Annotated in this window: 48 protein-coding genes, 1 tRNA gene and 1 other RNA gene (2 of these 50 only partly in view); 32 read left to right on the forward strand and 18 right to left on the reverse strand. The window is 40.7% G+C overall.

Annotated features, from left to right (window positions below):
• Positions 1-1115, forward strand: partial view of an ArnT family glycosyltransferase gene (locus EZ437_RS09575; RefSeq protein WP_131595697.1) — the 3' portion only. Its footprint begins 592 nt before the window's first position; only the last 1115 of its 1707 coding nucleotides appear in the window; its start codon lies off the left edge, out of view; its stop codon occupies positions 1113-1115.
• Here EZ437_RS09575 and EZ437_RS09580 read toward each other — a convergent pair.
• Complete coding sequence (locus EZ437_RS09580) at positions 1112-1408, reverse strand: Dabb family protein (RefSeq protein WP_131595699.1); 297 nt, start codon at positions 1406-1408, stop codon at positions 1112-1114. The genes EZ437_RS09575 and EZ437_RS09580 overlap by 4 nt on opposite strands.
• Positions 1409-1586: 178 nt before the next feature.
• Here EZ437_RS09580 and EZ437_RS09585 point away from each other — a divergent pair, with 178 nt between their 5' ends.
• Genes EZ437_RS09585 through EZ437_RS09620 form a run of 8 tightly spaced genes read left to right on the forward strand, consistent with a single transcriptional unit; the run spans position 1587 to position 9813 of the window.
• Positions 1587-2615 (forward strand): AAA family ATPase, encoded by a 1029-nt coding sequence (locus EZ437_RS09585; protein WP_131595701.1) that lies wholly within the window; start codon positions 1587-1589, stop codon positions 2613-2615.
• A 3-nt stretch (positions 2616-2618) separates the two neighbouring features.
• Entirely contained in the window at positions 2619-3494 is an 876-nt protein-coding gene (locus EZ437_RS09590) for a DUF58 domain-containing protein (RefSeq protein ID WP_131595703.1), read from the forward strand.
• Complete coding sequence (locus EZ437_RS09595; RefSeq protein ID WP_131595705.1) at positions 3491-4465, forward strand: hypothetical protein; 975 nt, start codon at positions 3491-3493, stop codon at positions 4463-4465. The genes EZ437_RS09590 and EZ437_RS09595 overlap by 4 nt, the downstream gene beginning before the upstream one ends.
• Entirely contained in the window at positions 4449-5456 is a 1008-nt protein-coding gene (locus EZ437_RS09600; RefSeq protein WP_225869543.1) for a vWA domain-containing protein, read from the forward strand. The genes EZ437_RS09595 and EZ437_RS09600 overlap by 17 nt, the downstream gene beginning before the upstream one ends.
• Before the next feature lie 4 nt (positions 5457-5460).
• Positions 5461-6501 carry a vWA domain-containing protein gene (locus tag EZ437_RS09605; RefSeq protein WP_131595707.1) on the forward strand — a complete coding sequence of 347 codons (1041 nt, stop codon included), beginning with the start codon at positions 5461-5463 and terminating at the stop codon, positions 6499-6501.
• Entirely contained in the window at positions 6498-7235 is a 738-nt protein-coding gene (locus EZ437_RS09610) for a tetratricopeptide repeat protein (protein WP_131595709.1), read from the forward strand. Before EZ437_RS09605 ends, EZ437_RS09610 begins: the two co-directional genes overlap by 4 nt.
• Positions 7236-7250: 15 nt before the next feature.
• Positions 7251-9059: a BatD family protein gene (locus tag EZ437_RS09615; RefSeq protein ID WP_131595711.1), complete on the forward strand. Its 1809-nt coding sequence runs from the start codon at positions 7251-7253 to the stop codon at positions 9057-9059.
• The gene (locus EZ437_RS09620; RefSeq protein ID WP_131595713.1) at positions 9052-9813 is read left to right on the forward strand and encodes a tetratricopeptide repeat protein; all 762 of its coding nucleotides are present in this window, start codon (positions 9052-9054) and stop codon (positions 9811-9813) included. Before EZ437_RS09615 ends, EZ437_RS09620 begins: the two co-directional genes overlap by 8 nt.
• Positions 9814-9849: 36 nt before the next feature.
• Here the strand turns inward: EZ437_RS09620 and EZ437_RS09625 are convergent.
• Positions 9850-9923: transfer RNA gene (locus EZ437_RS09625), tRNA-Ile, on the reverse strand.
• 52 nt (positions 9924-9975) lie between these two features.
• Between EZ437_RS09625 and EZ437_RS09630 the strand changes: the two genes are divergently transcribed.
• On the forward strand, positions 9976-10626 hold the full coding sequence (locus EZ437_RS09630; protein WP_131595715.1) for an HAD family hydrolase: 651 nt from the start codon (positions 9976-9978) through the stop codon (positions 10624-10626).
• A gap of 173 nt (positions 10627-10799) precedes the next feature.
• Here EZ437_RS09630 and EZ437_RS09635 read toward each other — a convergent pair whose 3' ends face one another.
• Positions 10800-11984, reverse strand: coding sequence for a proline dehydrogenase family protein (locus tag EZ437_RS09635; protein WP_131595716.1), 1185 nt, complete (start codon positions 11982-11984; stop codon positions 10800-10802).
• 121 nt (positions 11985-12105) lie between these two features.
• On the opposite strand from EZ437_RS09635, the gene EZ437_RS09640 reads away from it, so the two are divergent.
• From EZ437_RS09640 to aroC, 6 genes are all read left to right on the forward strand, one after another.
• Complete coding sequence (locus EZ437_RS09640; RefSeq protein WP_131595718.1) at positions 12106-12312, forward strand: RNA-binding S4 domain-containing protein; 207 nt, start codon at positions 12106-12108, stop codon at positions 12310-12312.
• Positions 12312-13379 (forward strand): 3-dehydroquinate synthase, encoded by a 1068-nt coding sequence (gene aroB / locus EZ437_RS09645; RefSeq protein ID WP_131595720.1) that lies wholly within the window; start codon positions 12312-12314, stop codon positions 13377-13379. The genes EZ437_RS09640 and aroB overlap by 1 nt, the downstream gene beginning before the upstream one ends.
• Before the next feature lie 279 nt (positions 13380-13658).
• Positions 13659-14492: a prephenate dehydratase gene (locus EZ437_RS09650; protein WP_131595721.1), complete on the forward strand. Its 834-nt coding sequence runs from the start codon at positions 13659-13661 to the stop codon at positions 14490-14492.
• Positions 14493-14541: 49 nt separating this feature from the next.
• Entirely contained in the window at positions 14542-15681 is a 1140-nt protein-coding gene (locus tag EZ437_RS09655) for a chorismate mutase (RefSeq protein WP_131595722.1), read from the forward strand.
• Between the two features lie 2 nt (positions 15682-15683).
• Positions 15684-16937, forward strand: a complete 1254-nt coding sequence (locus EZ437_RS09660) for a 3-phosphoshikimate 1-carboxyvinyltransferase (protein ID WP_131595723.1) — start codon at positions 15684-15686, stop codon at positions 16935-16937.
• A 17-nt stretch (positions 16938-16954) separates the two neighbouring features.
• The gene (gene aroC, locus EZ437_RS09665; RefSeq protein ID WP_131595724.1) at positions 16955-18052 is read left to right on the forward strand and encodes a chorismate synthase; all 1098 of its coding nucleotides are present in this window, start codon (positions 16955-16957) and stop codon (positions 18050-18052) included.
• A gap of 27 nt (positions 18053-18079) precedes the next feature.
• Here the strand turns inward: aroC and EZ437_RS09670 are convergent, their stop codons facing one another.
• Positions 18080-20503 carry an alpha-ketoacid dehydrogenase subunit alpha/beta gene (locus EZ437_RS09670; protein WP_131595725.1) on the reverse strand — a complete coding sequence of 808 codons (2424 nt, stop codon included), beginning with the start codon at positions 20501-20503 and terminating at the stop codon, positions 18080-18082.
• Positions 20504-20634: 131 nt separating this feature from the next.
• Here EZ437_RS09670 and EZ437_RS09675 point away from each other — a divergent pair, with 131 nt between their 5' ends.
• The 8 genes from EZ437_RS09675 (at position 20635) to EZ437_RS09710 (ending at position 27289) form a co-directional block, all read left to right on the forward strand.
• Entirely contained in the window at positions 20635-21045 is a 411-nt protein-coding gene (locus EZ437_RS09675) for a DUF1573 domain-containing protein (protein ID WP_131595726.1), read from the forward strand.
• 79 nt (positions 21046-21124) lie between these two features.
• Positions 21125-22327, forward strand: a complete 1203-nt coding sequence (locus EZ437_RS09680) for a pyridoxal phosphate-dependent aminotransferase (RefSeq protein ID WP_131595727.1) — start codon at positions 21125-21127, stop codon at positions 22325-22327.
• A 45-nt stretch (positions 22328-22372) separates the two neighbouring features.
• Positions 22373-22738: a transfer-messenger RNA gene (ssrA, locus tag EZ437_RS09685) on the forward strand.
• Positions 22739-22867: 129 nt separating this feature from the next.
• The gene (locus EZ437_RS09690; RefSeq protein ID WP_131595728.1) at positions 22868-23986 is read left to right on the forward strand and encodes a Gfo/Idh/MocA family protein; all 1119 of its coding nucleotides are present in this window, start codon (positions 22868-22870) and stop codon (positions 23984-23986) included.
• Positions 23987-23993: 7 nt separating this feature from the next.
• Positions 23994-25475: a gluconokinase gene (locus EZ437_RS09695; protein WP_131595729.1), complete on the forward strand. Its 1482-nt coding sequence runs from the start codon at positions 23994-23996 to the stop codon at positions 25473-25475.
• 16 nt (positions 25476-25491) lie between these two features.
• On the forward strand, positions 25492-26001 hold the full coding sequence (locus EZ437_RS09700) for a SixA phosphatase family protein (protein ID WP_131595730.1): 510 nt from the start codon (positions 25492-25494) through the stop codon (positions 25999-26001).
• 5 nt (positions 26002-26006) lie between these two features.
• Positions 26007-26693, forward strand: coding sequence for a Crp/Fnr family transcriptional regulator (locus EZ437_RS09705; protein WP_131595731.1), 687 nt, complete (start codon positions 26007-26009; stop codon positions 26691-26693).
• An 11-nt stretch (positions 26694-26704) separates the two neighbouring features.
• Positions 26705-27289 (forward strand): molybdenum cofactor guanylyltransferase, encoded by a 585-nt coding sequence (locus tag EZ437_RS09710; RefSeq protein WP_131595732.1) that lies wholly within the window; start codon positions 26705-26707, stop codon positions 27287-27289.
• On the opposite strand, the gene EZ437_RS09715 is transcribed toward EZ437_RS09710, so the two are convergent.
• The 7 genes from EZ437_RS09715 to nirB form a co-directional block, all read right to left on the reverse strand.
• Positions 27284-28765: a rubredoxin gene (locus EZ437_RS09715; RefSeq protein WP_131595733.1), complete on the reverse strand. Its 1482-nt coding sequence runs from the start codon at positions 28763-28765 to the stop codon at positions 27284-27286. The two genes, EZ437_RS09710 and EZ437_RS09715, sit on opposite strands and share 6 nt — an antisense overlap.
• 2 nt (positions 28766-28767) lie before the next feature.
• Positions 28768-29274, reverse strand: a complete 507-nt coding sequence (locus tag EZ437_RS09720; protein ID WP_205942676.1) for a nitrate reductase associated protein — start codon at positions 29272-29274, stop codon at positions 28768-28770.
• Between the two features lie 21 nt (positions 29275-29295).
• Positions 29296-32841 carry a nitrate reductase gene (locus tag EZ437_RS09725; protein WP_131595734.1) on the reverse strand — a complete coding sequence of 1182 codons (3546 nt, stop codon included), beginning with the start codon at positions 32839-32841 and terminating at the stop codon, positions 29296-29298.
• Positions 32842-32870: 29 nt separating this feature from the next.
• Positions 32871-34100, reverse strand: a complete 1230-nt coding sequence (locus EZ437_RS09730; protein WP_394343166.1) for an MFS transporter — start codon at positions 34098-34100, stop codon at positions 32871-32873.
• Positions 34101-34279: 179 nt separating this feature from the next.
• Positions 34280-34675, reverse strand: coding sequence for a hypothetical protein (locus EZ437_RS09735; RefSeq protein ID WP_131595736.1), 396 nt, complete (start codon positions 34673-34675; stop codon positions 34280-34282).
• Positions 34676-34713: 38 nt separating this feature from the next.
• Complete coding sequence (gene nirD, locus EZ437_RS09740; RefSeq protein ID WP_131595737.1) at positions 34714-35067, reverse strand: nitrite reductase small subunit NirD; 354 nt, start codon at positions 35065-35067, stop codon at positions 34714-34716.
• A gap of 30 nt (positions 35068-35097) precedes the next feature.
• Positions 35098-37611, reverse strand: coding sequence for a nitrite reductase large subunit NirB (gene nirB, locus EZ437_RS09745; RefSeq protein WP_131595738.1), 2514 nt, complete (start codon positions 37609-37611; stop codon positions 35098-35100).
• 296 nt (positions 37612-37907) lie between these two features.
• Here nirB and cobA point away from each other — a divergent pair, with 296 nt between their 5' ends.
• The 3 genes from cobA to EZ437_RS09760 all read left to right on the forward strand — a co-directional run bounded on the left by cobA (position 37908) and on the right by EZ437_RS09760 (position 41883).
• Complete coding sequence (gene cobA, locus EZ437_RS09750; RefSeq protein WP_131595739.1) at positions 37908-38669, forward strand: uroporphyrinogen-III C-methyltransferase; 762 nt, start codon at positions 37908-37910, stop codon at positions 38667-38669.
• 78 nt (positions 38670-38747) lie between these two features.
• A complete protein-coding gene (locus EZ437_RS09755; RefSeq protein ID WP_131595740.1) occupies positions 38748-40838 on the forward strand; it encodes a CehA/McbA family metallohydrolase domain-containing protein in 2091 nt (696 codons plus the stop codon).
• Between the two features lie 10 nt (positions 40839-40848).
• Positions 40849-41883: a glycoside hydrolase family 43 protein gene (locus EZ437_RS09760; RefSeq protein ID WP_131595741.1), complete on the forward strand. Its 1035-nt coding sequence runs from the start codon at positions 40849-40851 to the stop codon at positions 41881-41883.
• Here EZ437_RS09760 and EZ437_RS09765 read toward each other — a convergent pair.
• From EZ437_RS09765 to EZ437_RS09785, 5 genes are read right to left on the reverse strand one after another with little or no spacing between them, the layout of a single operon-like run.
• Complete coding sequence (locus EZ437_RS09765; protein ID WP_131595742.1) at positions 41876-42286, reverse strand: response regulator; 411 nt, start codon at positions 42284-42286, stop codon at positions 41876-41878. The two genes, EZ437_RS09760 and EZ437_RS09765, sit on opposite strands and share 8 nt — an antisense overlap.
• Positions 42276-43352, reverse strand: a complete 1077-nt coding sequence (locus EZ437_RS09770; protein ID WP_131595743.1) for a hybrid sensor histidine kinase/response regulator — start codon at positions 43350-43352, stop codon at positions 42276-42278. Before EZ437_RS09770 ends, EZ437_RS09765 begins: the two co-directional genes overlap by 11 nt.
• Positions 43353-43363: 11 nt before the next feature.
• Positions 43364-45511: a sensor histidine kinase gene (locus EZ437_RS21945; RefSeq protein WP_131595744.1), complete on the reverse strand. Its 2148-nt coding sequence runs from the start codon at positions 45509-45511 to the stop codon at positions 43364-43366.
• The gene (locus EZ437_RS09780; protein WP_131595745.1) at positions 45504-46211 is read right to left on the reverse strand and encodes a hypothetical protein; all 708 of its coding nucleotides are present in this window, start codon (positions 46209-46211) and stop codon (positions 45504-45506) included. Before EZ437_RS09780 ends, EZ437_RS21945 begins: the two co-directional genes overlap by 8 nt.
• A 1-nt stretch (position 46212) precedes the next feature.
• Entirely contained in the window at positions 46213-48495 is a 2283-nt protein-coding gene (locus EZ437_RS09785) for an Rv1355c family protein (protein ID WP_131595746.1), read from the reverse strand.
• 125 nt (positions 48496-48620) lie between these two features.
• Between EZ437_RS09785 and EZ437_RS09790 the strand changes: the two genes are divergently transcribed.
• The 4 genes from EZ437_RS09790 to EZ437_RS09805 all read left to right on the forward strand — a co-directional run bounded on the left by EZ437_RS09790 (position 48621) and on the right by EZ437_RS09805 (position 54302).
• Positions 48621-49088, forward strand: a complete 468-nt coding sequence (locus tag EZ437_RS09790) for a response regulator (protein WP_131595747.1) — start codon at positions 48621-48623, stop codon at positions 49086-49088.
• 191 nt (positions 49089-49279) lie between these two features.
• Positions 49280-49747: a response regulator gene (locus EZ437_RS09795; RefSeq protein WP_131595748.1), complete on the forward strand. Its 468-nt coding sequence runs from the start codon at positions 49280-49282 to the stop codon at positions 49745-49747.
• A 24-nt stretch (positions 49748-49771) separates the two neighbouring features.
• Positions 49772-53284 carry a PKD domain-containing protein gene (locus EZ437_RS22005; protein WP_131595749.1) on the forward strand — a complete coding sequence of 1171 codons (3513 nt, stop codon included), beginning with the start codon at positions 49772-49774 and terminating at the stop codon, positions 53282-53284.
• Between the two features lies 1 nt (position 53285).
• Entirely contained in the window at positions 53286-54302 is a 1017-nt protein-coding gene (locus EZ437_RS09805; protein ID WP_131595750.1) for a PorP/SprF family type IX secretion system membrane protein, read from the forward strand.
• Positions 54303-54332: 30 nt separating this feature from the next.
• On the opposite strand, the gene rpoN is transcribed toward EZ437_RS09805, so the two are convergent.
• Together rpoN and EZ437_RS09815 are read right to left on the reverse strand one after the other, a co-directional pair.
• Positions 54333-55805 carry an RNA polymerase factor sigma-54 gene (gene rpoN, locus EZ437_RS09810; RefSeq protein ID WP_131595751.1) on the reverse strand — a complete coding sequence of 491 codons (1473 nt, stop codon included), beginning with the start codon at positions 55803-55805 and terminating at the stop codon, positions 54333-54335.
• A 76-nt stretch (positions 55806-55881) separates the two neighbouring features.
• Positions 55882-57264: a Gfo/Idh/MocA family protein gene (locus EZ437_RS09815; RefSeq protein ID WP_225869544.1), complete on the reverse strand. Its 1383-nt coding sequence runs from the start codon at positions 57262-57264 to the stop codon at positions 55882-55884.
• 226 nt (positions 57265-57490) lie between these two features.
• Here EZ437_RS09815 and mscL point away from each other — a divergent pair, with 226 nt between their 5' ends.
• Positions 57491-57671 carry the 5' portion of a large conductance mechanosensitive channel protein MscL gene (mscL, locus tag EZ437_RS09820; protein WP_317126426.1) on the forward strand. 386 nt of this gene lie beyond the right edge of the window, so the window shows 181 of its 567 coding nt (coding positions 1-181); the start codon lies at positions 57491-57493; the stop codon falls past the right edge of the window.

A 57671-nucleotide genomic window follows, 5' to 3' on the forward strand; every position in this document is an offset into this window, starting at 1 on the left:
CCCATCTATGGTGGCAGTTTCAGAACAATTTCCCTTCATTCTACTATCATGTTATTGACCGCTCTGCCGCTCCATATAAGTGGAGCTTTACAGGCGACTACCTTATTGCCCAACTGGCCCTTGCAGGTCCGCTGATTGGCTGGTACCTGTATAAATCAGTGGTGGTTACCAAAGCAGGCGATCCTTTTCTGCGCGCCATTAAATACAACTGTGTTGGCATCTTCATCTTCTTCCTGCTCAGTACTTTTAAAGGGAGGGTAGAAGCACACTGGACTTTGCCGGCCATGCTTTGCCTCTTTATGCTGGCTTATGTCGCCATAGCACAAAAAGGGGTGCCTAAATGGTTTGAAAAACTGGCCATTATCAATATTGCACTGGTGGTATTGGTGCGCCTGATCCTGATCTTTCCTGTAGATGCCCTGATGAAGGTAAAGATTGTAGCCTATTATTTCGGTACTGAAGAATGGGCCGGACAGATTAGGGAAAAAGCAGGCACTAGCCCGGTAATTTTCACCGATTCTTTCCAGGTTCCTTCAAGATACAACTATTATACACGCAGTACATTGGGTTTTGGTTATGACTCCAGGTATTACAGAAAGAACCAGTACGATATCTGGCCGCTGGAAGATCGCTTACGGAATAAAAAAGCCTACTATGTAATACAGGATAGCTTTGGCGATTCCATTGCGCAGGATACGATTAATACCAGTAAGGGAGTCTATTATGGCAGATGGCTGGATAATGTTAGGATGTACCAAAAGGTAAGGATCAACCCACTATACGGCATCCATCGCCTGAAGCCTGGAGAGCAGTTTTCTTGCGCTGTATATATTTCCAATCCATATAATGAACCTATCTCATTGGGCAATGCTGGTGAAAAGTGGAAATGTTACGTGGAATATGGTTTTAAAAAAGATGCGGAGTTTGGAGAATTTAAGCCTTTTATAACAGATACAGAAAATATTAAGATAGGGGCTAAACAGTGGGTGCATGTAACGGGAGCCATTACAGCTCCCGATAGTCCAGGCAAATATAAGCTGGTATTTTCTGTTCGTACCGATCCCTTTTCGGGAGGCCGCAACAGTGATATGATCACTGTTGAAGTGGCGGACTAATTTGCGTCGTAAATAACAACTTTATCAAACAGGATACGGAATTCATCCAGAAATGCTGTGTGAAGGTCATGCACCTGATATACATCATGCCCGGCCAGGTCTTCAAAAAAGATCGTTAATGAATAGGTATAAGTGATGTCTACTACCGGGCGGTCAATCGGGGCCGGAGTACCAATATGAAAGGCTTTGATACCTTCAATTTTTTCCAGTGATGAAAGGCCATTTTTAAAAGCATTCTTTTGATCTTCAGTAGTGTCGGCTTTAAGCCAGAATAGAACGTGATGTGCTAGCATAATGTATGTTTTTTACAAAGCTAGGTATTCATCGGGAGATCTGCCAGTATCCATATAGGATTTATTCAGTATCTGGGGGACTTTGGGATTTAACATATTTTAACACTATACTTGCGCCCATACTGTTGCGAAAAAAATAACCTTTACCTAATTTTCGCAGCGAAAATAAAGGGTATAAATGGAAGATATAAATAACATTACTGAAAGTGCTTCGTACGGAACAGATATCCGCGCACTAAACGAAATGATACAGAAAGAAAGTGCTTTTATCGATCTGCTTTTTATAGAGATGGATAAAGTCATTATTGGTCAGCGATATATGGTAGAACGCCTGATGATCGGTCTGTTGGCGGATGGACATATTTTGCTGGAAGGTGTACCCGGGCTGGCAAAAACACTGGCCATCAATACACTGGCTAAATGCATTGATGCCGGATTCAGCCGTATACAGTTTACTCCTGATCTTTTGCCCGCCGATTTGTTGGGTACGATGATCTACAACCAGAAAAAAGAGGAGTTCATTGTCAGGAAAGGCCCGCTTTTCTCTAATTTTATTTTGGCAGATGAGATCAACCGTGCTCCTGCCAAAGTGCAGAGTGCCTTGCTTGAATCTATGCAGGAGCGTCAGGTGACCATTGGCGACAATACATTTGACCTGCCTAAGCCTTTCCTTGTGCTGGCTACCCAAAATCCGATTGAGCAGGAAGGTACCTATCAGCTGCCTGAGGCGCAGGTAGACCGTTTTATGCTGAAAGTAGTGATCGGCTATCCTAAAAAAGAGGATGAAAAGAAAATCATGCGGGCAAATATTGCCCCGCAGGGAATGCCTAAGCCAACTGCCATTCTTCATACGGACGACATCATCCGGGCAAGGAAGGTGGTAAGAGAGGTATATATGGACGAGAAAATTGAGCAATACATCATCGATATTGTATTTGCCACACGCTTTCCTGAACAATATAAACTGGCAGATTATAAAAACCTGATCAGTTACGGTGCTTCACCAAGGGCCAGTATCAACCTGGCGCTGGCTGCTAAAGCCTATGCATTCATCAGGAGAAGGGGCTATGTCATTCCTGAAGACGTAAGGGCTATTTGTCAGGACGTATTAAGGCACCGTATAGGCCTCACTTATGAAGCAGAGGCTGAAAATGTAACCACTGAATCCATCATTACCGGAATATTGAATGCTGTAGAAGTACCATAGTCTATGGATACCAAAGATCTTTTAAAGAAAGTAAGAAAGATTGAGATCAAATCGCGGGGTTTGAGCAATCAGATCTTCTCCGGTGAATACCAATCGGCATTTAAGGGCCGGGGTATGGCCTTTAGCGAGGTGCGCGAATACCAGATGGGTGATGAGATCCGTACGATTGACTGGAATGTGACCGCCCGGTTCAACCATCCCTATGTGAAGGTATTTGACGAGGAGCGGGAAATGACGGTAATGCTGCTGGTAGATGTGAGTGCCTCCAAAAACTTCGGAACGCAGACCCAGCAAAAGCAGGAGTTGGCGACGGAGCTTTGTGCGGTACTGGCATTCTCAGCCATTCAGAACAATGACAAAGTAGGGGTATTGTTTTTTAGTGATCAGGTAGAGAAATTTATCCCTCCCAAAAAGGGCAGGAGCCATATCCTGATGATCATCAGGGAACTGATAGATTTTAAACCAAAGCATAAAGGGACGAATGTGGCCGAGGCCCTGAGGTATTTTACCAGTGTAATCAAAAAGCGGTGTACTGCATTTTTGCTGTCCGATTTTATGAGTGATACTTTTGAAAACGAGATCAAGATTGCCAACAGGAAGCATGACCTTGTTGCACTCAGGCTGTTTGACCTGCATGAAGAGGAGTTTCCAGATTTAGGCCTGATACCGATAAAAGATGAAGAAAGCGGGCAGTTGGAATGGATCAATACTTCGGACAAGCAAGTACGCCATGCATTTAAGACTGCTGCTCTGGAAAGGAACGGCCGGCTGGAAGATCTGTTCAGAAGATCGGGTGTTGACTTTACTAAAATAGGTACGCATCAGTCGTACATTAAACCGCTGATGACATTATTTAAAAAACGTGAGGCTAGAAGATGAGGAAGTATTTGAATTTTAGCTATTGTCTGTTGCTGGCTTTATTGTGTTTTGCCTATCAAAGCAGGGCACAGGATATAAAAGTAAGTGCAAAACTGGATAAAACTACGATTGCCCTGGGCGATCAGACCATATTGAGACTCAGTGTTGTCAGTCCGCTAAAGATGCTGGTTACATTCCCTGTACTTGCCGATACATTATCGTCAAAAGTACAGCTTGTGGAAACTGGTAAAATTGATACACTTGTGGATCAAAACAATCCTTCGGTGCATACCCTCAACAGACAATATACGATCACCTCTTTTGAGGCCGGTTTGCATATGATCCCTGCGCTTGCATTTGAGACTAAAGATGGTAAACTGACTACGGAGGCATTGCCGCTGGAAGTAAATGCGGTTAAGGTAGATACGACTAAAGCCATCTATGACATTAAACAGCCACTGACGGTTTCTTATTCATTTATGGACTGGCTGAAAGACAACTGGTACTGGGTGCTTAGTGGGATCGCTGCCTTGTTGTTATTGGCCGGACTGGCTTACTATTTGAAAAAAAGGAAGATCATAACACCTGAAGTACAAAGGGCTAAAGAACCTGAGGTGCCCTTGCATGTATCCACTGTAAACAGGTTAAATGCGCTCAGAGAGAAAAAACTTTGGCAGATGGACCTGGTAAAGGAATACTATGTAGAGCTGTCTGATATCCTTAGGGAATACCTGGAAAAAAGATATGGTGTGAAAGCGTTGGAGCAAACTTCTGATGAGATCTTTGCCAGTACCAGGCAGCTGGAAATTGGGGAGCAAAGCAGAAATCAGTTAAGGCAGATCCTGATTATTGCCGATCTGGTAAAGTTTGCGAAAGGGATTCCTCAATCGTCCGACAATGAGCAGAGCATGGAAAATGCAGTCAGTTTTGTAATGGCCACGAAAGAGGCCGCTAGGGTAACCGATAATAAAGCGAATGATGAGCTGGTATAAGGAAATAGAATTTGCCAATCCGGCATTTTTATGGCTGCTGATCGTTATTCCGCTAATGATAGGTTGGTATATATGGAGAAATCAGCGGCTGCAGGGCACGCTTGGCATTTCGTCGCTGAACGGTTTTTTGAAAGCAAAAAAAAGCAGCTATTCCTGGCTGCGACATTTGGGGATTGCTTTAAGGTCTTTTGCACTGTTTGCCATGATTGTAGCACTGGCAAGGCCTCAGTCGGCACTGAGCTGGGAGGATTCTACCACAGAAGGAATTGACATTATCATCGCGACGGATATCTCAGGAAGTATGCTGGCTGAAGACCTGAAGCCTAACCGCCTTGAAGCAGGTAAAAATATTGCCATAGATTTTATAAAAGACAGGCCCAACGACCGGATCGGACTGGTGGTATTCAGCGGAGAGAGCTTTACCCAATGCCCGCTTACGATTGATCATGATGTGCTGGTCAACCTGTTTAAGGGTATTAGTAATGGAATGATAGAGGATGGTACGGCAATAGGGATGGGGTTGGCTACAGCAGTAAACCGGCTAAAGGACAGTGAAGCAAAGAGTAAAGTAGTAATATTGCTAACAGATGGCTCTAATACATCCGGCTCTATTCCTCCAGCTACGGCTGCAGAAATAGCCAAGCAAATGAAAGTGAGGGTGTACACCGTGGGTGTGGGGACAAAAGGTTACGCACCATATCCTGTGAAGACTCCTTATGGCATACAGTACCAGCAGGTGCCAGTTACGATAGACGAAGGTGTATTGTCCAATATTGCAAAGATCACTGGTGGTAAGTATTTCAGGGCCACCAACAATGAAAAGCTGAAACAGATTTATCAGCAGATAGATCAGCTGGAGAAAGCTAAGATCGCCGTAACGCAATATCATAAAAAGACTGAGCGCTTTTTGCCGCTTGTGCTGATGGCACTAGCATTGTTACTGGTCGAGTTCCTGATAAGAAATACATTATTGAAAGGAGCCTTAACTTAATCATATGGTACGTTTTGAACATATAGAATTATTATGGGCATTGATGGCAATTCCGCTGTTCATCATGCTTTTTTTTGTAGTAAGACGCTGGAAACGCAGGGCCCTGGCGAGTTTAGGCGATAGAAAAACCGTACTGGGAATCATTCCTGAGGTATCTTTTAAAAGGCCGGGAATTAAGTTTGTGTTTTTCCTGATTGCCTTTGCTTCAGTGGTACTCGGCGCGGCCAATCCGCAGATCGGCACCAAGATAGAGGAGGGGAAAAAGAGCGGCGCAGACCTGATGATCCTGCTGGATGTGTCTAATAGCATGTTGGCCGCCGATCTGGCACCCAGCAGGCTGGAAAATGCGAAGCGGGCGATTTCTCAATTGATCGATAACATGCACAATGACCGGATAGGGATCATTATTTTTGCAGGAGAGGCATATGTGCAACTGCCGATTACTACCGATTACTCTGCAGCAAAACTTTTTCTGAATAACATTACTACCGATATAGTCCCTACCCAGGGAACGGCTATCGGCGCTGCCATTGATATGGGGATGAAGTCATTTGATTTTGTAAATGGAACGAGCAAGGCAATGATATTGATGACCGATGGTGAGAATCATGAAGATGATGCAGTGATTGCAGCAAAGAGCGCAAGTGCTAAGAATGTGGACATCCATGTAGTCGGTGTTGGTTCACCGGAAGGAAGTCCGCTGCCCATCTATCAGAATGGCAGTCCGGTTGGCTTTAGGAAAGATGAGGCCGGTCAGACGGTGATCAGTAAATTGAATGAAGAGATGTGCAAGGAAGTAGCAGCTGCGGGCAATGGTGTGTATGTAAGGGCTACTAATGCCAGCAGCGGACTGAATATTGTGATGGACCAGGTGAATAAAATGGAAAAGAAGACATATGACAGCAAGGTATTTAAAAACTACGAAGACAGGTTCCAGTTTTTCCTGGCCTTTGCGCTGATTATGTTGCTGATAGAGTTCTTTATTTCCAGTAAGAAAAATTTAAAACTGAGTGAGGTGAATTTGTTTGAGGTGAAAAAGTCATGAAAAGATTAATAGTTGTTACGTATCTGCTGTTGCAGGGCTCATTGCTGTTTGCACAAAAGGAGAAGCGGGATATCCATAAAGGAAACCAGCTTTATCAGCAGCAGAAGTATGCCGAAGCCGAAGCTTTGTATAAAAAGTCAGTAGAGAAATCTAAGGAATCTGTAGCAGGTAATTTTAATTTGGGTGATGCGCTGTATAAGCAAAAAAAACTGGACAATGCTGCACAGAAATTTACTGAAATAGCCGGAAGTTCCAAAAATAAAGCGGTAAAAGCGCAGGCCTATCACAATCTGGGCAATGCACTGCTGGAATCAAAAAAACTGGAAGAGAGCATCGAAGCGTATAAAAAGTCGCTGATGAACAATCCCAAAGATGACGAGACCCGTTACAATCTTGCATATGCCCAGGAAAAATTGAAACAGCAACAACAGCAGCAGAATAAGGACAAGAATAACAAGGACAATAAAGACAAAGACAACAAGGATCAGAAGAATGATCCGGATAAAAACAAGGATCAAAATAAAGATAATAAAGACAATCAGGATAAAAAGGACCAGAATAAGGACCAGGACGAAAAGGATCAGAAAGATCAGCAGCCACAGCCTGATAAGTTGTCTAAAGAAGATGCGGAGCGTATGCTGGAAGCATTAAATAATGAAGAAAAGAACACCCAGGACAAGCTGAAAAATAAAAAGGCCAAGGGTGGAAAAGGAAAGATCGTTAAAGATTGGTAAACTGATTTTATAAGAATGAAGATCAAACATTATATACTGTCGGTATTGTTATTTTGGAGTACTGCATTGTTTGCGCAGGATATCGCCTTTACAGCATCTGTTGGTAAAAATCCGGTGATCGTTGCTGAGCAGTTTGAGGTTGTATTTACGGTAAATGGAAATGCAGAATCATTTGACCCGCCTTCGTTTAGTGGATTTCAGGTATTGTCCGGGCCTAATCAGTCCAGCAGTATGACTTCTATCAACGGAAGGACCACGATGAGTTTCTCGCTTAGTTATGTTCTTGTGGCGACAAGGGAAGGGGAATATACCATCGGTGCTGCATCCCTCACTGCAGGGGGCAAGCAGTACAAATCTAAAGCTATAAAAGTCAAGGTTGTTAAGGGGTCAGCCTCTGCTCAGAATAGCCCATCTTCTGGTGGGTCAGGAAATGGTCGTGGTGACTATGGGGCTTCTTTCGATATTTCCAAACGACTATTTATTAGAGCTATTGCCAATAAAACCAATGTATTTCAAGGAGAGCAGTTGGCCGTAACCTACAAGCTATATGCAAATATTGACCTGGTGGACAATATGATGGACAAATTGCCCGACTTTAATGGTTTCTGGAGCCAGGAGATGAAAAAGAACAATCAATATGTGGATTGGAAGCCTGAAATCTATAATGGGGTAAGGTACAATGTGGCGGTATTGAAAGAAGTTATCTTGTTTCCCGAACGTTATGGCAAACTGAGCCTTGATCCCTTGGCGATGACCTTTGTGGTAAGGCAGAGTGTTCCTTCAGACGATCCCATTGAAGCCTTTTTTGGTTCGTACAAAGATGTAAAGTACAAGATCAAAAGTACTCCTGTTGCCATTAATGTGAAGCCCTTGCCGGAAGCAGGGAAGCCTGCAGGATTTCAGGGTGCCGTGGGCAACTTTGGGATGGGAGCAGGCCTGGATAAGACAGCAGTGAAGGCCAATGAAGCGATAAATTATACAGTCAGGATCACGGGGTCGGGAAATATTAAGCTATTAAAAGCACCTTCAGTAGCCTTTCCTGCCGATATTGAAAAGTACGATCCAAAGATCAGTGATCAGATCACAGAAAGCACTACTGGGGTATCCGGAACAAGGGAATACACGTATTTGCTAATTCCCAGACATGAAGGTGACTATAAGATAGCACCGTTTGAATTCTCCTATTTTAATCCCGCTACTCAAAAATACGTTACCCTGTCTTCCAATGAATTTGCGGTAAAGGTGGCCAAAGGAGCACCTGGATCAAATGTTACAGCTTTTGCTCCGGGCAGCCAGCAGGAGGTGAAAATGCTTGATAAAGACATCAGGTATATCAAAACCGCTGAGCCGGATTTTGTGAAGGCAGGTACTGAGTTTTATGGTTCTGCATGGTATTACATCCTGCTTTCTATGGGGCCCTTATTGTTTGTGGGTGCCTTTATGTATAGAAAACGACATAGAGAAAACAACAGTGACCTGGTGGCGGTAAGAGGTAGAAATGCTAATAAAGTGGCGGCCAGGCATCTGGCAACTGCACAAAAGCAGCTGCTGGCAGGTGATAAAATAAACTTTTATGAGGCAGTATACAAAGGACTGTACGGGTATTTGAGCGACAAGCTAAACATCGCAGCAGCGGATCTGAACCGGGAGAATATCAGGGAGAAGCTGCTTTCCAGAAATATTGGAGAGGTATTGATCAATCAGCTTACCGATACGCTGGATCTTTGTGAAATGGCAAGGTATGCACCCGTTTCGGGGATTTCAGAGCAGGAAGTATTTGATAAAGCCAAAGGAATTATAAACGATATAGAGAATCATGTATAAGCGTATTTTTTATTTATTGGTAATTATTGCTTTCCCTTTGTTTATAGCAGCAAAGGAAGTTCCGGCTAAGTTGTTGGCAGAAGGTAATCAGCAATATGCAAAAGGACAGTTTAAAGATGCAGTGAAGACCTATGGTCTATTGGTTGATTCAGGATACCGTACTGCATCGGTATATTTTAACCTCGGCAATGCATACTATAAATTGGATGAGCTATCATCCGCCATATGGTACTATGAAAAAGCCTATAAATTAACACCCGGTGATGAGGATATCAAAGTAAACCTTCAGTTTGCCAATCTAAAGATTACCGATAAGATTGAAGCGGTTCCGGAATTCTTTCTGGCTAAATGGTGGAGGGGATTTGTGATGTCTGTTTCATTAAATACCTGGGCTGTTTCAGGTATATTGGGTCTTTTGTCAGGTTTTGCTTTACTTATTGTCTATCTTTTTGTCTATGTAATCAACATAAAAAAGGCTTCATTTTATGCGGGGATCTCGTTAGTGATATTAGGCTTGTTTAGTCTGTTTATGGCCAATTCGCAAAGCAATTATTTTGAGCGTGCTAATCAGGCTATCGTATTTAATGGTTCAGTGGATGTGAAAAGCGGCCCCCAGGCAAGTATGAAGACACTATTTGTTATTCATGAAGGACTGAAAGTAAATATTAAGGAAAAAGAGGGTAGCTGGGTTAAGATTGAACTTCCTAACGGAAATATCGGCTGGATTGAGTCAGTTGCCGTAAATGAAATTTAAAGAATAAAAAAGCCTCCCAGAATACTGAGAGGCTTGTGGGCCATGATGGGCTCGAACCATCGACCAAAAGATTATGAGTCTTCTACTCTAACCAACTGAGCTAATGGCCCTGAAAAATCTATTAGATTTTGCGAGTGCAATGTTACATATTTGTATCGAATTATGGAAACAGTTTTAGCACAAAAAATAAAAAACATCATTTTCGATTATGGCAATGTGATATTCGAAATAGACTTTTCAAAGGCGCAAAATGCTCTTTTACAATTAGGTATCCCTGATATTGAAACTTTTTTTGGTCATAAAGGGCATAATAATTTATTCTCTGAACTTGAAACAGGAGCGATCTCTGCCGCAGAATTCCGGAATGGGATAAGGCTGGCAGCACAAAATCCGGATCTGAAAGACGAGGAAATAGACACCGCCTGGAACAGTTTGCTGATCGGCGTGCCAGAAAATGTGCACGACGTATTGATAGAGGTAAAACAAAAGTACAGGACATTTTTATTAAGTAATACCAACGAGATCCATTACAACTATATTTTGGATTACTTGAAAAGAGCTTATAAAATTGAAAACAATGACGGTCTTTTTGAAAAGGCATATTATTCTCAATTGATGTTGCTGCGCAAACCCAATGTGGAAATATTTGAAAGAGTGATCAAAGAAAATGGGCTGGTACCCGACGAAACGTTGTTTATAGATGATAGCCCGCAGCATCTTGTCGGAGCTAAAAAAGCTGGCCTGAATACTTTACTGATGGACAGGAACCCAAAAGATCTAAGACAGTTCTTGGTCGAACATAACCTCCTATAAGAAATCAGCTCCTTATCTGTCCGTATTAGTTGCTCATTCGCTCTGTGTTCGCTATTGACAGAGGGTCGCCAGGGGCTTGCTAAAGTGTTGATTCGACTGAAATCCAATCAACGCCCTGCATGATATGTATATACTCCTACTATACCCCCTGCATGAGGTTAACGCATAGCGAACTACAGCTTTCTTCTTTGTTTTTCTTTAATGATCAGCCCCAGCTCCCGGCTGGTTTGTCCGGCGATAGACGTATTTTCCTGAGCTCTCCTGAATAGGTAAGGCATAACTGCTTTGATAGGACCATAGGGAACATATTTGGCTACGTTATACCCAGCATCTGATAAATTAAAGCTCAGGTTATCGCTCATGCCCAATAGTTGGGCAAAATATACATGACGATGATCATGAGCTATTTTATGCTGGTCCATCAGTTCGGCCAACAGCCGGCTGCTTTCTTCATTATGTGTACCGCATACAAAAGCAATGTCTTCAATGTGTTGGACGCAATATTTTAAAGATTCGTTGTAGTCAATGTCGGAAGCCTCTTTAGTAGGCTGTATTGGTGAAGGATAGCCCATTTCTTCTGCACGTTTGCGTTCTTTTTCCATATAGGCACCCCTTACCATTTTTACTCCCAGGATAAACCCTTGTGCTTTGGCGATCAGATGATCAGCCTTAAGGTCAGCAAGCTTATCATGGCGGTACATTTGGTAGGTGTTGTAAACGATGATACTTTCTTTATTAAAGAGCAGCATCATATCGATCGCAAGCGCATCTATGGTGTCCTGTATCCATGTTTCTTCAGCATCAATCATGACAGGTACCTTTTTGTCATAGGCCCTTCTGCAGATCTTTTCACAGCGTGATTTAACTTTGTTAAATTCTGTCTGCTCAGCAGCACTGAGCTCCTGTTTTGTATCTAGTTTTTCCAATAAAGCAAAGCGGCCAATCCCTGTGACCTTAAATACAGTGATAGGGATTCTTTTATCGCCCGCAGCACGTTCAATCGTCCTGATGATCTCTTCGCAGGTAAAATCAAATACGGCCTCTTCATCCTCTCCTTCTACAGAATAGTCGAGTATGGTACCTACATTTCCTGAATGCAGCTGTGCAATTGTGTTTTCACACTCGGCAATGGTTTCCCCTCCGCAGAAATGCTTAAAAATGGTAGCTTTTATTATCCCTTTAATTGGCAGGCCTATGTTTAAAAAAAAATTGGTGACTGGTGGGCCAACTTTAGTCAGGAAATTGCTGCTGATAATTTTAAAAAGCCAGTATGCAGCATTTAGTTCACCATTAGATTTATTGCGAAAAGCGATTTCTGTATTGTCAAAATTCAGCTTTTCCTTGGGGGATACGTTCATCAGTTCAATATGTTAGTCAGTTGGCTGCAAAAGTATGAATTCCTGTGTTATCAGCATTAAAACCTTTATAAATAATTCTAAAATTGCATTAAGGAGCAATTTTATCTAAGTTTGCCATACAATGATAGAATTTAAATTAACAGGGGAATTCATTCCGCTTATCCAGTTGTTGAAAGCAACCGGACTGGTGCAGAGCGGCGGCGAGGCACAGACTGTTGTAGAAGACGGGCTTGTAAAATATAATGGAAAAGTTGATTACCGTAAGCGATTGAAAGTCCGTATAGGCGATATTGTTGATTTTATGGGTCAGAAAATAACAGTAATTTAATGAACAACATAGAAAGTTCCGGACATACCATTTATTTTGAAACCAGGCTTGCACCGCTTGCTAAAATTATGGAATCGGAGGTATATAGTAAGGTATTTGTATTTGCAGATAGAAATACTGCTGAGTCATGTTTACCGGTGTTTCAGGAAATGCTTGGGGATTTTACAGGATTTGACCTGATTGAAACTGATCCGGGAGAAGAGAATAAGAACATAGATTTTTGTATAGGTATCTGGAAAACGCTGCTGGATTTTGAGGCCGACCGTAAGTGCCTGATGATCAACCTAGGTGGTGGGGTAATTACAGATATGGGTGGTTTTGTAGCTTCTACTTATAAACGGGGAATTGATTTTATCAATATTCCAACTACGTTATTGTCTCAGGTAGATGCTTCTGTAGGAGGGAAAACAGGTATAGATATCGACAATGTCAAGAATATGGTAGGAACATTTACCCTGCCAAAGGCGGTATTTATTGAGACTGATTTTCTTACTACTTTATCAAAAAGAGAGCTGCTTTCAGGCTTTGCAGAAATGATCAAACACGGACTGATCGTAGATAAGGTATATTATGCGCAGTTAAAAGATTGTGATTATGAACACATAACAGCCGAGGCAATTCATCGTTCGGTAGAAATTAAGAATGAAGTGGTGACTGAAGATCCGCATGAGCGGGGGCTGAGAAAGATCCTGAATTTTGGTCATACGATAGGCCATGCAGTGGAGACATATGCGCTGATAAATGACAAATCTCCATTAACCCATGGCGAGGCAATCGCTATAGGTATGGTTTGTGAGGCCTACCTGTCCCATAAAAATAACACCCTGAGTAAGGAAGGACTGGACGACATCAGTAGCTATATTTTAAGCCTTTATCCGAAATACCATATAAAGGAAAAGAGTTTTGAACAGTTGCTGGCCTTTATGCAGAGCGATAAGAAGAATGAAGGCGGGCAGATTATGTTTTCTTTATTGAGCAGTATTGGTGTATGCGACTTTAACTGCAGGGTAGCGACAGGCGATATTTTAGCTAGTTTGAATTATTATAATAATATTTTTTTTAAATAGCTATTGACAAATTAAATTTTGTTAGTACATTTGGAAAACGAAAAAAAGAAATTTTGAATCGTGCAGGTTAATGCAAGCTTCAAAAAACAAAAAAGAACGAGACACATTGATGAAAAATACTACTACATATTGGTTTGGTTACTTTTACTACTTTAGTAAGAGCCGGGACTGATATGCAATAACATCAAATGAGATAAATGTATATGAAAAGTCCCGGCCTAAAGCCGGGACTTTTTTGTTTTATTTAGCATACGAGATAATAGAAAAGAAAAAATAATAATGAAAAAAGGACCTAAAGTAGCAATTCAAGGTATTAAAGCGTGCTTTCACGAACAAGCGGCTTATAAATTCTTTGGCCAGGATATTCAACCAGTTGAGTGTACTTCCTTTAAGCATACTTGCGAAGTACTGGACAAAGGTGAATGCGATTTTGTGGTAATGGCCATCGAAAACTCTATTGCAGGGAGTCTGCTGCCGAATTATACTTTAATCCGGGAATACAATTTTGCAGTGGTGGGAGAAGTTTACCTGCCGATACAATTGCACATGATGGCCTTGCCGGGGGTAAAGTTTGAGGATATTAAGTTTGCTACCTCGCATCCCATTGCCCTGCGTCAGTGCGTAGACTTTCTGGACGATTACCCTCATATCCAGGTTATAGAAGGTAGTGATACTGCTGCCTGTGCCAAAAAAATCAGCGACGAAAAACTTACCGATACCGTCGCAATAGCTAACTCCCTGGCAGCTGAGCTGTATGGTCTGAACATCATTGAAAGAAGAATCGAGTCTAATAAAAAAAACTATACACGCTTCCTGATTCTAAAAAAAGAAAAGACTGAAGAAATGAGAGATACCAGTAAAGCCTCTATCTGTTTTCAGGTAGGGAACCATGTCGGTGCCTTATCTAAGGTACTTAACATATTCGCTGAGCGAAATGTGAACTTAACTAAAATACAGAGTATGCCTGTGTTAGGAAAAAGAAATGACTATTATTTTTATGTAGATGTAGACTGGAAAAACATGGAAGAATATGATAAAGCCGTTCGCCAGGCGTTGAAATACACGGTCAATTTTAATATCATGGGCGAGTACCAGAAAAATGAAAAAGTATAAAAATATACCCTCTTAAAATAAAGTATTAAACATACATAACCCCAAAAAAATGAAATTACAATTAAACATCCAGCCATTAAATACCTGGCTTAACATCAACAATGAGCCACTTATTATCTCCGGGCCCTGCAGTGCAGAAACTGAAGAACAGTTATTAACTACTGCACATTTGCTTGCCGCTACTGGAAAAGTATCTGTATTGAGAGCAGGAATCTGGAAGCCACGTACCCGTCCGGGAGAGTTTGAAGGTATAGGCAGTATTGGTCTGGAATGGTTAAAGAGAGCAAAAGCAGAGACTGGGTTGCCAACAGCAGTAGAAGTGGCCAATGCAAAGCATGTAGAAGAGGCTTTAGCTGCCGGAGTAGACATTTTGTGGATCGGTGCACGTTCTACTGTAAATCCGTTTACTGTTCAGGAAATTGCAGATGCCTTGAAAGGTGTGGACATCCCGGTATTGGTTAAAAATCCTGTTAACCCTGATTTGCAACTATGGATTGGCGCATTGGAGCGTATCAATGGTGCAGGTATAACCAAATTAGGTGCCATTCACCGTGGGTTTTCGTCTTTCGAGAAAAGCTCGTTCCGTAATGAACCAATGTGGGAACTGGCTATTCAGTTAAAGACATTATGTCCTGAATTGCCTATCATCAATGATCCAAGCCATATTTGTGGTAACAGAGAGCTGATCCCATACATTTCTCAAAAAGCGCTGGATCTGGATATGCAAGGTTTGATGATTGAATCTCATGTTGATCCTTCGGTAGCATGGACTGATGCCAAACAACAAGTAACTCCTGCTGCTTTAGCAGAACTGGCTGAGCGTTTGACGGTACGTGAACCTGAATCGAAAAATGAAGCTTTTGTAGATCAGCTGGCTGAACTGCGTAAACAAATTGATAAGATTGATGACCTTTTATTGCAAAAATTGGGCGAGCGTATGTCCATCGTAGGTAAAATAGGCGAGTTTAAACGTGATAACCAGGTTACGATCTTACAAGTAAACCGTTGGGATGCCATCATTAAAAAAGGTACTTCATTTGCCAAAGCGTTGAAATTAGACCTAAACTTTACCGAGAAATTTTTGGAGCTTGTACACGGAGAATCTATCCGTAAGCAAACTGAGATCATGAATGCAGGAAAAGCTGAAAAAGGAATTGCTGCAGAAGCGCACACTGAAGTTAAGTCTTAATAATGAGTAAAAATGCGCTTGTTTCCTTTAACGGAAACAAACATATACATACAGAAGTTGTACTGACTGGTTCGAAAAGTGAGTGTAACCGGGCGTTGATCATCAGTGCTTTGAGTGAAGGGCTGGTGAAGGTCGACAATATGTCGAACGCTGCAGATACTGTCACGCTAGGCAATATTTTAAAAAATATATCAAGGGGTAATCCACATCAGCAAACAGTTGATGTGGGGCCTGCTGGTACTGCGATGCGGTTCCTGACTGCCTATCTTTCGATATTGCCAGGGAGCTTTTTTCTGACCGGTACAGCGCGGATGAAACAACGTCCTATTGGTATTTTGGCTGAAGCGCTGAAAGCGATCGGCGCGGATATTAGTTACGGAGAACAGGAGGGTTATCCACCATTGCAGCTATCCGGGCCACTAAAGCAACATGCCAATACGGTACAAATAAAGGGAGATATCAGCAGCCAGTACCTTTCTGCATTGCTGATGATTGCACCAGTACTGGAACAGGGACTGACCTTGCAAATACAAGGCGAGCTAACTTCTATTCCATATGTAAAGATGACGCTTGATATGCTGGAAGAAGCAGGAATCACGCATAGTTGGTCTGGAAATGAGATATCCGTTGGTCCGCAGTCTTTTAAAGAAGCAACTTTAAGTGTGGAACCGGACTGGAGTGCGGCATCTTATTGGTATAGTATTGTTGCCCTGGCAGATAATGCAGAACTATCGCTGCCTTATTTGAAAGACAGAAGTTTGCAGGGTGATAGCAGAATACGCGAAATAATGCAGGCGTTTGGGGTGGCAACTACTAAATCTGAAAATGGAATCGTACTTAAGTCATCTGAAAAGAATTTTGACGATACGGTACTGGATCTGAAAGATTGCCCTGATTTGGCGCAGACCATTATAGTATGTGCGGCTGCGCTTGGAAAGAACCTGACGTTTACTGGTCTGGAAACTTTAAAGATTAAGGAAACGGACAGGGTTTTGGCTTTGCAGAATGAACTTTCAAAAATAGGAGTGACCTTAACAGAAGATAATTTAATGTATACATTGAACTGTGAAAGGTTGCACTTTCCAGATCGCGTTACTTTTGCTACCTATGAAGATCACAGGATGGCGATGGCCTTTGCCCCGCTTAGTTTGATGATCAAAGAAGTGGTATTGGAAGAAATGAATGTAGTAGAAAAATCTTATCCCGATTTTTGGAACGACCTGGAGAAAGCAGGCTTTACAGTAAGGGAATTTTAAATCAAATTTAAATCTATATGGCAGGTAATACATTCGGACAGTTATTTCGCATCAGTACTTTTGGTGAGTCGCATGGTATAGCTATTGGGGTTATTTTAGACGGTTGTCCGGCACAATTGCCGATTGATCTTGACTTTATACAATCAGAGCTTGATAAGCGTAAGCCTGGTCAGTCCAAAATCACTACTCAGCGCAAGGAAAGCGATACTGTGCAGATCCTATCAGGAGTATTTGAAGGCAAAAGCACAGGGACACCTATTGCCATGCTTATTCCCAATGAAGATCAGCGAAGCAAGGACTATAGTCACAATACAGATGTGTACCGCCCTTCACATGCAGATTATACCTATGATGCAAAATATGGCATCAGGGACCATAGAGGTGGGGGCCGTTCCTCTGCGCGCGAGACCGCTGCAAGAGTAGCAGCAGGAGCAATAGCAAAATTGCTGCTGAAGCACCACGGTATTGAAATATTTGCCCATGTGTCATCGGTAGGTACGATCAAGGCACCCAATCTTCAAAGTAATGACGTGGCAGAACTGCTTGCTGTACGCGAAGAAAATATTGTACGCTGTGCTGATCCTGCAACTGCACATCAGATGATCGAATTTATTGATGGTATCCGAAAAGATGGGGATACCGTAGGAGGAAAGGTTAGCTGCATTATTAAAAATTGTCCGGTAGGATTGGGTGAGCCAGTATTCGATAAATTACATGCGGATCTTGGTAAAGCTATGCTGAGCATCAATGCTGTACATGGTTTTGAATATGGATCGGGTTTTGAAGGAAGTGAGATGCGGGGATCTGAACACAATGATGTATTTCTGGCGACTAATGGCGAAGGGGAGCCTAAGACGTTGACCAATTTTTCCGGTGGTATACAAGGTGGTATTGCAAATGGAATGGAGATTAATTTTACTGTAGCATTTAAACCTGTTGCAACGATCATGCATAATCAGCAAACGATAAATGCTGCCGGAGAAGCTGCGGAAATAAAAGGCAAAGGGCGTCACGATCCTTGTGTGGTACCGCGAGCTGTAGTGATTGTAGAAGCGATGGCTGCATTGGTACTTGCAGATCATTTATTAAGAAATAAAGTAAGCAGGGTATTTTAACCTGCTTACTTTATCTAAACGTGTATTTTAGAATATAGCAGGAAATTTCGTAGAGTTGTGATCGTGCATCATTTGATACACCATTTCTACCACATCATCTACAGAAGGTTTGCTAAAATAATCACCATCAGAACCATATGGCGGACGATGTGCTTTAGCTGTTATTGTTCTGGGCTGAGCATCTAAATGATAGTACCCATTTTGCTCTTCTAAAATCTGCTGTAGTATATATGCTGCCCCGCCGCCTGGTACATCTTCATCTACCACCAATAATTTATTGGTTTTCTGTAATGATGCTGCACATATTTGCTGTTTATCAAACGGCAATAAGGTTTGTGGATCTATGATCTCAACAGAGATATCGAATTGGGCCAGCTCTTCTGCTGCTTCCTCAACAATCCTTAATGTAGCGCCATAAGAAACAATCGTAATATCTGTGCCCTCTTTGATAACTTCTGCTTCGCCAAGCGGAACGGTATATTCTCCTACATTTGTTGGTAATTTTTCTTTCAGACGGTATCCATTGAGACATTCAATAACCAAGGCCGGTTCATCAGATCTGAATAAAGTATTGTACATGCCGGCAGCCTGGGTCATATTTCTTGGTACACATATGTGCAGTCCCCTCAATGAGCCGAGAATCATTGACATCGGTGATCCGGAATGCCATACACCCTCCAGTCGGTGACCTCGGGTCCTGATAATTAATGGGGCTTTTTGTCCGGCTTTGGTTCGATAGGATAAACTGGCGAGGTCATCACTTAAGATGTTTAAAGCGTAGAGCAGGTAGTCGAGATATTGAATTTCAGCTATAGGTTTTAATCCACGTAATGCAAGGCCAATTCCCTGGCCCACTATCGTCATTTCTCTGATTCCTGTGTCGGTAATTCGCAGATCGCCATATTTGGCCTGTAGTCCTGCAAAGCCCTGGTTTACATCTCCAATAGCACCCAGGTCCTCACCGAAGGCTACCAAGCGTTCATCTCGGGAAAAATTGGCGTCAAAACAGGCGTTTAGTAGTTCACGGCCATCTATCATTTTGCTTTCTTCACTATATATGGCGGCTACCATGTTTACAAGGAACGGACTTTCCTTGCCATCAGTAAATAATTTGGAGTGGTATCTGTCCTCATTTAGTGGTGTCTGTGCATGATACCAGTCTAGCAGATTGTTCCTTTCATCTGATGGATTTTGTAAACTGAGGCGTAAAGCTTTTCTGGCAGTTGATGTCACCTCCTTACGCATAGCATCGGGGGTGCCGGCCAACTGAGAAGCCATTTTTAATAGCGTAAGGTTTCCCTTACCTAGTTTGCTAACCAGGTCAACAACCAGTTCCTTCTCTGTTTTGATGGTTGCAAGGAATTCATTCCATGCTTCTTTTTGTGTATCACGAACAAATTTCTTGGCGATTGCTTCTAATTCAGCGAGTTCTTCTTCATTTGTTATGGCTGATTCAATCATCCACTTGCGCATCTGAAGGATGCAGTCATACTCCCTTTCCCAGTCTAATCGCGCTTTGTCTTTGTACCTTTCATGTGAACCGGACGTTGAATGTCCTTGAGGCTGTGTAACTTCAGTAACATGGATCAGTACAGGAACGTGTTCGGTACGGCAAACATCTATGGCTTGCTGATATATTTCACATAATGCAGGATAATCCCAGCCTCTGACTTTATAGATTTCGTAACCTGCTGCGTTTTCGTCTCTTTGAAAGCCTTTAAGAATTTCAGAGATGTCCTCTTTAGTAGTCTGATATTTAGCAGGAACAGATATACCATAACCATCATCCCAAACAGAGATCGCCATGGGGATTTGTAATACCCCTGCTGCATTGATGGCTTCAAAAAATACACCCTCAGATGTAGATGCATTTCCAATGGTACCAAAGGCTACCTCATTTCCTTTTACTGAGAAATTCTTTAAATAGCTTAAGTTTTTATTTTGCCTGAATAATTTAGAAGCATACGCCAGACCGACCAATCTGGCCATTTGTCCGCCTGTAGGTGCTATGTCTGAGGAGCAGTTTTTGATTTGAGTGAGGTCTTTCCAGCTCCCGTCTTCATTGATAGAGCGTGTGGCAAAATGACAGTTCATTTGTCTGCCCGCTGAGGCCGGATCAGCCTCGATGCTCGGATTTGCATACAATTGGGCGAAAAATTCTTTGAGTGTACAGATACCTGTTGCAAAAGCAAATGTCTGGTCTCTGTAATATCCAGATCTCCAGTCGCCATTTTTAAAAGCTTTAGCCATTGCGATCTGCGGGATTTCTTTTCCGTCGCCAAAAATTCCAAATTTAGCCTTACCTGTCAGTACCTCTTTTCTACCCAATAAGCTCGCCTGTCTGCTCTCAAAGGCTATTTTATAGTCATTAATTACAATTGTTTTGAAGTCATCAAAACTTAACTCTGAGGCGTCCATAGGGTTGGTGGTAACAGTAGCATCTGGCATCATAAGCAAATTGATTTGCTGCAAAGATACATAAAATCTAAAGTATGACTTTACGGTGTTGGGTAATTTATATGTTGGAATACTTTTTGATTTACATAATTAAAAGGTTATTTTTGTTTAAAACCCCCAATAAGATGAAAAAGGCTATAATGTTATTTGCGTTGATTTTAGGAATAAGTGTCGCTGTAAACGCCCAGGTGAAACCTGCTGAGTTCAAATTTGAGAAGGAAACTTTTGACTTTGGCAGCATTCCGCTTAATAAGCCGGCAACAGTGGAATTTAAATTCACTAATATAGGAGACCAGCCGCTGATCATTAGTAAAGTTGAGAGTACTTGTGGTTGTACAGTACCTGAATATACCCAGACCCCGGTTAAAAAAGGTGGAATGGGAACTATTAAAGTAACTTATAATCCTGGAGCAACACCGCTACCGTTTGTGAAAGCCATTACCATTTCTTCTAATGCCAAGACCACTACCAAAGTTCTTTATATAAAAGGAACTACAGTTGCGGCGGCAGATAAATCTGATACGAGTACTAAATAAAAAAATTAAAAAAGAATTTTAGTAAAAAACCTCGTTAGTTAACGAGGTTTTTTACTTTTATGGACTTATTATTCATTTTATGCCAAACATTTCAGAAAAGGGGATTCAAATGCCCGCTTCTCCCATAAGAAAACTGACTCCATATGCTGATAAAGCTAAGCAGGAGGGTAAAAAAGTATATCATTTAAATATAGGGCAGCCAGATATAGCGACCCCTGAGGGTATGCTCAATGCGATTAAGAATATAGATTTTGATGTATGGGCATATACTGCGTCTGAGGGTACTTTGTTTTATCGGAGTAAACTGGCGGAGTATTACAACAAACTTGGCTATGACATCACTCCGGAAGATATACTGGTGACGCTCGGTGGCTCTGAGGCAATCACCATTGCTATGCAAACATGTGTCAGTGAAGGAGATGAGATTATCATTCCTGAACCTTTTTATGCAAATTATAATGGTTTTGCCTGCATGAGCAATGTAGTTGTGAAGCCGATATTATCGCATATTGAAAATGGTTTTGCACTGCCTCCTATTGCTGAATTTGAAAAGCTGATCACAGAAAAGACTAAAGCGATCATTATTTGTAATCCGAATAACCCAACCGGATATTTGTATGCTAAAGAAGAATTAGAAGCATTAAAGGCATTGTGCCTGAAGTATGACCTGTTCCTGTTCTCTGATGAGGCTTATCGCGAGTTTTGCTATGATGGAAAAACGTTCATTTCACCTATGCACTTAGATGGCTTGGATGAAAATGTGGTTGTGCTGGATACAGTTTCCAAACGATACAGTGCTTGTGGTGCAAGGTTGGGTTGTATCATCACGAAAAATAAAGAGGTGATCAAATCAGGATTAAAGTTTGCACAAGCAAGACTGAGCCCGGGTATGGTAGAGCAAATAGCTGGAGCTGCAGCAGTAGATACTCCAGATAGCTATTTTGAGGCTGTGAATAAAGAATATACACTAAGAAGAAATACGCTTGTTAAAAGATTAAATGCCATTGAGGGCGTTTTTTGCCCGAATCCAGGTGGTGCATTTTATGTGGTTGCAAGATTGCCTATAGATGATGCCGATAAATTCTGTCAATGGATACTAGAAAGTTTTGATTATGATGGAAGGACTGTCATGATGGCGCCTGCTACAGGATTTTATTCTACCGAAGGATCTGGGAAAAATGAAGTTAGGATGGCTTATGTGCTTAATATAGGCGACCTTAATGGTGCGATGGACTGTTTAGATATGGCTTTAAAGCAATATCCTGGTAGAATTATGGCATAATTTTAGTACTTTTGTAAAGTCAGCTGGATATGCTGATACTACAATGGGGCCGTTTTGGATTTGACAGGGTGGCGCTGAGTATGTTAGCATGCAGTGCGTTGTACGGAGAGCACTTAAAAGAGAACGTTCACACTTTGATTGGCGAAAATAACTACGCCTTAGCTGCCTAATTTAGAATTAGCTAGCTTTTGTCCCTCTGACTGCCGTGTTGTTAGGTTAGAATATGGGGCATCGAAATAACGACGCTGGCAATTGTAAGGTGTGGTACAATTGTGAGATAAAGCACCTAAGGTGAACGGTAAGGTCGGTTTCCAGCCCGCCAGATCCCTACAATTAATTGGAAAATAAGCATGTAGAAGGCATAATTTATCACACGACTGGACAAGGGTTCGAACCCCTTCGGCTCCACTTAACCCGCTCCCTATCAGAGCGGGTTTTTCTTTTGCAATGAAATATTTATCAATTACATAAGACAAATTGCCCTTGGTTGGTGCAGGTAGCTTTATTTTTTATAAATTAGGAAATCAAAACTGTTTAACTATGGATTCACGCAGAGACTTTTTACAAAAATTAGGATTGTCGGCAATTGCCCTGCCCCTGATACCGCTATCTGGATTAGCCAGTAGTGTCGAAAATTTTGGAGAACGCTATGATGGTCCGGTTTTAAGGGTGGCCATTATGGGACTTGGTGGTTATGCAAACCGGGTTGCTGAGGCGATGCAGTCCTGTGTAAGGGCTAAGTTAGTTGGCGTAATCAGTGGTACACCAGGTAAAATTACCACCTGGCAGAGCAAGTTCAATATCCCTGAAAAGAACTGTTATAATTATGAGAATTTCGATAAAATAAAAGACAATGCAGATATTGATGTGGTTTATGTAATAACTCCAAACGCGCTACATCATGATCAGGTAATCAGAGTTGCGAATGCAGGTAAGCATGTGATCTGTGAGAAACCGATGGCGCTAAATGCCAAAGAGGGAAAGGAAATGGTCGATGCCTGTAAGAAAAACAATGTGAAGCTATTGGTTGGATACAGAATGCATTTCGAACCCAAAACATTGGAAATTATCAAAATGAGAAAGAATGGTGATTTTGGGAAAGTAATGTTTTTTCAGGGCTTGTGTGGTTTTAAGATAGGTGATCCCTCCCAATGGCGCCTGAATAAGAAGCTGGCAGGTGGCGGTTCTTTAATGGATATCGGTATTTATGCAGTAAACGGGGCAAGGTATATGGTAGGGGAAGAGCCAACATGGATTACTGCGCAGGAAACCAAGACAAACCCGGTGGTATTTAAAGAAGGAGTGGACGAGACCATACAATTTCAAATGGGTTTTCCGAGTGGGGCAGTAGCGTCATGTTTATCTACTTATAATATGAACTACCTCGATAAGTTCTTTTTAACGGGGGAGAAAGGATTTGCCGAATTACAGCCTTCGACAGGCTACGGTCCAATAAAAGGCAGGACAAATAAAGGAGAACTCACACATCCGCACCTAACACACCAAACGGTTCAAATGGATGAAATGGCACAGATTATTTTAGAAGGCAAGCAGCCTGTGGTCCCGGTAGACGGGGAAGAAGCAGTAAAAGATATGAAAATAATGGATGCGATTTATCTGGCTGCCAGTACCGGCAAAAAGATAAATTTAAAAGGCTAGCCCGTTAATGAAATATGTTTTAGGTGTTGATATAGGAACAGGGAGTGTAAAGGCTGTAGCAGTAGATCTTCAAGGCAGGTCATTTGAAGTATGCCAGCATTATTATGACTATGATGTTCCGCAAGTGGGGTTTCATGAGCAAGATCCAGACGAGGTTTGGCAGGCTTTTATCGAAGCGATAAAGGAAATTGTTGCAAAAATAGGCGCCCAGCCTCTGGGGATTGGCTTAAGTAGCGCAATGCATAGTTTGATAGCGGTAGATAAAACTTGTAGCGCATTGGCCCCTATGATTACTTGGGCAGATAGCAGAAGTGCTGATATAGCTAAAAGATTACGCGCCTCTGAACAAGGTATAGCTATATACAAGGCAACAGGGACTCCTATCCATGCAATGTCTCCATTATGTAAGTTGATCTGGATCAGGGAAAATAATTATGAGCTTTTCGGAAATGCCTATAAATTTATATCCATTAAAGAGTATATATGGTACAGGCTTTTTAATGAATTTAAAGTAGATGAATCCATCGCCTCTTGCACGGGATTGTATAATATTCATCAATATGCATGGCATAACGAGGCGCTTAGACTAGCTGGAATATCGGATCAGCAACTTTCAGACCCTGTGCCGACTAATTATACAAAATATTACGAAGGAAAGTTATTGGATTTTCTGCATGTGGGGGTACCGGTCATCATTGGTGCCAGTGACGGCTGTCTTGCCAATCTTGGTAGTATGGCCAATAAACCAGGTACAGCCGTTATGACAATAGGCACCAGTGGAGCAGTTAGGATAGCAAGTAATAGGCCATTGGAGGACATAAGTGCCATGACCTTTAGCTATATTCTTGATAAAAGTACATTCATATGTGGCGGACCAATAAATAATGGTGGTATCGCTTTGCAATGGTGGTTGAAAAATCACGTGGTTCCTGGTCTGGAAGAGGAGGACTATGAGTATGCATTAGCGCAGACAGCGGATGTTCCCGCAGGAAGTAATGGCCTGATTTTTTTGCCTTATCTTACCGGCGAGCGGGCTCCAATATGGGATAGTGAAAGTTGCGGGGTTTTTTTTGGGATCAGACTGCCTCATAATAACGCACATTTTTCTAAAGCAATATTGGAAGGGATCTGTTATGCTATGAATGATGTGCTGTTTGCAATGTCAGTCCATGATGTTTCTATAGCGCAAATTAATGTAAGCGGAGGTTTTATAAAATCTAAAGTGTGGTTACAGATGCTTGCAGATATCACCGGAAAAAAATTGGTAATCGTACATACTGAAGATGCTTCGACTATAGGCGCCACAATTATGGCGATGAAAGCATTGGGTATTATTAATGACTATCCAGTTTCAGGAAGTCAGGATTTGCAGATAATCCACCCTAATGAATCAAACTCAGCGTTTTATTCAAAGCGTTTCACCATCTTTAAGCGGCTTTATTTAGATCTGAAGGAAACGATGCATGATTTTTATCAGATGAATAATTAAATATATTGGCTTCTTTATGAAAAGATATTTACGCGTAATTTTATTATTTTTAACGCTTCCTGCTGGTTTTGCGTATGCTCAAGATAGGCCCGTAACGGTTATTCTGCTACGCCATGCTGAAAAGGCAGACGATGGGACAAAAGACCCCCCGCTTTCCGTCAAAGGAGCGGGATTTTCCCAAAAACTAGCAGATATACTAAAGGAAACTAAAATTAACACAATCTATTCTACGGAGTATAAGCGAACTACACAGACCGTAACGCCCTTGGCAAAACAAAATGAACTTAGTATTATTAAATATAATCCGGATAATCCCAAAGAATTGCTGGAAAGAATTAAAAGATCAAGAGATAGAATAGTAGTGGTGGTAGGGCATTCAAATACAGTACAACTGGTTTTTAATTTATTGGTAAGCGAAACTCAAATACCGGCTTTAAGCGATGATGAATTTAGAAAGGTCTTCATCATTTATAGCGATTTTAAAGAACCTTTAAATAGCAGATATATAAAATTGGACCTGAACTGACAATTATGAAAAAGAGTGCTAAGGGTTGTGACTTGCAAAGTTGTTTCATGTGCCGGCTTTCTTTGAAAGAATGGCTTCCTGCAATTTCAGGACATAAAAAGAATTTTATTGCAAAAAAAGGTGAGGTGATTATCAGTGAAGGGGATGTGGTTAACGGTGTTTATTTTGTCATATCAGGTAATGTAAAAGTGCATAAACAATGGGGTGATAAAGAATTGATCTTGCGTTTTGCAAATAAAGGTGCAATATTCGGGCACAGGGGGATCAGCAGTACGACCTCTATTTACCCTATATCCGCTACAGCTTTAGAAACTACAGAGCTATGTTTTGTTGATATCGAATTTTTCAAGACCACGGTAAAGGTAAACCACGAATTTGCATATAACTTACTCATGTTTTATGCCGATGAATTACATACTTCGGAAAAAAAGATGAGGGCGTTAGCGTTGATGTCTGTTAAAAGTAGGCTGGCTGCCGCTATTTTAGAACTTAAAGATCAGTTTGGGCAAACTGATGGAGGTTTTATTGACCTGACTTTAAGCCGTCAGGATCTTGCAGCTTTCACCGGGGCAACTTACGAAACGGTCTTTAGGACAATGAATGAATTGCTGGCAGAAAAGTTGATTATTGTAGATGGGAAAAAGATTGGTATTCATGATGAAGAGGGATTAAAAGAATTGAGCGTTAAATAAAATAAGATTACATGCTGGGAATCATTTTATGTGGGGGAAAAAGTTTGCGGATGGGTGCTGATAAAGGCCTGATGAATTATAAGGATAAAATTTGGGCAGAGTCGGCAGCTGAAAAATTAAGTACCCTTGGTATTTCTTCAGTATTCTCTGTTAATTCAACTCAGCAACAGACATATGGAGCCTATTTCGGAAAAGAAAAACTAGTTGTCGATCAACCAAACCTTCGTATAAACGGCCCCTTACTTGGTGTGTTATCAGCACATTTGCTTAATGAGGACGAAGACTTGTTTCTGCTTGCCTGTGACCTGATATTGATGGACAGCAGGCTGCTTAAATTGCTTTTCAGTTCCTCTATCATGGATGATGCTTTTGATGTCTATATCTTTACCAAAAATGGTCAGCAGGAACCTTTGTGTGGTATTTATAAGTCGCAGGGCTTAAGAAAAATCATGGATATGCTGCACAGCGCCGGCCTTGAAAAACATAGTATGAAATTTATCCTGAGTAAGTTGCATGTTTGTGAAACCGTCCTCGATGAGAAAGATTACCAGTACTTTATGAATTTTAATTCCCATTCTGAAATAAACGGACTATAACAGCTGCAGTGCAGACTGATCAATTTTAGCAAAATTGCTTTTATTTTCTTCACAAAGGACACAACAATAATCTTCAGGTAGATCTTTAAATGGAGTGCCAGGATTAATGTTATGCTGAATTTCTCCAATAAGTTCGTTGTACACTGTTAGACATGTGTTGCATTGATATAAGAAAGCAACGTCCTGAGGCCGGGACAGACCGGACTGAGCGCCATGATTTTGCTGACTGGATTGGATGGTATTCAACCGGTATTTATAGAACTTGAGAATGGAGCGTCTCACCTGTTCGGGAAGGATAAAGCGGGGATTGCTTCGACTAAATACCTCACCCGTCCGTTCGTTAGGGTTAAAATCTTTAGCGCACAAAATATCATAAACCGGGAATATCTTTAAACCTAAAAAATTTATCAAATGCCGTTTTTGAATGAGAATACTACTGAATACCTCGCTTTTTTTTCGTGTCTTAATGCCGAAACAGATGCCGAAAGTTCTAATGTCCTCATTGCTAAAATGATTCACAAGGAAATGTTTTAGCGCCAGACCTTCACCGCAGTTGTCCTCAACTTGGAAATTAAGCTCATTGGCGGCATGACGCATATTCAATTCAAATTCTTCGAGCAGTGTATTCCAGTGCTTTTTATCTTTTTCCTCAATTCCTTTAATAATGATTGTTTTCCATGAGGTACAACAAAGTTGACCAAGCTTTGTATCCAGGCAGAGCTGGCATAATTTCTTTAAGAAAGCAACGCTGAATAATTCATCCCGCCTATAGATACCCAGCCAGTACTTGTTGTCATAGCGGTTTAGGCCTTCATAGTAGGGCAGGTTGAAGGATGAGAGGGATACGGGTTTTTCAGCAGGTCTGAGAATGAAATTCTGCTGGTTTAGTAATGAGAAAAGTTCTTCACCTTTAGCGTCCTGATTGTCAATGAAAATAGCGGAATTGTCTTTGATGATTTCCTCTAACGCTTTTGTCAGCTGTGCAATATGGTTGGTATAGCAAAGCTGGTCCCATTGATAGATCACATTGGTTTTAGGAAATCGAATAATCAAATGCCAATAATGATCGGCCTGCGACGATGCAATCCAGTTAATGTTCCCAGTTAGCATAGGTGTGAAACTCTGGTTGCCATCACAAATATTGACTTTTGTTAGTGGTTTAAAGTCAATATTGTTCAGGATGTCTTTATAAACGCCTTCAGTGAGCCAGGTGTTACGGATAAATATCTCTTGGGCAGGGTAGGAGCTGATGATGTTGGGATATTTATTAACATCGATCTCATGATCGATTCCAAGCTTATTCAATTCTCTGGTAAATAGAGGAATGTTATAGTTTGTAATGTCAATCAGTAATTGCTGTCTCAGGCCAAAACGTACAAACCGTATGCCGACTTTAGTTGCTGCAACAAGGATGTTGTACAGGTTACCTGGAGATATGATTCCACCGGCAAAGTTGATGATGATGGTTTGCTGCATTTTTAATGGGTCAAGAGGCCAAATTCTGTTACTGCTTTTGGAAAGTTCTTGTTCTCATGTCCGGGTCTGCATAGTTTTAAAAGTGCAAAACGTTTAATGTCTGTTAGGTTTTGCCATTGGGATATTGAAATATTCAAATGTAATTCTTCAGATTTTTCGATAAGCATTGCAGGAATCTGCTGCAAATTTCTCCATGCCGGAAAGGGGTCAATAACAAGTTCGGTTGCTCCGCTATCCGTGTATTTTGCAATAAGTTCCATCAGGAACCGGCGATAGTATTTTTTTTCTGCAATAGTAGTTGTTTTAATCAAAGCAAGTTCTATCCTTTCCTCAGGAAGAAATCTGCTCCAGGCAGACAGCTTCAATTTAATTCCGGTCTCGTCCATTTTAAAACGTACAATCATCGGAATGCACCGAACATTCTCTTCAATAAAATCTTCTTCGAACTTAAAGTATTCAATCCCTTTTACGTTTTTAAATTCTGAAGGGCCAAGTTTTGCTTTCATCATAATCTTTCAATTTAACAACTATTATGCTAATACAGCTACAGTTTTTACTTTTAAAGTATCTGTCCATGAATCTAAAATTGCTTTAACTTCTGGTCTGCAACTGCCGCAGCCCATTCCTGCACCTGTTAGCTGGCAAAGTTGCAGGTGATCTTTACACCCTTCTTTAATTTTGTTGATCAGGTTGCCTTCGCCTACATTATTACAGCTGCAAACGGTTTTACCGATTATGGGCTCTGCAGTTTTTCCGCTTCTTAACAATTGAAGCCTTTTTTCACTTAGCTCCATTTTGTTTTCGATCAGGTTACGGAATTCTAAAAACTCATTTTTATCACCTATTAATATGGCGCCTACCAGGCGGTCGTTGTGTACAATACACTTCTTGTAGTACCGTTTTGCTTTATCAATAAAAACAATTTCTTCGTATGTAGGGTCATTGTTAGGTATTTCAGCCAGTCCTAAAGAGCAGAGTTCTAAACTGTGCATTTTTAGAATATTCATGAGTAAACTACCCTGATAAAATTTGGAAATGTCCCCACATAGAAACCTTGCTACAATATCTGCCTGTTGCTCAGCTGCAGCGGTAATGCCGTATAGTTGCCCTTTAAATTCTGCGATTTCACCAATCGCATATATATCTTTTGCACTGGTTTGAAGGTATTCATCTATGACTACACCTCTTTTACAGTCAATACCTGCCTCTTTAATCATTTCAATGTTCGGAACTGTCCCTATTGCAATCACTAAGGATTCGCAATCGATTACCAGACCACTTTTCAACTGAATACCAGAAATTTTCTTTTCCCCAAGAACCCGGTCTACTTCATCATTGTAAAAGATTTCTATTCCTTTGCTGATCAATTCTTCATGCAGTAACTGACTACCCAGGGCATCCAGCTGCCGTCCCATCAATCTGGAGATCCTTTGGATGATTGTCACTTTTGAGCCCCTCTCTGCCAGCGATGTTGCCATTTCTATTCCAAGTAATCCACCGCCCACTATTACTACTTTTCCATTTGTAGTATCTGCATGTTTTTTGAAATTGTCGGCATCATTGCGGTTGCGCATTGTAAATATACCATTCAAAGCAGGTACATCTTTAAGTACAAAGGCCCTGCTTCCTGTCGCGAGCAGCAGCACATCATAATGGTGGCTTTCTCCGTTGCTGTCTATTACGGTTTTATCTTCCTTATTGATCTTTTCAATACTCAACCCCCGGTGGAGTTTAATCCTGTAGTCCAGCTCCTCCATATCACTCATTTTAATGAGGCTCTGCCATGGTAAAGTGCCTATAATGTAGTCTGGCAGTAATACTCTATTGTAAAAAGGAAAGCTTTCTTTGCTGAAAATTTCAATCTCATCCTCTGTATTTAATGCCCTATAGCTTTTAACAAAGCCACATGCGCCGGCTCCTGCACCAATAACAATAATCTTTTGTCTTTCTTTTTTGTACAGTTTTACCTGGACAGCACTATATTTAAAATCGGGTTCTTTGCTAATTGGGTCTATCAGGTTATTTGTTAGATTGTTTACCCTGTTTAAATCGCTTTTTAGGATCAGACCCCAGTGCATTGGCATAAAGACGACGCCAGGTTTGATATCGGTAGAGAGTTTTGCCTTTACACGAACATTTCCGCGTAAGCTCGAGATTTCAACTATATCTGCATCTTTAATGTTTCTGGGGGTTGCATCGTCGGGATTGATTTCTAAAAAGGACTCACTAATGTGCTGGTTAAGTTTGTTCACCTTTCCAGTTTTACTTCTGGTGTGCCATTGATCCCTGATTCTCCCTGTGGTCAGTATTAGGGGATTTTGTGGCGTTAATGCTTCAGATTGGTTTTTGTCGCTGAAAGACAAAATGTTTGCCTTTTTATCTGGAGTGTAAAATTCATGATCCTCAAATAACCTGGCAGTCCCAGGTCTTTTTTCAAGTTTTGGATATGGCCATTGAACAGCTCTTTTTTCTTTTAAAATCTGATAGTTGAGTCCGCTGATGTCAATGTTTGTTCCTTCCGTAAGGGCAGCATGTTCGGCGTATATTTCAGAGGCATCTTTAAAATTAAAGCCATGGTAGCCCATTTTTCTGGCAAAGCGACAAATAATTTCGGAGTCTGCTAAAGCTTCTCCCGGTGCATTTGTTACTTTACTGAGATAAGATATATAACGTCCTGCGTTTGTCATAGTGCCTTCTTTTTCTGTCCAGGCAGCAGCAGGCAGCACTACATCAGCATATTGTAGCGTTTCTACTTTATTACTAATGTCCTGAACAACCACAAACTTTGCTTTCTTTAATCCTTGCTCTGCATTGCGGACATCGGGTAAACTAATTAAGGGATTGGTACATAAAATCCATATCGCCTTAAGTTTGCCTGTGTTAAGCTCATCAAACATTTCAGTGGCCGTTAACCCTGGTTTTGGGTTAATGGTTCCCAGCGGGATTTGCCAGAATTGTTCAACCTCATTTCGGTGGCGCTCATTAGCCAGAATACGATGGGCGGGAAGCAGATTGCTTAGACCGCCGACTTCTCTTCCACCCATGGCATTAGGTTGTCCGGTAAGTGAAAAAGGCCCGCTTCCAGGTTTACCAATGTGGCCTGTAATTAGGTTGAGGTTAATTAAGGATAGGTTTTTGTTAGTGCCAATCACACTTTGATTGAGGCCCATGGTCCACATGGTGATGAAGCCTTTTGCATTGCCGATGTAAGAAGCAGCTAAACGAATGTCGCTTTCTTTAATGCCACAAATTCCTGCTGCATCAGTTAATGATGTTTGAAAAACTGAAGACCGATAATTTTCGTAGCCATTCGTCTTGTTATTGATGAATTCATGGTCAATTTTGCCGTCTTCAATTAAGCATCGTCCTATTGCATGATGGAGCGTAATATCTGTACCAGGATTAAGTTGCAGGTGAATATCCGCAATTGAACAGGTCTGTGTTTTTCTCGGGTCGCTAACAATAATTTTTAAATCCGGATTCTTTTGTTTTGCAGCCTCCACACGGCGCCAGAGAATAGGATGACACCAGGCAGGATTTGCCCCCGCAACGAAAATACAGTCAGCAATTTCAAGGTCATCATAACTGATTGGTACAGAATCTTCGCCCAGGCTCATTTTATATCCAACCACTGCACTGCTCATGCACAGGCGACTGTTAGTGTCAATGTTGTTACTGCCGATAAAGCCCTTTGTCAGTTTATTTACCACGTAATATTCTTCAGTTAAACATTGTCCGCTTGCATAAAAAGCCACACTGTCAGGCCCGTACTTCTTAATAAGCGCCTTAAAGACTGCTACAGTTCTGTCCAGAGCCACATCCCAGCTGACCCTTTGCAGTGGCATGTTTTTATTATAACGCATTTCAGGATAAAGGAGGCGATCACTTTTATCATTTACTGTGTAATGTAGATTTAAGCCTTTGCTACATAGCATTCCTTTGTTTACTGGGTGACTTTTATCCCCTTCTACGATAATTCGCTCGTGAGCATCTTTATTGACCACAATACCGCAACCTACTCCGCAGTAGCAGCAGGTCGTGGTTTTTTTTGGCGATATTTTCTTCTGCTCTTTCAAATGGTAGGTAGTAGGGTTAACAGATTTTTTTATTCTCCTGGAGTAAGTGCAAATTCTTTTATATTCGATGTTTTATGCGCCATGACCGTTCTGAAAATCAATACAGCGACACCAATTCCCAGAATGATGAAACCCAGCAACATAAATGCATCAGTATAATCAATTAAATTTTTTTGAACCCCTGCACCATTTTCTACTACATTTTGCGTTGCATGATTGGCTTTGGCTTTGAACATGAAGGCGATTAGCATGGCTCCTATGTTTCCACCGGCACCAACAATGCCGGCTACACTGCCTACTGCCTGCGGATTGATAAAAGGAACAAGGCTATAAGTTGCGCCATTTGCCATCTTCAGACTCAGTCCGAAAACAAACATCATAAAGATAGCCATTCCAATATTGCCTGATTTTGCAAACCAGATTAAACCGATTCCTTCTACAAGTAGTAATACTGCAAGTAGCAGTGTTTTGCCATCAAAGCCCCAGCTTTTGCCAATTTTATCGGCAACAATCCCTCCCAGTGGCCTGGCAAAGATATTCATCCATCCAAAGATTCCGGCAACCATTCCTGCTACCGCTATTGTTGCGCCAAATGAGTCAGTAAAGAAGATAGGTGCGAAGTTGTCTACAGTAATTTCAACGCCGAAGCAGGCAGCGTAAGCAATTGTTAAAATCCATGTACGATAATCTTTAGCGGCCAGCAAAAAAGTGTTTTTGCCGTGTTGTATACTTTCATCTTTTATGTTTTTAAAATCTCCGGCTGGCGTGTCTAATGTGTATCGGTGGTATAGAAATGCACAGATTAAAAGCATTACTCCGGGGAAGATCATTGCAAAACGCCAGCTATCTTCAGTGCTGCAAAAACCAAGAGCCGTAAAACCAGAAGCGATAAGTGGCATAAATAGGTTGGCCGCACCACCACCCGCATTTCCAAAGCCCCCTGCAGTAGCGTTTGCAGTTCCCTTGATATTGGGGGCAAACATAATAGAGGTATGGAACTGTGTAATTACAAATGATGCGCCAATGACTCCTATTGCCAGTCGGAAAAGTAAAAATGAAGTATAGGAGTGGCTGGTTCCAATAAATAGAACGGGAATGGCACAAAGTACCAGAAGCCAGGTATAGATAAGTTTTGGCCCAAATTTATCAATGAGTCGTCCAATCAATAATCTTGCTAGAATTGTTGCCGAGACTGAGGCAATCTGAATATTTCCGACCTGATCTTTGGTGAGGTGTAACTGCTCTCTTGCTATTTTCATTAGAGGTGCCATTCCAAACCATGCAAAAAAGCAGAAAAAGAATGTGAGCCAAGTGATGTGAAAAGTTTTCATTTGAACACCCTTAAGTGAAAATATATTAAGCTTCTCTAAGGGTTTTGTAGCCGAATTAAATGTCATGCCGAATAATTTAAGCGTAAATAAGTAAACAGTGGTTTGTGTTAAAATTTATAGCCTAAGCCGATGCCAGGGTTCCATTTTCCATTTTGGATGGAGGTTTTAGGGTTATAATAAAAAGGAAGCTGAACAGCTATGTGCCGAAATACTGCAGTCAATCCAAAGCCGAGACCTGGTGTCAGATCAGTATTCTTTGTTGCGCCAGCGGCAACTTTATCTTCTTTAATTCTTAAGCTGGGCAACAGTCCTGCAAACACTGCATAAGCCTTTTGATTTAACTTAACACTCGGTCCGATGCAATTGAGAAATCCGCCCTTATCGACATATCCCACAACCATTGTGCCTTCAAATAAAACGGCTTTGGTTTGTGATTTGACCGAAGAAAAGCATAGAACGAGCGTCAGGCAGCTTAGGCAAGCGAAATAATGGTAAGTTTTCATGTGGGTTTGGTTTATTGATTTGTGGTAGTCGGGTTGTTTTAATAAGATTTTGGCGTAGGATCGATATAGACGATTCCATTTTCTACTTTTACGGGGTAGGTTTGCAGAGCGCACTCATCGCCGCTCAGGCACTCACCGGTAGCAAGAGAGAAAGTTTTTTTATGGAATGGGCAGGCTACTTTAGGTTCTTCTCCTGCTGATCCGATCATACCTCTGCTAAGGGCCATTTGCTTGCGGTGCGGGCATAAGTTCTGTGTAGCATACCATTCATTTCTGCGGGTGAAGTAGAAAAGGGCGATTTGCTCGTCGCCACATTTAACACATACTCCGCCATTTTCAACAGCATCCTCCACTCGGCAGGCTGCAAACCAGTTTGTCGTTGTTTCTATCATAATCTTCAGATAATAGGTTATATGTTATATTTAAACTAGTGTCCAATCGGCTGCCTTTTTTTGTCCCCTCATTTCATCAAATTTGACAGTTGGATCTTTTTCTTCCGGTGCATTTACGAAATGGCTAAACCTTTTTCTGATGGCAGGATCTTCTACGGCGGCTTTCCATTCACATTCATAGGTATTTGCGAGGATTTGCATTTCTGTTTCCCACTGCGCAGCCATACCAAGGCTATTATAGACTACCACATTGCGCAGATATTCAATGCCGCCTTCCATTTTGTTTAGCCAGGTAGCTGTACGGGTTAGTGGATCAGCCGTGCTGATGTAGAACATTAAGAATCTGTCAATATATTGGATACAGGTGTCGCCGTCCAGATCTGTTGCCAGTAAAAGCGCATGCTGTGGCTTGCTTCCGCCGTTTCCGCATACGTACAAGTTCCATCCCTTTTCGGTCGCAATTATTCCAAAATCCTTGCTTTGGGCTTCTGCGCATTCGCGGATGCAACCACTTACTGCAGATTTGAATTTATGCGGTGCACGAAGGCCCCGATAGCGTTCTTCTATTCTAATGGCAAACGTGACACTATCATGCAGACCAAACCGGCACCAGGTGCTTCCTACGCAGCTTTTCACAGTTCGCAGTGCTTTACCGTATGCATGTCCGCTCTCAAAGCCTTCGGCTATAAGTTCTTCCCATATAAGGGGAAGATCACTTAAATGTGCGCCAAACATATCTATACGCTGTCCACCTGTAATCTTAGTGTACAAATTATATTTCTTAGCTACCTGACCAATGACAATCAATTTCTCAGGAGTAATCTCACCACCAGGTATTCTCGGAACAACGGAGTAAGTGCCGCCCTTCTGAATGTTTGCAAGGAACCGGTCATTGCTGTCCTGGGCGGTATCATTGCCCTTTTTTAGAATCATGTCGTTCCAGATACTCGCTAAGAGCGATGATACCATTGGTTTGCATACCTCGCAACCATCACCTTTGCCCAGGGTGTCCAGTACTTGCTCGTATTTCTTTAGGTTGTGGATCTTTATCAGGTCATATAGTTCTTGTCGGCTCAATTGAAAATGCTCACACACCACATCTCTTACGTACTTACCATTTAGTTTCATAGTATGAAGCATCAAGTCCTTCATCATTGGTACGCAACCACCGCAACCGGTTCCAGCTTTTGTGCATTTTTTTAAGGCATCTATTGTTTCGCATCCATCGTCCGATACAGCGTTACAAATCGTCGCTTTAGTTACTCCTTCGCAACTGCAAATGAGGGCTTCATCTGGAAGGCTAGTTATTCCAGCAGTTTCTGACTGAGCACCACCACGAGCACCCAGTATAAGGTCAGCAGGATTTGCAGGCAGAATAATTTTGTTGTTGACAGTCTGCAGAAGCATGTTAAAAGCCTCGGCATCGCCTATAAGGATTCCGCCCAGTAGATATCTCCCATCACTACTAATGTTAACGCGCTTATAAACCCCGTTGTGCGTATCTTCAAATACAATTGTCCGTGCATCAGGCTCAGTAATAAAAGGGTCACCAAAACTCGCTACGTCAACGCCGATAAGTTTTAATTTGGTGCTCATGTCAAAGCCATTAAAAGTTCTGTCTGTTCCTTCACATATTTTGTTAGCCACAACCTCTGCCATTTCATAACCAGGTGCAATTAAACCATATATATTATGGTCAAATAACGCGCACTCACCTATGGCAAAAATCCCTGGATCACTTGTCTGCATATATTCATTTACCATGATACCACCTCTGGTTCCAACATCGATGCCCGACAATCTAGCCAATTCATCCCTTGGTCTGATGCCGGCAGATATTACCAGCATGTCTACAGACAGCTCGCTTCCATCATTAAATTTTAGTGATTCAATTCGATCGACCCCTTCGATGCTACTTGTGCCTTTATTTAGATGGATTGAAAGACCGAGGTCGGTTAGCATTGATTGAAGCATGTGACTGCCTGCGCTATCAATTTGCCTAGGCATCAGACGTGGAGCAAATTCTATTACATGTGTTTCATGCAACTGAAGGTCCATTAGTGCCTTGGCCGCTTCCAGCCCTAATAACCCACCCCCCAAAACAGCTCCCTTTTTTGCAGAGGCAGCGTAATTTCTGATGAGTTTCAGATCCTCGATTGTACGGTATACAAAGACCCCTTCTTTTTCAATACCAGGAATGTCAGGTACAAAAGCGGAAGAACCCGTAGCTAAAATCAAATAGTCATAATTAACAGTTAATCCTCTGCTTGAGTGAACTGTTTTGTTGATCCTGTCAATTTCTTTTACAGGATCATTGAGGTGTAGGGTTATATTTTGATTTTTGTACCAGTCACTGGCACATAAGGAAAGGTCTTCAGCACTTTTTCCATTAAAGTATTCACTTAAATGAACACGGTCATATGCTCTTATTGGTTCTTCACCAAATACAATTAACCGAAAGGATGTAGATTTTGTTGCTAATTTTTCGCAGAATTTATGCCCAACCATTCCATTTCCTATGATAACTACATTTTTTTGTTCCATTTGTGGTTGTTTTTTGTTTTATTATTTACTTAAATATTATTTTTATGATTTTATTTATGTCAAATATAGTTTTTTATATATAAAAACATAAAATAATATGATATTTATAATAAAATATTCAATTTTAATATGTGTTTTTGTGTTTAGTTATGCATTTTGTGATATTAAATTGTGATATTCTTGCATTTTTTTGTTAAAAAATGATTAATGTCATATTAATTTGTACTTTTATTGAAAATTAATAGTATAATTATTGATTATTGTTTGTTTTTTGGTGTTTTATTAAAATTTTCTCTATGAAACCGTATTTATGTGTAATGGGGGCCGGCCCAGGAGATCCGGAATTAGTTACCATTAAAGGATATAAGGCATTGCAGAAAGCAGATGTGATATTATATGATAATCTTGCTTGTAAGGAGTTGCTTGACCTTGCTGCTGATCGCTGTGAAAAAATTTATGTTGGTAAAAAGCCTTATGAAGATTATACAACTCAGGATACTATTCATCAGTTAATAAAACACTATGCCTTTACTCGGGGAAATGTGTTACGTTTAAAAGGTGGAGATCCTTTTATTTTTGGAAGAGGGTTTGAAGAAGTAATTTTCGCGCGTAAGCAAGGCATTGAAACGGAGTTTATACCTGGAATAAGTAGTATGCAGGCTTCGGGGTTATGTGATATTCCCCTTACACATCGCGGAGTAAGTGAAAGTGTATGGGCTATAACAGGGACTAAAAAAGATGGTTCATTGTCGTCGGATCTTCAGTTGGCCATAAAAAGTAAAGCTACAGTAGTCATTTATATGGGAATGAAGAAGCTGATGGAAATAGCCACGGCTTATATCACATCAGGTAAGGGGGATATGCCTGCAGCTGTTATACAACATGCCAGTCTATCTACACAACAGCATCTGAGCTGTAAGGTTAAGGACCTGCCTCATGCATCATTTACTGCCGGACTGAGCAATCCTGCGATTATAATAATAGGAAATGTTGTTAAAGTTGCTGAGCATGCCCGTACCAGTCCGTTGTCCATAATGAATGTTTTTGGCTATCAGTAAATCAAGAAAATCTCAAAAAAATATGCTGGTTAATGGTTAAGTTGCCAATTATTAAAAAAGTAATAGTACCTTAATTGAATGAAACCTAAATTTATTTATCTACTAATAGCTGGTCTATGCTATTCGTCAATTGCATTTGCGCAGATTCCTGTAAATCTTGAAAAATTCAACACTGGAGGTGAGGCTAGTGTAACCTACCAACAAAAAATTCTGAAGATTAAATGGCCAGTTGGAAATAATAGCTTTGGGATGGTTGATTTTGACCTACAAAGCGGTAAACCACTATTTAAATCTATATCAATAAGCAAGAGTGCAACACAAAAGGTAATCTCTACAGATCTTGATCCTGCATTCCTGCTTAGCATTGGCAAAAGAGATTTAATGTCTCAGAACGGCTGGAACATATTTTTCGATAAGGTACCCATCAGGCCTTACAAAACTTTCAATATTGTTCTCAAAAAGTCTTCTGCGTTTGTTAAAACCATTGGGAGCCGTACAATAGTCACGATAAGCAGCCTGACAGCCGATCGCTTTTCCGGCAATTTGGAGATAACTTTTTACAATGGTAGTCCGCTGTTCAATATTGCTGCAGTGATGGCTACACAGGTAGATGCCACTGCTATTGTTTACGATGCCGGTCTGGTTAGCAGAGCAAATAATTGGAAAAATATTTCTTGGATAAATACAAATGATAGCCTTAAGCGTGCAGCAGTAAAATATAGCGATACCGCTCAAAACCTTGCTGTTAAGTACCGTACCATCACAGCTCAAGGCCAAGATGGCAGCCTGGCCCTTTTTCCAGCCCCACATCAGTACTTTTATCCGTTGGATGAGGCTTTTAACTTAAAATTTATTTGGCATGGAGACAAATACCGGAAAATGATTAATGGATATGGAATAGGTATCCGTCAGGAACTTGAGGGTGACCGTAGGTTTGTGCCTTGGTTTAATGCACCTCCCAATACCCAACAACGGTTGAATTTTTTCTGCCTGCTTAGTGAAACTGGTGATGCAGATGCAATAGCTTCTGTAAAACGGTTTACAAATAATGATAGTTACGCTAAGTTACCCGGCTTCAAAACTATGTCCAGTCATTTTCATAACGAGTTTATCATGAGTGTGGTCCTGGCTAATAAGCCGATTCCTGATTCTCCGGATTTTGTGAAGGTTTTTAAAAAAATGGGGGTAGATATGGTTCACCTGGGCGAATTTCATTATACAGCGCATCCAAGGGGCCCTGACCCTCAGCGATTATTAGAATTAAAATCACTGTTTGAACAGTGTGAACGATTGTCGGACGGACAATTTTTATTGATGCCGGGAGAGGAACCTAATGAATTCTTTGGCGGCCACTGGCTGCAGATCTTTCCCAAGCCCGTGTATTGGATTATGTCGCGAAAAAACGAAGATCCCTTTGTCGAAGATAAACCGGGCTATGGAAAAGTTTATCATATAGGTGATAAGAAAGATATGTTAAAACTTTTGGAAGAAGAGAAGGGATTGGCATGGACGGCGCATGCGCGTACTAAAGGATCTGTAAATGCACCAGATATATATAATCATGAAGATTTCTTTAAATCAGACAGATTTATGGGGGCAGCGTGGAAAGCAATGCCGGCCGATCTGTCGGAACCTAAATTGGGGAAGAGGGTGCTTGATCTTATGGATGACATGAATAATTGGGGCTTTAAAAAAACTGTGATTACAGAGGCTGATCTTTTTACCATTACACCTCAAAATGAAATGTACGCGCATATGAATGTGAATTATCTGATGATGGATCAATTGCCTCAGTTTAAAAATGGCTGGCAACCTGTTGTGGATGCCATGCAGAAAGGTAAATTTTTTGGGTCTACAGGGGAGGTGCTTATGGCTGAACTCAGTATTAATCATAAGCGCTCAGGCGAAACACTTTCACTAGATAAAGATGGTTATGTAGATGTAAGTTTAAAGTTGCTTTGGACATTTCCAATGAACTACATAGAAGTAATTTCTGGGGATGGTAATAAAGTTTACCGTCATAAAATAGATTTAGCTAAAACCAAGGCATTTGGAGAACAGTTGTTCCAATTCAAAACAATGCTTAAAGGACGTACTTGGGCGAGAGTAGAAGCCTGGGATATTGCTGCTAATGGCGCTTTTAGCCAATCTTTCTACATCAATAAATAGCAATAATCAAATGAATAGAATCCTAACGATACTTTTTGTAGTGTTTGCTATTACAAGTCTACAAGCGCAAACCTTTACCAATCCTCTTTTACCATCCGGAGCAGATCCGTATAGTTTTTATAAAGACGGGTATTATTACTACACACATACAACAGGAAGAAATATAGTTCTCTACAAATCTAAAACCATTGATGGTATAAAGGAAGCTCCTCATAAAGTAATCTGGACCCCTCCAAAAACCGGCCCTTATTCTAAGAATTTATGGGCACCTGAAGTCATGTTTTTGCAGGGGAAATGGTATGCCTATTTCGCCGCAGATGGCAGCAATAATATCAATCACAGAATGTATGTACTGGAGAATGCTTCGGCGGATCCCATGCAGGGAGAATGGACTTTTAAGGGACAGATCACAGATGAGACCAATAAATGGGCTATAGACGGAGATGTAATTGAACATAAAGGAAAATTATATATGATCTGGTCTGGATGGGAGGGGGATGCCAATGGTAAACAAGAGATCTATATTGCAAAACTTAAAAATCCGTGGACTGTAGATCGTCCCAGGGTAAAATTGTCTAGCCCTGAATATCCATGGGAAAAGCATGGAGATTTGGATGAGCCCAACTTGAAGCATGTTGATGTAAATGAAGGCCCCCAATTTTTAGTACATAAGAATAAGATCTTTATCATTTATTCTGCCAGCGGTTGTTGGACCGATCACTATGCATTGGGGATGCTGACTGCATCAATCAAAAGTAACCTATTAGATCCTAAGTCCTGGACAAAATCTGCCGAGCCTGTCTTTAAGAGTTCTTTAGAAAATGGAGTATATGCCCCTGGACACAACTCTTTTTTTAAATCTCCAGATGGAAAAGAGGATTGGATCTTGTACCATGCCAATGATAAACCGGGTCAGGGTTGTGGGGGTTTTCGTTCACCAAGAGCTCAAAAATTTACATGGAACTCAGATGGTACTCCAAATTTTGGTATCCCTGTTAAGACTGGAACCCCATTAAACATGCCAGCAGAAAAAACGGCTAATTAATTAGATACCTGTTCAAGACTTCTTCAAGCTCCTTCGGAAAAAGGGGCTTTTTTAATAGTTTAATTACGTAACGGCTTGCTTCTGCCTTTTTAATATCACCAAAATCAAGTGTAGAGGATAGTATGGCAATTAAGCATTTGTCCTTTAGTGGTTTAGGGAATTTTTTAAAAACTTCTAAGAATTCAAATCCATCCATTTCTGGCATTTGTATATCCAGCAGAATAAAATCTGGTAAATTTTCCTCATCGTCAATGTGATTGTTGAGATAAGACAAGCCTTCTTCTCCTGATTTACATAAAATAATTTCATCAAATAATTTAGATATAGTAATGATTTTTGAGTTGATCTTCAAATCCACTTCATTATCATCTATCAACATTACCTTTCTGTACTTATTTAACATTTGGAATAGTGATTATAAAAGTTGTACCATCTGTTGTATCCGAACTAACAGATATTTTTCCATCGATTTTATTCAGTGCTTCTTTTACAATGAACAGTCCTAATCCACTGCCATGGTTGGTCTTGCTTTTGAAGAACTGCGTAAATATTTTTTCAAGATGTTCATTTAAAATACCCATACCATTATCACTGATCGTAATCTCGGCACTACTGCGGTTCACCGATACAGTAATATTTACTTTTTTATTCTCCTCACTCTCCTTCTGGTAAGCTATTGCATTGGATATCAAATTGCCTAATATTACTTCAATTCTAAAAGCATCCCCATAAAAGGTCTCCTCCTGTTTAATGTCTACGTGAAAATTGGTTTCTTTATCTACGTACGAATAAAGCTCAATCAGCTCAGGTACAACCTTGGAAAAATCTATTGGTGTAATCTCAGATATATTTTTGTTATTTTTATAATACTGGAGCGTTTTCTGGATGTAATAATCAAGTTTATTGGAGCAGGTTTCAATCAGACGCCAATATTCATTCTCATCAAATAAGCCTTCCAATTTTACTACGTTTACAATTCCAAGTGTAGAAACCAGTGGCGCGCGCAGTTCGTGAGAAATACTGTAGATAAATCTATTTAGTTCATTGTTCGTTTTTTCCAGCTCAGCAATCTTATTTCTAAGATCTATTTTTGTTTTATATGCGTCATATGCATTTTTAATAGAATTATGCAATTCCAGGTCATTCCAGGGTTTGGTAATATATCTATAGATATCTCCATGGTTAATTGCATCAGCAAGGGCCTCAATATCAGTATAACCCGTTAATAATATCCTGACCGGATCAGGGTAGGTTTCAGCTATGTTTTTGAAAAATTCCACACCAGTAGTTTGGGGCATTTTTTGGTCGGCAATAACTACATGGACAGAAACATTTTGAAGAATTTTCAAGCCTTCGGCTGCGGAATTGGCTATATAGATTTCATACTGCCTTCTAAAGCTTGCTTTAAATGCATGTAAATTGTTTTCTTCATCATCAATATACAGAACCCTGACTGTTGGCGCGTTCATAATATAATTTGTTATTGTGAGTTTACAGGCAAGGTAATAATAAATTCTGTACCTTTATTTACTTTTGTGATAACATCTATATTTCCGTGATGATTTTCTATAATTCTGAAAACAATTGATAAACCCAAACCTGTTCCTTCACCAACATCTTTGGTGGTGAAAAATGGTTCGAATATTCTTTGCTTCACTTCTTCCGGCATACCAGTTCCTGTATCTTTAATGCTGATTTTTACATGATTATCCTCTGCCCATGTTTTAATTGACAAAGTACCTTCACCAGCTTGTGGCATAGATTTAATGGCATGTATTGCGTTGGTTATTAAATTCATAAATACTTGGTTAATTTTTCCTGGTAAGCATTCCACCTTTGGAATGTTTCCAAAATCTTTATCCAATTTCATATGGTCAGGAAATGTACTCTTAACAAGTACCAGTGTAGATTCCAGTCCTTCATTAAGGTCTACAGGCTTGGTGTCGTTTTCATCTAACCTGCTAAAATTCTTCAGACTTCTGATAATTTCTGCCGTTCTTTTAGCGCCTTCTCCTATTCCAGAAAGTAGTGATTTAATTTCTTCTCTTACAAACTCAATATCAATTTGCTTCTTGTAAGACTCGATTTTGGATATTTGAGGTCGCAAGTCATCATTCAAATCAAGTTTCTCATACATGTCAATCACTGAATTAAGGTCGATGATATCCAGTTCCAGAGGTTTAATGTTAGAAGTAACAAAGTTGATTGGGTTGTTGATCTCATGAGCTATGCCAGCGGTAAGCTGACCCAATCCCGCCATTTTTTCAGCGTCTACCAGCTGACTTTGGGCCTCTTTAAGATCAGTTAAAGTAACTTCAAGTACACTGTTTGATTCCTGTAATTCCAGCGTACGCTCATTTACTTTTCTTTCCAATTCAACGTTTTGTTCAAGGATCAGTTTTTCGTTCTCTAATGACACGCGCAACGCTTCTGCCTGTGATTCTTCTTTTTCTTTTTTGAAAATGTTGATTTTATCTGCCAATGCAAAAGAAAGGAGGGTTACTTCCAGTGCAGAGCCAAAAGGCATGGTGTAATTGGTGAAATTATTATAAGGTAAAATCCCAAAATTCTTTAAAATAAATACAACAACACCCACTAAAAATACCGACCAGGAGACTAGGAAGAATGTGGCGGGTCTGTAACCCTTTATACTAATCTTGATAGCCATATAAAGCATATACAACGATGTAGCAGAAGCGATTATGTCAATCATATTCAACGCAATCGTAAACTTCGAAAAGAAAGCCAGTATAACTGCCGATACATACAGAAGAATGAAGATGATGGCAAACTTGTCCGTGCGAGGAAGCCATTCTTTAGTTCGAAGAAAATGCCGTTCAAACTGTAGGGCTGTAATCCCCACAAGTGCCGGGAAGATGAAAGAACTATAAATGGCCATCGTGCTGCTGTCAGGCCATAGATATTGAAAAGTGAAGCCCTGAAGTCCTGCCTGCGTCAGAATGACAACGGTAAGATAAACCACATAATATAAGTAGTTGTTGTCTCTTACAGTGAAATAGATAAAAAGATTATAGAGCAGCATGGATATCATAATACCGAGGTATAAGCCTGATATTAAATATTTGCTTTTGGCAGACTCCAGGATTACTTTTTCCGTGCCTAAAAAAATAGGGAGCTGCATGTTATCACTGCTCTGAATCCTGAGAAAATAGTCACCTTTTGTGCCAGGTAAAACCTTAAGTTTAAAAATATAGGAGGGATCATTGTAAGCCCTTTCCTTAAAATCCAGTTTTTCACCGGCTTTAGTGACCTCGTATCCTGTGTTTGTTTTTCTATATAGCGCTATTTCATCTAATTGAGGCTGTTCTATCTGCAACGTGAGGTCTGCATTATCGCTGTCATTTTTAACGGAAAACTTAATCCAGATCGAATAATCGTGCACACCAAAGTTAAGTACCGACTTTTCGCTTTTTACAAAATCTGTTCTTGTGGCAACCTCATCAACTTTCAGTATGTTGGTTTTATCCTTATAATAATATAGTTCTGTTCCTATGTTTAGCCTAGCATCGGTTACCTTATTGTCATTCTTTTTTATGACAATATCCGCACATAATACTGTAGAAATATTAATGGATAGGAAAATTATCAGCAGCCACTTTTTACTCATTACCAGTTGATTTAATTGGAATTAAGAGATTGTATTTTATTTCAACGACTTCATTATTTTTTGAAGGTTCTGTAAATTCTTGTACAGGAGTATTCCTTAAGCTAAGCATGCGTTCCCTGTCATAATCTTCGGCAGTTTCCAGTTCCTTTGCATTCAAAATACCTAGAACCCATGCTATGTACTCTTCGTTTGGATAAATGAATTCTCCGCCATTTCCAAGTGTATTGTCAATTACAAATCCCACTTTTTTAAACATTTTCAAGGTGTACCCCCCGCAAATTCCCATTAATGTTTTACACTTAATCTGGTTGGTAATAGCTATTCCTGCACGGGTAAGTAAGATGCTGATACCCATACCCGCCACTTTCTTGGCATTCCATAGTGCACAAAGCTCGCCAACACCTTCGGGAATAAACTGTTTTACCATGTCGTAGAGCGTAGGGTCCATATAACCCACAGCCTTTTCGACCGGCAAAGGGTGAATCCCATCAGCTAGTTGTACCCTTATGCCACCTACCATCTCTCCATCCTCAGTTTCCGCAACAACACCCCATACACAGTCCATGTCCATCCACAAATTATTATTCGTAGTAATATTGGTAATTCCATAATCCTCAAGTACACTCACATGTCCTTTGAGGAAGTTCTTGCAAGTTTCAGGATCATGTGTGGCCTTAAAAGCTCTAAATTTTAGTACCATATTAATTAAACTGGAGAATTTCTTCTACTGGTTTTCTGAACGACCTTACAGATGCATCATCTGCATAGGATAATCTAAACATAAATATACCTTGTTTTTTTTCTAATGAAGAAAATATCTTATTTAGTGTTGCTTCCAACTCTTCTAGTTCTTTGATCATATCTGTCGTCATTTCAGCACCATTCCCTTCATTTAATCTTGCCAGGAAAAATATTGGGGCAGATACAGGATGAATAGACAAACCATTTAAATTAGCGGTTAGCCATACTCTTTGAACCGCTTCGCCGCCTTTAATAAAATTTTCCGCACTGTATTCAGGCATAGTGATAAGACCAATTCCTGCCGAAGAAAGGACCGCAGTCTTTGATAATTTTTCAAATGCTGCCCCGCCTCCCCATTCGTTCAGCAATTTGATTACGCCCGGACTTTTCGCTACAAATAAACCAGCCTTTTCGGATTCTGAAAGTTCGAGACTCCTAATATCCAGCCCTGTTTTTGTTTCTAGCGCTTCCTCATCTGTCCACCGCAACTCGCTGTTGTAAAATTCGTGGTGACCTTGCGGATATAAAAACCGCATGCGCTCCACCTTCGCAACAATGTCGGCAATTTTCTGGACGTCCTCATCATTTTCTACTATCTCCAGTACAGCCCCGTCACTTAATTCTGCAACAGACTTAAGTGAAGCAATAATTTCCCTGCTTAATTTCTGACCGTTTCCCTTTTTTCTGTTTGTAAGCCTTAGTGCTATTCCCGGAGCAAGTTCTTTACCATAAGCGATTTCACTTGTGGAGAAAGTAAAGGCGGCTGCCAGTCTTTTGTTTTCCTTAACTGGAAAGAAAGAAGATGCAACCTGCAATCCCAGTTTTCCGGCTTCTATTTTTAAGTTTTCTATAGCAGCACCGAAAGAGATGTTTGATGTAATTTCATCAAAATCGCTCCAGGATACAGATACAGTCTGGTTATGAAATAGAAACAGATTTCCCTGGTTAGCATACCACATCCATGGCTGGTTATTGCCAGCCGAGGGTGCCAGTATTGCTGCAGACACTAATTGTTCTATTTGCTGTTTGTTCAAAATAAAAGACTTGTTTACCAGAGGTGTTGTAGTATCGCGCATTTCTTCTGGCAGAAGGGGTTTAGCGCAGTAATCCTTAACTACATAGCGCTCATCAGGTGAGGGATTTTTGTCGCCCACCAACTCTTCAAGGTCTACAAAGTACCTTCCCGAATCATGGTACTGGTCTAATGCAATTCTTCGGCATACATCAGCACCCAGGGCACCACCGAGCGTTACTGCAGAGGCCAGCTGCGGCCAGGTACTTATAGATTGTCCTACCTCTACCATAGATGCCTTTAATCTTTCAGACATGGTGTGCAGGCCTACCATAGGCAGCATATAGGGTACTTTGTCTTCATTGGTTTTCATATATTTCACCTTGGTGTGGTCAAGATGGTCTATCAGGCCATGAAGTATCGGTCTGTCTGGCTCCAGGTCGAACCTTTCCACATCTAAAGTACCTCTATCACTTGCATCCATAACTACAGGTACTCCCAGCGACTTTGCTTTATGTCTCAGTAAAATTTTGATGTCCAGTCCGTCACACTCATCTACAATAATATCCAGTTTACCACCTTCGCAAAAGAAGCGGTCCATATTTTCTTCAGTCATCCCATCTTTAAACAAGGTTACTTTCAAAAAAGGATCAATTTCTTTGATCTCCCTGGCTACAATTACTACTTTCGGAAGTCCCAGGTTATGCAATCCCGTTCTTATGCGGTTAAGGTTCGTAAGTTCCAAAAGATCGAAATCTGCAAGTCTGATTTCGCCGAAACTTCTCTCCATCGCCATAGTGACGGAAATAGACTGACCTACGGAAAGGCCCACAACACCGATTTTTTGTCTACCAAGCACATCCCTTTCCTCACGTGTAATTTTATAAATATTGCGGTTTGTCCTCATTTCAACAAACTCTTCTTCATCCAGCAAATGCAGCAATCTTTCTACCCAGGGATAGTACACCCATACACCATATTCCTGCATAGATAAATTTCCGACATGCGCAGCCTTTAGCGCTTCCATTTCATCGGGCTCAGGTTTTTTCTTTGGAAACTTAGATTTCATCAGGTCATCTAATTGTGTACTGATTTGATCATATATCTTAATGTGGGGTTTTTGCTTTAATAATTCTTCCAGTTTGCTTTTATCCTTTTCCAGATAAATTCTGAAAAATAATGGTTCAACAGAAAGATCGACCTTGGTATATTGATTTTCAGGTAATAACATTTTACGAAATAAGAATTTAACCCCTAATTATTTTAATTACTTTATCACTTATTGCAAAAATAGCTATATTTAGCCGTAATTTAACTTCTCAATAGAATTATCAATTAGCTAACTTTACGGCATTTATGGAAAAGCAGGTAATAAATATACTTTATATTGATGATGAGGAACACAACTTAAATGCATTCAAAGCTTCATTCAGGAGATTATTTAATGTATATACTGCACAGTCGGCAGCTGAGGCGCTTACCATTTTGCAGGAAAAGAATGATATTCATATTATTGTTACCGACCAGCGGATGCCCCAGATGACAGGGGTGCAGTTTTTAGAGTCGATCATCCATACCTATCCAGATCCCATAAGGATATTGCTTACCGGATATTCAGATATTTCTGCTGTAATAGATGCCATCAATAAAGGGCAAGTGTACCTGTATATCACCAAACCATGGCAGGAGATAGAATTGCGCTTTAATCTGGAAAAAGCTTACGAAATATTTGCTTTAAGAAAAGAGAACAAACAGTTGAATGCCGATCTATTGCGGGTTAACGAACAGCTTGAATTTATGCTGCGGCAAAAATTATTGTCCTGATCTAGTGTAATCGCATAGTAAAATTATTATATCAGGGAACGTTAAAGGCGCAGTTTAGTGGTTTTAATACAGATATGAGGCAGTAAAACCTTAACCCCTTAGCATCGCTCAATTTCATTATTGTAGTTTTTCAAAAAATTTCATAGATTTAATTAGAAATATTTTTTAGGCCAAAACTATAATCGCATTATATGAATTCCGATGCATCAGTAAATGTTTTGTATGTAGATGACGAGATTCATAATCTGAATTCCTTTAAGGCGGGTTTTAGGCGACTATTTAATGTATTTACAGCTGAATCAGCGGTAGAAGGGCGGAAGATTCTTGAAACTGAGGATATCCATGTTATCGTTACGGATCAGCGCATGCCCGTAACTACCGGAATTGAATTTCTTGAATCAATCATCCCTGATTTTCCTGAACCAATACGTATATTGCTTACCGGATATGCCGATATTAATGCTGTTATTGATGCGATAAATAGAGGGCAGGTTTATAAGTATATTCAAAAGCCATGGAGAGAAGACGATTTGCAGATCAATATTGAAAAAGCCTTTGAAATTTATATGCTTAGAAAAGAAAATAGAGAACTAACAGAAAAGCTCCTGATAGCAAATAAACAATTAGAATATCTTTTGAGGCAAGATCCTCCTAGCTAGTCCTTCTCGTATATTAAGAAAATTATGAATAAGTGGGGATTGATTTTCTTGTTATTTTGTCTTACTGTCTTTTTAAAAGAAGCAAAGTCTCAGAATATTTCTAATGAAGGAACAGACTTTTGGGCGGTATTTCCATCTCATGACCCATCCCTCGATCTTATAACTAGACTTCCTGCACTTGCTAATATTACAATTTATGTAACTGCAAAATCTGCTTCCTTCGTGACAGTAAGGTGTGGCTCTGCTGCCCCTATCTCCAAGCCCATTCCGGCAAATACTGCGGTACCCTTTGTGGTCAATCGTTCACAGGCCTACATAGACCAGACTGAAGCCAATGCTGATGCCCCCTACAATAATCGTGGTATCCATATAGAAGTACGCAATGGATTTCCCAAAGTTGCCGTCTATGCGCATATATTTGCAGGCTTCCGTTCTGCTGCGTCATTAATACTTCCCGTAGAATCATTGGGCCAGAAATACATGTCCATGAACTATACTCAGACGCTGGGGGGAAATAATTTACTTACCCTCGTAGCGACCGAGGACAATACCCGGCTTTTAATTAATGATAATGGGAATGTAAAGGAAGTAGATTTTAAAAAAGCCGGAGAAATATTCGAATATATGGCGGTAAGTGGACGTGATCTAACAGGAGTTACCGTGGAAGTCGATCCTTCGTCTCCGGATAACTGTACTAAACGTTTTGCTGCTTTTTCAGGGAGTACTTCTGTCTCAATTGGTTGCGTCGAGCGACCAGATCTCTCCAGGGATCCGCTTTTTCAGCAGCTTTATCCTACCGTCAGTTGGGGGAAAGAATATGGCGTTGCCCCGTTTATTGACAGACGGTACATTGCCCGGATACTTGCGGAAGAAAATAATACTGTGGTCAAAATTAACGGTGTAGTCATTGCTACGCTTGGGAAAGGCCAGTTTTATACGACTGAAGAAAAGATCGAGGGTATTTTTGTTTCTGCATCAAAACGGGTAAGTGTTGCTCAATATTCACTTACCCAAAAATGTTCAGGTATAGATGGTTTTTTGAAACATGGAGACCCCGAAATGGTATTGCTTAATCCCATAGAATTCAATATCAAAGCAGTTACTATGTTTTCGTCAACTGCTGAGGCCATAGCCGAACGCTATATCAATGTGATTATAAAAACCAAAGCTAGAAATACGTTTAGGATAAATGGTGCTTTGGTACAGAATGGCTGGAAGAGCTTTCCTTCAAATCCCGACTATTCTTACCAGCAGTTGCCTATTACAGAAATAAGCTCCAACCTCTCAGCCGCAGAAGGTTTCAATGCCATAGCTTACGGTTTCGGAGATGCAGAATCATATGCATATTCTGCCGGTACCAATCTGGCGGCAAATAATTATTTACTCATAAACAATACGATAACAAATATTGATGCCCCCAATGCCTGCATTGATCAGCCTTCTGATTTTAAGATCATTCTTCCTTATATAGCTCAAAGGATTAGTTGGCAGTTGAATAATGAAGCAGCCATACCCGGATCACTAACTTATAAAGAAGTGATCACAACCTCAGGTGAAGTAGCGTACCAGTATTCACTTAATCAAGACAGAAAATTTACTGAATTACGTACCGAGCGGATAAAGGTCATAGCTGAAGCACCAAATGCCAATAATTGTCTGGCTGGTGATATAGAATATAATTTTGAGTTTGAGGTATATCCCATTCCTAGCGTCGATTTTAGTCTGGATGCCTTGTCTTGTCCAGATGCTGAACTTCCCTTTACAGACAGAAGCAATTCCAATATAGCTGACAAACCTATAAACAAATGGCTTTGGCATTTTGGTGATGGCGAGACTTCTACCGAGCAGAATCCTGTGCATTTATACAAGCAAAGTGGAGAATATACGGTTACCTTATTTGCCGGACTAGATGACGGTTGTATGAATGAAATAGTCAAAAAAATCACCATCTTACCAAAAATTAACGCGGGTTTTCAAGTTGCGGCCCAGGGGTGTGTAAATACTGATCTGCTGTTGACAGACCAATCTTCGGTAGCTAGCGGTACCATAGTAAAATGGACATGGGATTTTGGAGATGGTAAAACTCCTGTAGTCAGAACCAGCAAAATACCTTTTGGCTATCAATATACGCAGTCAGGCACCTATACCATCACACTTGTCGCCGAGACAGCCAATAGCTGCGTTAGCCTGGCTACACAGCAAGAAGTGATTATCTACGATCTTTCCAACTCAGATTTCCTGCTCCCCGAAGTGTGTGCTGAAGATGACCTCGCGATTTTTATCAATAAATCAGGAAATCAACAAGGGAATACAGCAGGCCTGACTTTTACCTGGGATTTTGGTGATCCTGCTTCTGGAGCGGCCAACACTTCTACACAAGTTAACGGCGCTCACAAGTATGGGATGGCTGGTCAGTATATTGTAACGCTGACAGTGAGAAATACAAGTGGCTGCAGCACTATATTAAAAAAGAACTTTACAGTTAATGGATCACAGATCACCGCCAGTTTTGACATACTTAGTCCCACTACTACCTGCGGCAACAAAGTGGTCATGGTAAAAAATAATTCAAGTGTAAACTCCGGGGTGATCACAAAAATAGCCTGGTATATGGATGTTGTAAACCGGCCAAATGAAGTAATAATTGACGAAGAACCTGAACCGGGAGAAGCATACGAATACCTTTATCCAAACTTTACGACACCTTTTCCCAAAGTAGTGACCGTCCGGTTAGTAGCTTATTCGGGTACAAAATGCAGTGAAATCATCGAAAAGCAGATTACACTCCAACCTTCGCCGATACTTGTTTTTGACAATATGCCAGATGTCTGTCTGAACGCCGGAAAATTGACTGTTGTACAAGCAAAAGAAACACTTGGGGTGCCGGGCCAAAGTTCCCTCAGTGGACCGGGGATGGATACGGATGGTAAATTTGACCCGATGCTGGCTGGCTTGGGGGCACATACCTTAACTTTTAACTTTACCACAGCTGATGGCTGTACAGACACAGTCAGACAAACCATCACCGTTAACCCAATCCCCATTCTGACTATAGATAGTGAAATTTATGTGCTTGCCGGTGGAAAAAGGAAGATAGTTGCCAGTGCTACGGGCGATGGTCTGACATTTAAATGGTCACCTTCAATCGGTCTTGATAGAGACGATGTATTAAACCCAACAGTAACCGGAGAAGAAGATATGGTGTATACCCTTACGGTATCTACTGCGCAAGGTTGTAACATTGTTAAGCTTATAAAACTAAATGTCCTGGAGGGACTAAAACCAGCTAATGCATTTAGCCCTAATGGCGACGGTGCAAATGATACCTGGTTGATCGAATATGTGGACACCTACCCCGATGTGACCGTTCAGATTTTTACCCGTCAGGGTGTTCGTATATTTTACAGTAAGGGTTATGCTGAGCCTTTTGATGGAAATTTTAAAAATGAAGCTTTACCTGTCGGAACTTATTACTATATTATCAATCCAAATAATAAAAAGAAAAGCATAACGGGATCATTAACTATATTAAGGTAAATTGAAAATTTCAAGCTATATAATATTCCTATTATTGATGCTGAGCATCAATGCTGATGCACAACAAAGGCCTCATTACACTCAATATATATTTAATAATTACCTGCTCAATCCTGCCCTGAGCGGAATGGAGAATTATACTGATGTAAAATTGGGTTATCGTAAACAGTGGACAGGTATTGATGATGCACCTAAAACTTCATTTGTGTCGGCCAACTGGAGCCTTGGGGGCGAGTATCTATGGAGAAATGCACTTTCATTACCTGAAAAGGGTGAAGATCCGATGAGCAGGAATTATATGCAAAACTATACAGCTTCTCCTGCACATCACGGGGTGGGAGTAGTAGTAGTTATGGATGATGTAGGCCCATTATCAAGAATAGATGCAAGCCTTACTTACGCATATCATCTGCAATTAGGCCAGCGGCTTAATTTGTCCGTAGGCGTAGCTGCAGGAATTTCCAGAATTGGCCTGGATATTAATGCGCTAGATTTTGGGCCAATTGAGGATCCTGCCGTTAGAAATACGATCGTAAGTCAGATCAAACCTGATCTTGGAGTAGGCCTATGGCTATATGGATCCAGTTTTTTTGCAGGGGCATCCATACAACAGATCCTGCCTCAGAAACTGGTGTTTACTGGTGTGCCTACTGAGTTTAGTACTGGAAAGGAGATTCCCCATTTTTTTGTGACTACTGGTTACAGGTTCTTCATTGCTGAAGATATTGCTGCAACGCCTTCAGTCATGGTAAAGCATGCGAGTCCTGCACCAATGTCTCTGGATGCGAATTTAAAGATTTCATTCAAAGACAGGCTTTGGGTAGGGGGTAGCTACCGGAAAAATGATTCTTACTCCGGTATGGTAGGGGTAAATATCAATAAGCTAGTGAATCTTACCTATGCATATGATTTTGTAACATCCCAATTAAATACAGTAAGTAATGGCAGCCACGAAATCGTATTAGGGCTGCAGCTGAATAATGTATATGAAGTGCTGAGCTCCAATAAAATGTGGTAGCAGATTAAAAGCCTCCTGATAAAGATGTTCTTAAAGCTCTTTCCTTAATCTCGCTACCGGAATATTCATTTGCTCTCTATACTTGGCTACTGTTCTTCTTGCGATATTATAACCTCTGTCTTTAAGTATTTCAGTCAATTTCTCATCTGCAAGTGGTTTACGCTTATCCTCATTGCCTATACAGTCTTCCAGGATCTTTTTAACCTCTTTATTGGATACCTCTTCACCACTTTCCGTCTGAATAGCTTCAGAGAAAAACGATTTTAACAGAAACGTACCAAATTCAGTCTGCACATATTTAGAATTGGCTACCCTGGATACGGTAGAAATATCCATATCTATTTTGTCAGCAATATCTTTCAATATCATCGGACGCATTTTTCTTTCATCACCAGTAAGCAGGTACTCGTACTGGTATTGCATAATAGCATTCATTGTTTTCAGCAGCGTTTGCTGCCTTTGCTTAATCGCATCGATAAACCATTTAGCCGAATCCAGCTTTTGCTTCACAAATTGTACGGCTTCCTTAAGTTTCTTGTCTTTCTGAGAAGCCTTATCGTAATGATCAAACATATCTATATACGAACGGCTTACTCTCAGCTCAGGTGCATTTTTAGAATTCAATGTAAGGATTAGAATGCCATCGTTATTAGAAACGTGAAAGTCAGGGATTACCTGTAATTGTTTGGTAGTAACCTGATTAGAATCTCCTGGTTTAGGATTGAGTCTTAGGATTTCAGCAATGATTTCTTTTAGGTCTTCACTGTTTAAGCCTAAAGATTTCTCCAGCTTATCGTAGTGTTTTTTGGTAAACTCATCCAGATAGTGTTCAACTATTTCAATCGCCTTCCGGATAATCGGGTTGTTTGGGTCCTTACGTTTCAGCTGTAATGTCAGACATTCCTGCAAATCTCTGGCAGCAATGCCCGGAGGATCAAAACTCTGGATCACCTTTAGCATGTCCAATACATCTTCTTCTTCGACCATCACATTTTGAGAAAAGGCAAGATCGTCTATCATCGAGGTTATTGGTCGGCGCAGGTATCCGTCATCATCCAAACTTCCTATTATTTGCTTTCCTATTATGAAATCATGATCTGACAAAGGAACCAGATCCAGCTGTTCCTGCAAACTCTCAAAAAAGGTGCTTTCTATTGCAATAGGAGTTTCCTTTTTTTCTTCGTCATCATCATTGTTGTTATAAGATGTGCTATAATCGTTGACATTGTCATCTTGAAGGTAATCGTCTACATTAAACTCATCAGTGTTTTCTTCTTTCGAGCCAGCATCATATTCCTCAGGCCCGTCGTTTAGGTCATCATATTCATTTTTCGGTTCTTCAGCAATCATCAGGCTTGGATCTTCAAGGGCCGGATTTTCCTCAAGTTCTTCTTTAATTCGTGTATCTAATGCGACAGTTGGCACCTGCAGCAATTTTATAAATTGAATTTGCTGAGGGGATAATTTTTGAAGTAGTTTTTGTTGTAGATGTTGTTTTAGCATATGTGGCAGAAATGGTATTAACCAATGTCAAAAATACGTATTTTCGTTAAGATAACAGAAATTTGTTAAACCTGTTTTACACTTTAGGCTCCCAACCCTTTTCATAAGTACGGCTCCATAACCTTTGCGCATCCTTATCTCCAATAATATGGCCATTTTTAGCGTCAATCTTTAAATCATGACCTACTCTTAGTGAAATGTTACCCAGCTGCATTGCTACTGTACTTTTGTGACCCAGTTCTACATCACAGTTAGGGCGTCTGTTATTTCTTATCGCATCCAGGAAATCCATTACATGCAAATTATCCATTCCCAGACTTGGACTGGCTGTATTTCTACCTTCCATAGTTTCAGCTCCGGTACCTGGCTTAACATCCGCTATCAGTTTGCCCTGTAAGTCATAAATTTTATAGGCATCCTCACCAGTGTCCAGACTTCCCTTTTCACCATAGAAGATAATTCCTCTTTCCTGTCCTTCAATCTTTCTTCCATTTCGGCTTCTGTTTTCCCACACCAAAGACACATTGCCCGGATAGTCTATGGCTACTATTTGTGTATCAGGAGTTTCCCAGTCGTCTTTAAATTGATATATACCTCCTGAAGAACTGACGCGGATCGGATAGTCGACACCAAGACCCCAACGCGCCACATCCACTTCATGTGTTCCATTGTTTAGCGCTTCGCCCGTTCCCCAATGCCAAAACCAGTGCCAGTTGTAATGGATCAGACCATCTTTATAAGGCATTCTGGGTGCAGGGCCCTGCCATAAATCATAGTCCAGCCACTCCGGTACATCTCCGGGTTTGAGAAAGTTCTCTTTTCGCGCATTGGTATACCAGGTTTTAGCCATATAAACACGGCCTATTATTCCTTCATGTAATAATTTAATCCCTTTTGTAAGTGTAGGCGCGGAGCGCCGCTGTGCACCCATCTGTACTATGCGGTTGTATTTTCTTGCAGCAGCTACAGCCAGCTCACCTTCATTTGGATTATGGCTTAAGGGTTTTTCCACATATACATGTTTACCTGCCTGACAGGCCATAATGGTAAGTGGGGCATGCCAATGGTCGGGTGTGGCAGTATAGATAGCATCAATTGTTTTGTCTTCCAAAACTATGCGCAGGTCTTTTTCAGATTTTGGAGGAGTAGTCTGCCCTGCATCCATAATGGTTTTGATGGCCTTAGGTATTGTTCTTGTATCTACGTCGCAGACTGTAGCAATATGGGTGTTTTTCTGGCGGGCGAAAGTGCCGCCCATGCTATTGCCCCTGCTGTTTACACCTATCGTAGCCATATTAATTCTTTCGTTGGCACCTATTATATTTCTGTAACTCTTTGCACTAAATCCTGATCCGGTACCTCCAAAAACGTTCTTTCCCAATGCATTGCCTCCAATGGACAGGGCTGCTGTTCCAATACCTATTTTTTTAATAAAATCTCTTCTGGAGTTGGTTGTCATATTTTGCATATTTGGTTGATCAATAAATTTAGTAAAACAATCTGGGATTTAGTTCATTTTAAGAATAGAGTTAAGAACGGAAAGAAAAGTAGGTTTGCAACCTTGTTCAAGTAGACGATTTGGTGCCCATTCGCTATGCATTCGCTGTTGACAGGGTATTGGCTAAGGGTTGAGGAAGGGTTGGTTAGGGGTTGGTATACCCCACAGCCCTTCCAACCCTTACTCAATGCCCTCCGAAGACTTACCCAAGCGTAACCGCATCCCGAACGGATATAGAGGTGTGTATCTAAGTAAAATGTTCGGAATTCTTTTGCTTTTGCTGCCGGATTGTATAACTTTAGGTAAATCAAATCAATTATCTATGGGCTTTGTTAAAGAATTTAAAGAGTTTGCTGTTAAAGGCAGTG

The sequence above is a fragment of the Pedobacter psychroterrae genome, from assembly GCF_004331695.1.
Classification (GTDB): Bacteria; Bacteroidota; Bacteroidia; order Sphingobacteriales; family Sphingobacteriaceae; genus Pedobacter; species Pedobacter psychroterrae.

Coding starts and splice junctions, on each gene's coding strand:
- EZ437_RS09580 (WP_131595699.1), bottom strand. CDS start 1,408: ATGCTAGCACATCACGTTCTATTCTGGCTTAAAGCCGACACTACTGAA.
- EZ437_RS09585 (WP_131595701.1), top strand. CDS start 1,587: ATGGAAGATATAAATAACATTACTGAAAGTGCTTCGTACGGAACAGAT.
- EZ437_RS09590 (WP_131595703.1), top strand. CDS start 2,619: ATGGATACCAAAGATCTTTTAAAGAAAGTAAGAAAGATTGAGATCAAA.
- EZ437_RS09595 (WP_131595705.1), top strand. CDS start 3,491: ATGAGGAAGTATTTGAATTTTAGCTATTGTCTGTTGCTGGCTTTATTG.
- EZ437_RS09600 (WP_225869543.1), top strand. CDS start 4,449: ATGATGAGCTGGTATAAGGAAATAGAATTTGCCAATCCGGCATTTTTA.
- EZ437_RS09605 (WP_131595707.1), top strand. CDS start 5,461: ATGGTACGTTTTGAACATATAGAATTATTATGGGCATTGATGGCAATT.
- EZ437_RS09610 (WP_131595709.1), top strand. CDS start 6,498: ATGAAAAGATTAATAGTTGTTACGTATCTGCTGTTGCAGGGCTCATTG.
- EZ437_RS09615 (WP_131595711.1), top strand. CDS start 7,251: ATGAAGATCAAACATTATATACTGTCGGTATTGTTATTTTGGAGTACT.
- EZ437_RS09620 (WP_131595713.1), top strand. CDS start 9,052: ATGTATAAGCGTATTTTTTATTTATTGGTAATTATTGCTTTCCCTTTG.
- EZ437_RS09630 (WP_131595715.1), top strand. CDS start 9,976: ATGGAAACAGTTTTAGCACAAAAAATAAAAAACATCATTTTCGATTAT.
- EZ437_RS09635 (WP_131595716.1), bottom strand. CDS start 11,984: ATGAACGTATCCCCCAAGGAAAAGCTGAATTTTGACAATACAGAAATC.
- EZ437_RS09640 (WP_131595718.1), top strand. CDS start 12,106: ATGATAGAATTTAAATTAACAGGGGAATTCATTCCGCTTATCCAGTTG.
- aroB (WP_131595720.1), top strand. CDS start 12,312: ATGAACAACATAGAAAGTTCCGGACATACCATTTATTTTGAAACCAGG.
- EZ437_RS09650 (WP_131595721.1), top strand. CDS start 13,659: ATGAAAAAAGGACCTAAAGTAGCAATTCAAGGTATTAAAGCGTGCTTT.
- EZ437_RS09655 (WP_131595722.1), top strand. CDS start 14,542: ATGAAATTACAATTAAACATCCAGCCATTAAATACCTGGCTTAACATC.
- EZ437_RS09660 (WP_131595723.1), top strand. CDS start 15,684: ATGAGTAAAAATGCGCTTGTTTCCTTTAACGGAAACAAACATATACAT.
- aroC (WP_131595724.1), top strand. CDS start 16,955: ATGGCAGGTAATACATTCGGACAGTTATTTCGCATCAGTACTTTTGGT.
- EZ437_RS09670 (WP_131595725.1), bottom strand. CDS start 20,503: ATGATGCCAGATGCTACTGTTACCACCAACCCTATGGACGCCTCAGAG.
- EZ437_RS09675 (WP_131595726.1), top strand. CDS start 20,635: ATGAAAAAGGCTATAATGTTATTTGCGTTGATTTTAGGAATAAGTGTC.
- EZ437_RS09680 (WP_131595727.1), top strand. CDS start 21,125: ATGCCAAACATTTCAGAAAAGGGGATTCAAATGCCCGCTTCTCCCATA.
- EZ437_RS09690 (WP_131595728.1), top strand. CDS start 22,868: ATGGATTCACGCAGAGACTTTTTACAAAAATTAGGATTGTCGGCAATT.
- EZ437_RS09695 (WP_131595729.1), top strand. CDS start 23,994: ATGAAATATGTTTTAGGTGTTGATATAGGAACAGGGAGTGTAAAGGCT.
- EZ437_RS09700 (WP_131595730.1), top strand. CDS start 25,492: ATGAAAAGATATTTACGCGTAATTTTATTATTTTTAACGCTTCCTGCT.
- EZ437_RS09705 (WP_131595731.1), top strand. CDS start 26,007: ATGAAAAAGAGTGCTAAGGGTTGTGACTTGCAAAGTTGTTTCATGTGC.
- EZ437_RS09710 (WP_131595732.1), top strand. CDS start 26,705: ATGCTGGGAATCATTTTATGTGGGGGAAAAAGTTTGCGGATGGGTGCT.
- EZ437_RS09715 (WP_131595733.1), bottom strand. CDS start 28,765: ATGCAGCAAACCATCATCATCAACTTTGCCGGTGGAATCATATCTCCA.
- EZ437_RS09720 (WP_205942676.1), bottom strand. CDS start 29,274: ATGATGAAAGCAAAACTTGGCCCTTCAGAATTTAAAAACGTAAAAGGG.
- EZ437_RS09730 (WP_394343166.1), bottom strand. CDS start 34,100: ATGAAAATAGCAAGAGAGCAGTTACACCTCACCAAAGATCAGGTCGGA.
- EZ437_RS09735 (WP_131595736.1), bottom strand. CDS start 34,675: ATGAAAACTTACCATTATTTCGCTTGCCTAAGCTGCCTGACGCTCGTT.
- nirD (WP_131595737.1), bottom strand. CDS start 35,067: ATGATAGAAACAACGACAAACTGGTTTGCAGCCTGCCGAGTGGAGGAT.
- nirB (WP_131595738.1), bottom strand. CDS start 37,611: ATGGAACAAAAAAATGTAGTTATCATAGGAAATGGAATGGTTGGGCAT.
- cobA (WP_131595739.1), top strand. CDS start 37,908: ATGAAACCGTATTTATGTGTAATGGGGGCCGGCCCAGGAGATCCGGAA.
- EZ437_RS09755 (WP_131595740.1), top strand. CDS start 38,748: ATGAAACCTAAATTTATTTATCTACTAATAGCTGGTCTATGCTATTCG.
- EZ437_RS09760 (WP_131595741.1), top strand. CDS start 40,849: ATGAATAGAATCCTAACGATACTTTTTGTAGTGTTTGCTATTACAAGT.
- EZ437_RS09765 (WP_131595742.1), bottom strand. CDS start 42,286: ATGTTAAATAAGTACAGAAAGGTAATGTTGATAGATGATAATGAAGTG.
- EZ437_RS09770 (WP_131595743.1), bottom strand. CDS start 43,352: ATGAACGCGCCAACAGTCAGGGTTCTGTATATTGATGATGAAGAAAAC.
- EZ437_RS21945 (WP_131595744.1), bottom strand. CDS start 45,511: ATGAGTAAAAAGTGGCTGCTGATAATTTTCCTATCCATTAATATTTCT.
- EZ437_RS09780 (WP_131595745.1), bottom strand. CDS start 46,211: ATGGTACTAAAATTTAGAGCTTTTAAGGCCACACATGATCCTGAAACT.
- EZ437_RS09785 (WP_131595746.1), bottom strand. CDS start 48,495: ATGTTATTACCTGAAAATCAATATACCAAGGTCGATCTTTCTGTTGAA.
- EZ437_RS09790 (WP_131595747.1), top strand. CDS start 48,621: ATGGAAAAGCAGGTAATAAATATACTTTATATTGATGATGAGGAACAC.
- EZ437_RS09795 (WP_131595748.1), top strand. CDS start 49,280: ATGAATTCCGATGCATCAGTAAATGTTTTGTATGTAGATGACGAGATT.
- EZ437_RS22005 (WP_131595749.1), top strand. CDS start 49,772: ATGAATAAGTGGGGATTGATTTTCTTGTTATTTTGTCTTACTGTCTTT.
- rpoN (WP_131595751.1), bottom strand. CDS start 55,805: ATGCTAAAACAACATCTACAACAAAAACTACTTCAAAAATTATCCCCT.
- EZ437_RS09815 (WP_225869544.1), bottom strand. CDS start 57,264: ATGACAACCAACTCCAGAAGAGATTTTATTAAAAAAATAGGTATTGGA.